Annotated in this window: 51 protein-coding genes (2 of these 51 running past the window's edge); 27 read left to right on the forward strand and 24 right to left on the reverse strand. The window is 53.2% G+C overall.

From position 1 onward, the window contains the following. From ACQ4M4_RS10155 to ACQ4M4_RS10180, 6 genes are all read right to left on the reverse strand, one after another. Positions 1-229, reverse strand: partial view of a sensor histidine kinase gene (locus tag ACQ4M4_RS10155; RefSeq protein ID WP_430684381.1) — the 5' end (the start) only. Its footprint begins 1100 nt before the window's first position; only the first 229 of its 1329 coding nucleotides appear in the window; its start codon is at positions 227-229; the stop codon falls past the left edge of the window. 709 nt (positions 230-938) lie between these two features. Next, complete coding sequence (locus ACQ4M4_RS10160; protein ID WP_430684382.1) at positions 939-1136, reverse strand: hypothetical protein; 198 nt, start codon at positions 1134-1136, stop codon at positions 939-941. A 476-nt stretch (positions 1137-1612) separates the two neighbouring features. Continuing rightward, positions 1613-2479, reverse strand: coding sequence for a GDSL-type esterase/lipase family protein (locus ACQ4M4_RS10165; protein ID WP_430684383.1), 867 nt, complete (start codon positions 2477-2479; stop codon positions 1613-1615). Between the two features lie 257 nt (positions 2480-2736). Beyond that, positions 2737-4314, reverse strand: a complete 1578-nt coding sequence (locus tag ACQ4M4_RS10170) for an ammonium transporter (RefSeq protein WP_430684384.1) — start codon at positions 4312-4314, stop codon at positions 2737-2739. Positions 4315-5036: 722 nt separating this feature from the next. Continuing rightward, a complete protein-coding gene (locus ACQ4M4_RS10175) occupies positions 5037-5897 on the reverse strand; it encodes a fructosamine kinase family protein (protein ID WP_430684385.1) in 861 nt (286 codons plus the stop codon). Between the two features lie 337 nt (positions 5898-6234). Then, complete coding sequence (locus ACQ4M4_RS10180; RefSeq protein ID WP_430684386.1) at positions 6235-7539, reverse strand: M16 family metallopeptidase; 1305 nt, start codon at positions 7537-7539, stop codon at positions 6235-6237. A gap of 273 nt (positions 7540-7812) precedes the next feature. Between ACQ4M4_RS10180 and crtD the strand changes: the two genes are divergently transcribed. Then, a complete protein-coding gene (gene crtD, locus ACQ4M4_RS10185; protein ID WP_430684387.1) occupies positions 7813-9327 on the forward strand; it encodes a C-3',4' desaturase CrtD in 1515 nt (504 codons plus the stop codon). Positions 9328-9664: 337 nt separating this feature from the next. Here the strand turns inward: crtD and ACQ4M4_RS10190 are convergent, their stop codons facing one another. The 4 genes from ACQ4M4_RS10190 to ACQ4M4_RS10205 all read right to left on the reverse strand — a co-directional run bounded on the left by ACQ4M4_RS10190 (position 9665) and on the right by ACQ4M4_RS10205 (position 13766). Continuing rightward, the gene (locus ACQ4M4_RS10190; RefSeq protein WP_430684388.1) at positions 9665-10225 is read right to left on the reverse strand and encodes a DUF4231 domain-containing protein; all 561 of its coding nucleotides are present in this window, start codon (positions 10223-10225) and stop codon (positions 9665-9667) included. 261 nt (positions 10226-10486) lie between these two features. After that, positions 10487-11260, reverse strand: a complete 774-nt coding sequence (locus tag ACQ4M4_RS10195; protein WP_430684389.1) for a hypothetical protein — start codon at positions 11258-11260, stop codon at positions 10487-10489. Next, positions 11245-12819, reverse strand: coding sequence for an NAD(P)H-hydrate dehydratase (locus ACQ4M4_RS10200; protein ID WP_430684390.1), 1575 nt, complete (start codon positions 12817-12819; stop codon positions 11245-11247). The genes ACQ4M4_RS10195 and ACQ4M4_RS10200 overlap by 16 nt, the downstream gene beginning before the upstream one ends. A 161-nt stretch (positions 12820-12980) precedes the next feature. Next, positions 12981-13766 (reverse strand): hypothetical protein, encoded by a 786-nt coding sequence (locus ACQ4M4_RS10205; protein ID WP_430684391.1) that lies wholly within the window; start codon positions 13764-13766, stop codon positions 12981-12983. A gap of 101 nt (positions 13767-13867) precedes the next feature. Here ACQ4M4_RS10205 and ACQ4M4_RS10210 point away from each other — a divergent pair, with 101 nt between their 5' ends. Continuing rightward, the gene (locus ACQ4M4_RS10210) at positions 13868-14056 is read left to right on the forward strand and encodes a hypothetical protein (protein ID WP_430684392.1); all 189 of its coding nucleotides are present in this window, start codon (positions 13868-13870) and stop codon (positions 14054-14056) included. A 141-nt stretch (positions 14057-14197) separates the two neighbouring features. Here the strand turns inward: ACQ4M4_RS10210 and xseB are convergent, their stop codons facing one another. Beyond that, positions 14198-14476 (reverse strand): exodeoxyribonuclease VII small subunit, encoded by a 279-nt coding sequence (gene xseB, locus ACQ4M4_RS10215; protein ID WP_430684393.1) that lies wholly within the window; start codon positions 14474-14476, stop codon positions 14198-14200. Then, entirely contained in the window at positions 14473-15738 is a 1266-nt protein-coding gene (gene xseA / locus ACQ4M4_RS10220; RefSeq protein ID WP_430684394.1) for an exodeoxyribonuclease VII large subunit, read from the reverse strand. The genes xseB and xseA overlap by 4 nt, the downstream gene beginning before the upstream one ends. Before the next feature lie 654 nt (positions 15739-16392). Here xseA and recA point away from each other — a divergent pair. The 6 genes from recA (at position 16393) to ispE (ending at position 23255) form a co-directional block, all read left to right on the forward strand. Continuing rightward, positions 16393-17472 (forward strand): recombinase RecA, encoded by a 1080-nt coding sequence (recA, locus tag ACQ4M4_RS10225; RefSeq protein WP_430684395.1) that lies wholly within the window; start codon positions 16393-16395, stop codon positions 17470-17472. Between the two features lie 81 nt (positions 17473-17553). Continuing rightward, on the forward strand, positions 17554-19353 hold the full coding sequence (locus tag ACQ4M4_RS10230; RefSeq protein WP_430684396.1) for an FAD-dependent oxidoreductase: 1800 nt from the start codon (positions 17554-17556) through the stop codon (positions 19351-19353). Positions 19354-19423: 70 nt separating this feature from the next. Beyond that, a complete protein-coding gene (locus ACQ4M4_RS10235; RefSeq protein WP_430684397.1) occupies positions 19424-19630 on the forward strand; it encodes a hypothetical protein in 207 nt (68 codons plus the stop codon). Between the two features lie 287 nt (positions 19631-19917). Continuing rightward, complete coding sequence (gene hetR, locus ACQ4M4_RS10240; protein WP_430684398.1) at positions 19918-20817, forward strand: heterocyst differentiation master regulator HetR; 900 nt, start codon at positions 19918-19920, stop codon at positions 20815-20817. Positions 20818-20933: 116 nt separating this feature from the next. Beyond that, positions 20934-22145 carry a hypothetical protein gene (locus tag ACQ4M4_RS10245; protein WP_430684399.1) on the forward strand — a complete coding sequence of 404 codons (1212 nt, stop codon included), beginning with the start codon at positions 20934-20936 and terminating at the stop codon, positions 22143-22145. Positions 22146-22307: 162 nt separating this feature from the next. Then, on the forward strand, positions 22308-23255 hold the full coding sequence (gene ispE, locus ACQ4M4_RS10250; protein ID WP_430684400.1) for a 4-(cytidine 5'-diphospho)-2-C-methyl-D-erythritol kinase: 948 nt from the start codon (positions 22308-22310) through the stop codon (positions 23253-23255). Positions 23256-23298: 43 nt separating this feature from the next. Here ispE and ACQ4M4_RS10255 read toward each other — a convergent pair whose 3' ends face one another. Further along, positions 23299-23802 carry a TM2 domain-containing protein gene (locus ACQ4M4_RS10255; RefSeq protein ID WP_430684401.1) on the reverse strand — a complete coding sequence of 168 codons (504 nt, stop codon included), beginning with the start codon at positions 23800-23802 and terminating at the stop codon, positions 23299-23301. A 300-nt stretch (positions 23803-24102) separates the two neighbouring features. Between ACQ4M4_RS10255 and ACQ4M4_RS10260 the strand changes: the two genes are divergently transcribed. Beyond that, positions 24103-24462 carry a DUF3082 domain-containing protein gene (locus tag ACQ4M4_RS10260; protein WP_430684402.1) on the forward strand — a complete coding sequence of 120 codons (360 nt, stop codon included), beginning with the start codon at positions 24103-24105 and terminating at the stop codon, positions 24460-24462. Here the strand turns inward: ACQ4M4_RS10260 and ACQ4M4_RS10265 are convergent. Further along, complete coding sequence (locus ACQ4M4_RS10265) at positions 24459-25859, reverse strand: sensor histidine kinase (RefSeq protein WP_430684403.1); 1401 nt, start codon at positions 25857-25859, stop codon at positions 24459-24461. The two genes, ACQ4M4_RS10260 and ACQ4M4_RS10265, sit on opposite strands and share 4 nt — an antisense overlap. Positions 25860-26480: 621 nt before the next feature. Here ACQ4M4_RS10265 and ACQ4M4_RS10270 point away from each other — a divergent pair. Beyond that, positions 26481-27995: a cryptochrome/photolyase family protein gene (locus tag ACQ4M4_RS10270; RefSeq protein WP_430684405.1), complete on the forward strand. Its 1515-nt coding sequence runs from the start codon at positions 26481-26483 to the stop codon at positions 27993-27995. A gap of 13 nt (positions 27996-28008) precedes the next feature. On the opposite strand, the gene ACQ4M4_RS10275 is transcribed toward ACQ4M4_RS10270, so the two are convergent. Beyond that, the gene (locus ACQ4M4_RS10275; RefSeq protein WP_430684406.1) at positions 28009-29343 is read right to left on the reverse strand and encodes a TrkH family potassium uptake protein; all 1335 of its coding nucleotides are present in this window, start codon (positions 29341-29343) and stop codon (positions 28009-28011) included. A 436-nt stretch (positions 29344-29779) separates the two neighbouring features. On the opposite strand from ACQ4M4_RS10275, the gene ACQ4M4_RS10280 reads away from it, so the two are divergent. From ACQ4M4_RS10280 to ACQ4M4_RS10290, 3 genes are all read left to right on the forward strand, one after another. Further along, on the forward strand, positions 29780-30628 hold the full coding sequence (locus ACQ4M4_RS10280; protein ID WP_430684407.1) for a methyltransferase domain-containing protein: 849 nt from the start codon (positions 29780-29782) through the stop codon (positions 30626-30628). A 145-nt stretch (positions 30629-30773) separates the two neighbouring features. Then, positions 30774-31754 carry a homogentisate phytyltransferase gene (locus ACQ4M4_RS10285; protein WP_430684408.1) on the forward strand — a complete coding sequence of 327 codons (981 nt, stop codon included), beginning with the start codon at positions 30774-30776 and terminating at the stop codon, positions 31752-31754. A gap of 97 nt (positions 31755-31851) precedes the next feature. After that, positions 31852-32967 (forward strand): NAD(P)/FAD-dependent oxidoreductase, encoded by a 1116-nt coding sequence (locus ACQ4M4_RS10290; protein WP_430684409.1) that lies wholly within the window; start codon positions 31852-31854, stop codon positions 32965-32967. A gap of 310 nt (positions 32968-33277) precedes the next feature. Here ACQ4M4_RS10290 and ACQ4M4_RS10295 read toward each other — a convergent pair whose 3' ends face one another. After that, positions 33278-33463, reverse strand: a complete 186-nt coding sequence (locus ACQ4M4_RS10295) for a hypothetical protein (protein ID WP_430684410.1) — start codon at positions 33461-33463, stop codon at positions 33278-33280. 89 nt (positions 33464-33552) lie between these two features. Then, on the reverse strand, positions 33553-34836 hold the full coding sequence (locus tag ACQ4M4_RS10300; RefSeq protein WP_430684411.1) for a CCA tRNA nucleotidyltransferase: 1284 nt from the start codon (positions 34834-34836) through the stop codon (positions 33553-33555). 443 nt (positions 34837-35279) lie between these two features. On the opposite strand from ACQ4M4_RS10300, the gene ACQ4M4_RS10305 reads away from it, so the two are divergent. Genes ACQ4M4_RS10305 through ACQ4M4_RS10315 form a run of 3 tightly spaced genes read left to right on the forward strand, consistent with a single transcriptional unit; the run spans position 35280 to position 39414 of the window. Beyond that, a complete protein-coding gene (locus tag ACQ4M4_RS10305; RefSeq protein ID WP_430684412.1) occupies positions 35280-35564 on the forward strand; it encodes a Ycf34 family protein in 285 nt (94 codons plus the stop codon). Positions 35565-35579: 15 nt separating this feature from the next. After that, the gene (locus tag ACQ4M4_RS10310; protein ID WP_430684413.1) at positions 35580-37538 is read left to right on the forward strand and encodes a protein kinase domain-containing protein; all 1959 of its coding nucleotides are present in this window, start codon (positions 35580-35582) and stop codon (positions 37536-37538) included. A gap of 16 nt (positions 37539-37554) precedes the next feature. Further along, on the forward strand, positions 37555-39414 hold the full coding sequence (locus ACQ4M4_RS10315; RefSeq protein WP_430684414.1) for a protein kinase domain-containing protein: 1860 nt from the start codon (positions 37555-37557) through the stop codon (positions 39412-39414). Between the two features lie 37 nt (positions 39415-39451). Here ACQ4M4_RS10315 and ACQ4M4_RS10320 read toward each other — a convergent pair whose 3' ends face one another. Continuing rightward, the gene (locus tag ACQ4M4_RS10320; protein WP_430684415.1) at positions 39452-40156 is read right to left on the reverse strand and encodes a bifunctional 4-hydroxy-2-oxoglutarate aldolase/2-dehydro-3-deoxy-phosphogluconate aldolase; all 705 of its coding nucleotides are present in this window, start codon (positions 40154-40156) and stop codon (positions 39452-39454) included. A 68-nt stretch (positions 40157-40224) separates the two neighbouring features. Between ACQ4M4_RS10320 and ACQ4M4_RS10325 the strand changes: the two genes are divergently transcribed. Then, positions 40225-40785: a TMEM165/GDT1 family protein gene (locus ACQ4M4_RS10325; protein ID WP_430684416.1), complete on the forward strand. Its 561-nt coding sequence runs from the start codon at positions 40225-40227 to the stop codon at positions 40783-40785. A 51-nt stretch (positions 40786-40836) separates the two neighbouring features. Further along, positions 40837-41151, forward strand: coding sequence for a TMEM165/GDT1 family protein (locus ACQ4M4_RS10330; protein ID WP_430684417.1), 315 nt, complete (start codon positions 40837-40839; stop codon positions 41149-41151). Between the two features lie 106 nt (positions 41152-41257). Here the strand turns inward: ACQ4M4_RS10330 and ACQ4M4_RS10335 are convergent, their stop codons facing one another. Then, positions 41258-41770: a hypothetical protein gene (locus tag ACQ4M4_RS10335; protein ID WP_430684418.1), complete on the reverse strand. Its 513-nt coding sequence runs from the start codon at positions 41768-41770 to the stop codon at positions 41258-41260. Positions 41771-42049: 279 nt separating this feature from the next. Here ACQ4M4_RS10335 and ACQ4M4_RS10340 point away from each other — a divergent pair, with 279 nt between their 5' ends. Beyond that, positions 42050-42328 (forward strand): hypothetical protein, encoded by a 279-nt coding sequence (locus ACQ4M4_RS10340; RefSeq protein WP_430684419.1) that lies wholly within the window; start codon positions 42050-42052, stop codon positions 42326-42328. A 70-nt stretch (positions 42329-42398) separates the two neighbouring features. Here the strand turns inward: ACQ4M4_RS10340 and ACQ4M4_RS10345 are convergent, their stop codons facing one another. Further along, positions 42399-43856, reverse strand: coding sequence for a PLP-dependent aminotransferase family protein (locus ACQ4M4_RS10345; protein ID WP_430684420.1), 1458 nt, complete (start codon positions 43854-43856; stop codon positions 42399-42401). A gap of 217 nt (positions 43857-44073) precedes the next feature. Between ACQ4M4_RS10345 and ACQ4M4_RS10350 the strand changes: the two genes are divergently transcribed. From ACQ4M4_RS10350 to ACQ4M4_RS10375, 6 genes are all read left to right on the forward strand, one after another. Then, on the forward strand, positions 44074-44346 hold the full coding sequence (locus tag ACQ4M4_RS10350; RefSeq protein ID WP_430684421.1) for a hypothetical protein: 273 nt from the start codon (positions 44074-44076) through the stop codon (positions 44344-44346). A 404-nt stretch (positions 44347-44750) separates the two neighbouring features. Next, positions 44751-45548, forward strand: coding sequence for a PhzF family phenazine biosynthesis protein (locus ACQ4M4_RS10355; RefSeq protein ID WP_430684422.1), 798 nt, complete (start codon positions 44751-44753; stop codon positions 45546-45548). Positions 45549-45781: 233 nt separating this feature from the next. Further along, on the forward strand, positions 45782-45970 hold the full coding sequence (locus ACQ4M4_RS10360; RefSeq protein ID WP_430684423.1) for a hypothetical protein: 189 nt from the start codon (positions 45782-45784) through the stop codon (positions 45968-45970). 177 nt (positions 45971-46147) lie between these two features. Continuing rightward, positions 46148-46582 carry an NUDIX hydrolase gene (locus tag ACQ4M4_RS10365; protein WP_430684424.1) on the forward strand — a complete coding sequence of 145 codons (435 nt, stop codon included), beginning with the start codon at positions 46148-46150 and terminating at the stop codon, positions 46580-46582. Between the two features lie 144 nt (positions 46583-46726). Then, positions 46727-47716: an ABC transporter ATP-binding protein gene (locus tag ACQ4M4_RS10370; RefSeq protein WP_430684425.1), complete on the forward strand. Its 990-nt coding sequence runs from the start codon at positions 46727-46729 to the stop codon at positions 47714-47716. A gap of 127 nt (positions 47717-47843) precedes the next feature. Then, entirely contained in the window at positions 47844-48644 is an 801-nt protein-coding gene (locus tag ACQ4M4_RS10375) for an ABC transporter permease (protein WP_430684426.1), read from the forward strand. 155 nt (positions 48645-48799) lie between these two features. Here the strand turns inward: ACQ4M4_RS10375 and ACQ4M4_RS10380 are convergent, their stop codons facing one another. Further along, positions 48800-49891 (reverse strand): DUF3616 domain-containing protein, encoded by a 1092-nt coding sequence (locus tag ACQ4M4_RS10380; RefSeq protein WP_430684427.1) that lies wholly within the window; start codon positions 49889-49891, stop codon positions 48800-48802. Between the two features lie 27 nt (positions 49892-49918). Between ACQ4M4_RS10380 and ACQ4M4_RS10385 the strand changes: the two genes are divergently transcribed. Both ACQ4M4_RS10385 and ACQ4M4_RS10390 read left to right on the forward strand, forming a co-directional pair. Continuing rightward, complete coding sequence (locus ACQ4M4_RS10385) at positions 49919-52141, forward strand: primary-amine oxidase (RefSeq protein WP_430684428.1); 2223 nt, start codon at positions 49919-49921, stop codon at positions 52139-52141. A 173-nt stretch (positions 52142-52314) separates the two neighbouring features. Then, positions 52315-54525, forward strand: coding sequence for an ATP-binding protein (locus ACQ4M4_RS10390; RefSeq protein WP_430684429.1), 2211 nt, complete (start codon positions 52315-52317; stop codon positions 54523-54525). 244 nt (positions 54526-54769) lie between these two features. Here ACQ4M4_RS10390 and lysS read toward each other — a convergent pair whose 3' ends face one another. The 3 genes from lysS to ACQ4M4_RS10405 all read right to left on the reverse strand — a co-directional run. Beyond that, the gene (gene lysS, locus ACQ4M4_RS10395; RefSeq protein WP_430684430.1) at positions 54770-56287 is read right to left on the reverse strand and encodes a lysine--tRNA ligase; all 1518 of its coding nucleotides are present in this window, start codon (positions 56285-56287) and stop codon (positions 54770-54772) included. A gap of 119 nt (positions 56288-56406) precedes the next feature. Beyond that, positions 56407-57231, reverse strand: coding sequence for an ABC transporter permease (locus tag ACQ4M4_RS10400; protein ID WP_430684431.1), 825 nt, complete (start codon positions 57229-57231; stop codon positions 56407-56409). Between the two features lie 118 nt (positions 57232-57349). Further along, positions 57350-57671, reverse strand: partial view of a hypothetical protein gene (locus ACQ4M4_RS10405; protein WP_430684432.1) — the 3' end only. Its footprint extends 356 nt past the window's final position; only the last 322 of its 678 coding nucleotides appear in the window; its start codon lies beyond the right edge, outside the window; the stop codon is at positions 57350-57352.

Here is a 57671-nt window from a genome sequence, read left to right on the forward strand (position 1 = left end):
GCCCACAAGCCACAATAAACGCTCCAAACAGCATGAATACGCCGTTAAACGGAACATCTTTACGACGGCGAATAAAGTACACCAACAGCACTGGAATGGAGAAATACGCCACGGCGATCGCACCATTTGACAAAACATGCAACCAAACTAACTGGGGTTTCCATAAATAGCAGTGGCCATGGGGAATATAGCCCTGAGCGCTAAACAGCGTCTTGAATGGTTCCATCATGCTGAAAGTTACCTCATGTTGAGCAAAACGTGGAGATTGGGTGAAAGGGCCCGTCGAACGATACGAAGCGAAACAGAGATCCATCCATACCGTCGTGTCTGTTCATCGCAATGATGCTGCGCTCGTCATATCCAAACGTGCTGCTGAGTCAGCGGTTGGAGCGGTGCCTCACCCAAGCGCCTTGTGCTCTGCCTTGTGCTCTCGCTGAGCGTATTGGTTTGAATGAATTTGTTTGAGTGAATTGGGTCTTTTGTAACCGTGGAAATCTCTGTCTGCTACAGAATGCCCAAAGGCTTGAATCCCCTAACTTTGCTTCGCGGTTTCCTAGCGATCGCCCTTGTAGTCCTTGCACCGTTCACCCCATATCAGGTCTAGAAAAGCCCTGAACCAAGCCTGGATTAACCCCAGAGAGACCTTCAATCGTTGTCGATAACCCACAATCTTTTGCATCAATTCGCTATTTGACATCTGAATGATTCTTGCAACATTGCAACAGGACAATTTAGATAAGTACCTGGACGCCATTAAAAAAACAGACCATAAAAAATAACCCCGCCTTTAGGGCAGGGTCGAGTTTCAATCGTTAAGATGAGGCGGCAATCGTTGAGTGCGATCGCCTCAAAGACATCAATCAAAGATATAGAGAAAATCAGGGGAAGTGCATGAGATAGCAATAGCAATTGCTGATACACCTCATCCCATGCGATCGCTATTGCCGGGCGGGTGCATTAACTGGCATCACAGTAATGGAATGGGCCGCTTCTCCACTTTGCCCGTTCCAATTCACTCCTACCACAGCATAGGTTTTAGCATTTGTATTTTGAAACGTATCTCCAACTGCTAAAAGCTTTTGCGATGTGAACGTACCCAAAAATCGTGAATGTGCATCCATGAGCAAATACTGCATAGAATCTCCGTACAACAACAATGCAACGTAACGCAAACCACAGCGCCCATGTCAACAAACAGGCCAACACAGGCTTTCAAGACAATGCTTGAAAGTCAGACTTCCTTGTTTACAACCAGTTGAGTCTTACTGATGCTCCTAACCCTGCATTTGGGGCATCAGCAATGTAAGGAAGAAATCCTGCTGTTATCTAATAAAGATGAGCAAAACCAACTGCCTACGATACAGGCTCTATGGACTGAAAAGGCGGCGTAAGAAATTTGCTGAACGAGATCAGCATCAAGAGTGAATCGATAACAGGTTGATGGAACGCCTCTGCCTTTACCTTACCCTACTTCTCTGATGTCTCTATCAAAAGCTAACAGGTTTGACTTACAGCTTGGGAAAACGTTAGCCCTGTTTATAAAACAGTGTGAGCAGCAATCTATCGTAATCTCACGCTCAGCGATCGCCCCAGTCATTGCTGACCGCTAAGCTTAACCTTTTGCTTCTAAGACTTGCTGAATATACATTTGTAAGCCACTTCGCCAGACTAGATAGCCCTGTGGATTTAGATGTAGACCATCGGTGCTTAAATCCACTCGTAGCCGATTGCGGTTATCTGCAAACAACGTATACAAGTTCATAAAATACACCCCCTCGCTAGCTGCCAACTCAGCAAGGCGCAAGTTCAAGTTTCGAATGCGATCATTGGGAATTTTCAATAGGCGATCGCGCCCCTCCCAGGTTGCGGCTTCGCTGGCATGAGGCAAAATCGACTGCACTACAATTTGAGTCTCGGGATGTGCTTGTTTCAGGTATTGAATAATCGCTGTGTAATTTTGCAAGATCACCTCATCGTCAACGCCGCGTAGCAAGTCATTGATGCCAATCATCAGCAAAATCGTTTGCGGATTGGTAGCATCTAGCAACGACAGGCGCCCCAGCACCCCCTCAGAGGTATCTCCCGAAATACCCTGATTGAGCCAGTACCGATTCGGCGGTAGCAAATCATTGGGAAACCACAGGCTAATCGAGTCTCCCAGCAAAATGGTGAGGTGGTCCGGTTGTTGGGTGGCCGCAACTTGCGCCTCTTGCGCCAATAGCTGTACCCACTGGTCATAGTTGAGCTGGTGCCGTTCGCCTAAAACAGGGCTAGGCCGAATGGCATGACTAAATGGCCGCACTACAGCTTGGGCATCGCTGGACTGATGAGACCCAAGGCTCATGAACCCAAATAACAGGGCAACTCCACCATTTAGCCCCAAGGCAATCAATGTCCAGGGTGAGGCATCCCATAGTCGATGAACATGGTGCTTCAGCGGATGCAATAGTTCCCTAATCCGAATGTGGCGATCGCCCATTGGCCTCAGCCCACCTAACGTCCAAAAACAAATTCCATGAATGTTTGAATCATAGCGATCCCGCCTCAAAATTGAGCATTTACCTCTAAAACCTTTGGATTCAATCTTTCCTGCATTTCTGTACTGACACCACCCCACCCTATAACTCGGTCAATGCGATCGCCCCACAATAAAGAAAGGCAAAAAGAAAGGCAAGAGGATATCCTCTTGCCTGCTGAATGCTGAAAAACAAACGCAAAATCTAGTGCAAATGTGAACTAGTTCGCAATGCCCGTAGAAGAGGAGACTGACACACCTGCAGGGGCACCAGTTGCATCCTTCACAAAGCCAGCATAAGCTTCCATGCCATGCTCACCAATATCAAGACCCATCAACTCTTCTTCGGGGCTGACACGAATACCCAACACGCTCTTGAGGATAATCCAGAAGATCGAGCTAAGAACAACAGTGATCAAGCCGACCAGCATGGTGCCTGCAAACTGAATCCATAGCTGACCAATACCACCACCGTAGAACAAGCCAGCAGCAGGGCCAGCGCCCTCACTGTACAGACCGCTGGAATGCTCAGGACCAACGGCAAACAAACCAACCGCCAGAGTACCCCACAAACCGTTGACCAAGTGAACGGAAGTTGCACCCACGGGGTCATCAATCTTGAGTTTGTCGAAGAAGCCCACAGCGAGCACCACCAGGATGCCACCAATGATACCGATGATGGCAGCACCACCTGCGGTTACCCAGGCGCAAGGCGCAGTTACCGCAACCAAGCCAGCCAGCACACCGTTGATGATCATGGACAGGTCAGGCTTGCCTAACAATACCCAAGCGGTAATGGTTGCAGCAACGCCACCGAATGCAGCCGCAATATTGGTGGTCAAGGCAATGTGAGCAATCCCCGAACCATCGCCAACACCCATGGTAGAACCGGGGTTAAAGCCAAACCAGCCCAACCACAGAATCAAACAACCCAACGTGGCGATCGCCATGTTGTGGCCGGGCAATGCATTGGGCGAACCATCTTCGTTGTACTTACCAATGCGAGGGCCAAGGAACGCAGCACCCATCAGAGCTGCCCAACCGCCGACAGCGTGCACAACCGTGGAACCCGCAAAGTCCCAGAAACCAGCGCCCGCCAAAAAGCCGCCGCCCCAAACCATATGACCCGTGATGGGGTAGGCAATACCCACCAACAGCAAGCTGAAGATGATGAAGTCGATAAACTTCACGCGCTCGGCCACTGCACCCGAAACGATCGTGGCAGCGGTTCCAGCGAACACAAGCTGGAAGAAGAACTTCGCAGCCAAGGGGACGCCAGCCCAGCTAATTGCGCTGTAAACGCCTTCGTAATCATCAATGGCGGGGCTGTTGTCTGGACCAGAGAGGAAGAAGAGACCGCTGGTACCAAAGAAGGGGTTGCCATCACCAAACATGAGACCCCAGCCAATAAACCAGTAGGCAATGGTTGCCAAAGCAAACACCACCAGGTTTTTAGCCAAAATGTTGACGGCGTTCTTTTGGCGGCAGAAGCCCGCTTCGAGCATGCCGAAACCAGCGTTCATAAAGAACACCAACGCGCCAGCCACCACCACCCACATGGTGTCAAGGCCGACTTGCAGGGTCGCTACAGCGTCTTCTACCGATGCATCTTGCGCAAATGAACTTGTGGCCGTGGCAACCAACAAAACCAAGGCGAACAAGGGAATGCAGGCTTGCCAAGCTGGAGAAAGAGACTTGATCGACTTGAGATTTGAAGATACCTCGCTCACAACGCTTGCAGCGCTACGCCAATCTGGCGATCGCCGCTTACTTCTTTTCCTCAGAACTAATCTAGACATTGGTTGACGTTCCTTGTTACACAAAAATAGCCCGCGACTTTTGCTTAAAAAGCCGCACATTCGCACTTAGAGAAGAACCTACAACAAGCAGCCACAGATAAATTTGGAAAAACCCTGCGATAAGTGCAGAATCCTAAATCCAATCAGCAGAGGAATTATAAATCGGCAAACCCAAATTGAATTACAAGAATTCAAAGGATTTGCGTAGTAAAAATTACCTGTAAGCTGGGATCGAATTATTACAGATTCCATCAAGGTACAGACTTGAAATCTGTATATTGGAACACAATTTTACATCTGCCACAGCAAAAAACGACCCTACAACCCTTTGAGAATCATAGGTTACAGGAATTTCACAATTCGTTTAGGAACTGCGATCGCATGGCTTCTTCTGAGGTTTGTGTAGAAATTGGGGTACTGGGGCAAGCAACAAAATACACAAGTCGCGATGATCTGTGAAAACATCCACCCCTCGCTATTTCTAACTGCTGAGTCAGGTTGAGAATGGAGGTTACCCGGTTGAAATGGGCACAAAGACGACGCGACCCCAAGGGAAATTTGTTCTGTTGCGATCGCAGATATTTTATTTAAGAAAAAATGAACGTGCAGGCGCAGCAATCAGCGCTCTTCGGTGGGTTGCGTGCTGCGCCCCCTCCAAAAAGCCGATAATTGCGGACGCGTTTTCCCCTAAAAAGGGGTGCTTTGGATTATCCGAGCCAACGTTATAGCAAGGTCGCAATCATTCGATTGGCCTGGGATGCATATCCGCCACCAAATAGGTTGAAGTGGTTGAGAATGTGGTACAGGTTGTAGAGGATCTTGCGCCGTTCGTAACCACCAGAGAGGGGATAGGCCATGTGATATGCCTGATAAAAATTATTGGGAAACCCCCCAAATAATTCCGTCATGGCGAGATCCACTTCGCGATCGCCAAAGTAGACTGCCGGATCCAAAATCACAGGCTCCTCAAGTTTGGTGACGGCGGCATTGCCCGACCACAAGTCTCCGTGCACCAGGGATGGCTCTGGGGTATGACCAGCCAGGATGGTGGGAATTGCATCAATCAGGCGATCGCCATCGGGAAATTGACCTCCATTGCGCCGAGCCAAATCGAGTTGGTAGCGTAGCCGATGTTCTGTAAAAAACTCCAGCCAGGTCGCGGTCCAGTGGTTGACTTGAGGCGTAGAACCAATGGTATTTGGCCGATCCCAGCCGAAGCCCTGAGCACTGCTGACCCGATGCATAGCTGCAAGGTTACGCCCCATCTCGTCCCACGAGCGGTGAGTGCCGTATCCCAAGTCGAGCCACTCTAGCACGACATAGGCTGTGTTTGCGGTGGTGCCCCAGCAGATTGGTTTTGGCACACGAATGGTCCGTGTGTCGGAAATTTGCCGTAGCCCCTGCGCCTCGGCCTCAAACATGGCCAAACAGCTAGCCTGATTGAGTTTTACGAAATAGGAAGCGTGATTATCGGAAACCGCATAGGCTTGGTTGATGCTGCCACCCCCAACGGGCCGCTGATGCTGAGCTGAAAACGGCTGACCGATTACCTGCTGGATATGATCTGCGATCGCATTCCACATGAGTTTGTTTGCACAACAAGCGAACGATTGCAACAGATAGCCCTGGCATGTGCCAGCCTACGCCAGCCATAGACAGAAACTATCTCGCCATCATCGTAGCGTGAAGGCAATCGGTTACTGCGTCTTCTATGGGCAAGGCACCCTATCCAGATAAGCAAATTTGAAATGACCGATTTGGAACGAACCCACGCTTCCAAGGTTTGCACAACCAGCAATCCCCAAACGAACGTTCGGTTCTGTTCGGGCTTTTGGGCGGATTTAGATCTGGTGTTCACGATTCAATCTCAGGGTAAAGCTGAGATGGGTTTCGCTATCAGACCCCAAGGGCGGTCGCAAACTACCCTGCCGGACGCATCACCACCGCTCCATAGGCACTAGGGTTGAGATAGCGCTGAGCAGCGGCACTGAGCTCATCGGCATCAAGCGATTGCAACATGGTGGGGTAAAGCAATGCTGGCTCGATATTACCCAATACGGCATGGTAGTAGCCATACAGCCCAGCACGATCGCCCGGAGACTCATTACCAAAAATGTAGCGATTGGTCACGATGGTGCGAATTCGCTGAATTTCGACCTCCGTTACAGGCTCAGTTTGTAATCGATGAATGTGTTGGGCGATCGCGGTCTCTACCTGCGCAATATTGTCTGCCGGTAACTGTGCCGAGATGTAGAACAAGCCCTGTCGTGTATAGGTCATATTGCTAACGCCAATACTCGATACCAGGTGCCGATCTTCGCGCAGATCACGCACCAACCGAGCAGTGCGGCCTTGCCCCAAAACAGCCGCCAACACATCCAGAGGATAGGTCTGCGAAAGTTCGGCCATGCCGGGGACACGCCACATCATGGTGAGGCGAGCCTGCTGCAAGCTATTGTCGATTAGCTCTTCTCGCACAATGGATGTGTAGGCACTCTCTAGTGGGTGACTAGTCGGATGAGCGGTGGAAACAGACCGCGAAGCAGAGCGTCGAGCCTCGGCCTCAGCAAAGCCGTTGACCAGGGTTTCAATGAGCTGCTCAACCGGAAGATTGCCAACAGCCACAGCAGTCATGGCCTGCGGCTGGTACCACTGGGCATGAAAATCACGCATTTGCTGCGCGGTTAGCTGCTCTACCACAGCCGCCGGACCAAGGACAGGTCGGCGGTAGGGCAGGTGATCGAACCCAACTTGCATGGCTCGATAAAACATGCGCCGCTGTGGGTTGTCGTTGGCGCGGCGAATTTCTTCTAAAATGACCGATCGCTCTCGCTCAAAGGCTTCATCGGGAATGGCCGCATTCAGCACCACCTCAATTTGGTGTGGGGCCAGCTCGGCAAAGTCTTTGGGGGCAGTGGTGATGTAGTACTGGGTGTAGTCTTGGCTAGTTGCGGCATTCGTGACCGCCCCTCGTTGCTCAATCAATCGCTCAAATTCACCACTTTGAAGACAGCCCGTGCCCTTAAAAATCATGTGCTCTAGGTAGTGAGCCATGCCGTTGATGGAATCGGTCTCGACGGATGACCCCATGCCTAGCCACAGGCTGAGGTGAATTGCATCAACCGGGATTTGTTCGGCAATGATGGTCAACCCGTTCGGCAAGCGATGAATCGTCGGCGAATTCAGGCGGTGGGGTGTTGCGGACAGGGCAAGGGTGGAGGTCATGAAGTCCGAATCGAGAAGTCTTAATCTATCTTAATCGGGCGCTTCCCCAATCGTCAGCAAAATCAGGATTTACAAGGCTGAGGCCTAGAGAACTGGGTTCATGCAAGTGGGCGATCGCATTCTTGAAAAAATTCTGCGTCCCAACGAATTCAATTGGTTGAACAGCTGTGTGGATATTCAGTTCATCCCAGATGGTTCCAAGCGAATGAATCAACTGACTGAGTTCACCCAACCCGTTATGATAAAAAATGTAAAGGAATGTAAAGGTGGGGTATGCCAAAAGGCGCGATCGCACAACCAAAGCAGCGGGTGGTGGTGGTAGGCGCAGGCATTGGTGGATTGACGGCGGCGGCTCTGTTGGCACGGCGTGGTTACTCCGTTGTACTCTGCGATCAGGCGTCGGTGCCCGGGGGTTGTGCCTCAACCTTTCGGCGGCGTGGCTTTACGTTTGATGTGGGTGCAACCCAAGTGGCCGGATTAGAGCCAGGTGGCATCCATCACCGCATTTTTAACCTGCTTGACATCGAGCCGCCCGAAGCCCGCTACTGCGACCCGGCGTGTGCAGTGTACCTGCCAGGAGAAGCAAGTCCCATTTCGGTATGGCGCGATCCCGACCAGTGGGCTGCCGAGCGCCAGCGCCAGTTTCCCAGCAGCGAGCCGTTCTGGCAGCTGATGGCTGATCTATTTCGCGCGAGCTGGGCATTTCAGCAGCGCGATCCGGTATTGCCGCCCCGTAGTTTGTGGGATGTGAGTCAGCTTGTGCAGGCGGTACGCCTAGGAACGCTAACGACGCTGCCTCATACGTTTTCTACCGTAGGGCAAGTGCTGCGCTGGTATGGCTTGGGGGGCGATCGCCGCCTTAAAACATTTCTTGATTTGCAGCTCAAGCTTTATTCCCAAGTGGATGCCGAGGAAACCGCCTTGCTCTACGCGGCAACGGCTTTGGCCATGTCTCAAGCCCCTCATGGGTTGTATCACCTAGAGGGCAGTATGCAGGTCTTGAGCGATCGCTTGGTGAAGTCAATGGAGCGCGATAGCGGCAGGCTGCTGCTGCGTCACACCGTTGAGCACATTCACACCAATGGCGATCGCGCTGTTGCGGTAACCATTCGCAACCAAAAAACAGGTCACGTGTGGCAAGAGCCTGCCGATCAAGTTGTGGCCAATGTGACTGCACAAAATTTGGTCCATCTACTGGGCGAGGCGGCTCCTCAAGGCTACCGCCGCCGGGTAGACAAGCTGCCGTCGGGGTCTGGGGCGTTTGTGGTGTATTTGGGCGTTCGGCAAGAGGCCATTCCCGCAGAGTGCCCGCCCCACTTGCAATTTCTCTACGATTACGATGGCCCTATTGGCGAAAATAATTCTTTGTTTGTGTCGGTGAGTCGTCCTGGCGATGGTCGCGCTCCCGAAGGGTACGCCACGATTGTTGCGTCTTCGTTCACGGATCCGGCGCCATGGTGGCAAACGACAGACTACGAAGCCACCAAGCAACACTACACCCAGGAGGCGATCGCTCGTCTGGGTCAGTATTTCCATCTCACGCCAGAGACGATTGTCGTAACCGAAGCCGCCACGCCTCGCACCTTTGCCCACTACACCGCGCGCGATCGGGGCATGGTTGGCGGCATTGGGCAGCGAGTATCGACCTTTGGCCCTTTTGGGTTTGCCAATCGCACTCCCATTCAGGGGTTATGGCTCGTTGGCGACTCAACGCATCCGGGTGAGGGCACAGCAGGCGTAAGCTATGCCGCGTGGACCGTGGTTCGGCAAATTGAGGCCAGTCGCTAATGCGAAGCCCAGTTGTCCAAAGTTCAATAACCTAACCTGAGTTTTGGATAAGCTGAAGCGCCCATTTTTGTGTGCGCGTTGCGCACGCAAAAATGGGCGCTTCTGAGGTTTGCGCGATGCGCAAGCCGCAGAAAAGCTCTTCACCGAAACTGACGTTAACGTTAGCCCAATCGTCTAAACTCAATTGCCTAAGCCCGAGCACGTGAATGGTTGTGCGGCTTGGCTACACAACCACTCACGCAAGCGCTTGATTAAATCATCTGTGCGATCGCCTCTTGTACAGATTTGGCACAGCACAGCCCATAAAGGGCCACGCGCTGGATGGAATGCTTATCCCTCAGGAAACTTTGTTGCCTTCTTGAGATTGCTCTTCTATCGTTTCTCGAGCAACCGTTGTGGCGTACACCTCAACATCGCGCTGAATAATGTCTTCAACCTGGCCCACAAAAAGACCAAACGCATCGCTATGAGCCTTGTAGGGGGTGTACACCCCTGTGAGCTGCGAGAACTGCCAGCCCTGGGTTTTGAGAGACTCTACGCTGCGCCGATAGTGCCGCCAACGCTCACCATAGTGAAAAAATTCTTCAATCGCCGATGTGGTGGCAACAATCGCCCCGAGGGTAATGGTGACGTAGCGCATCGTTTCTGATAGACGCCGCTGTTCTTCTGCAAAGTTGAAGCTAATGAGAATCGGAATAATGACGCCACCAATGATAGTTGTGAGACGCAGTAGATAGTAACGATCGCGAGCTTTTCCAGCTTTTCCCTCCATCCAAATCACCTGATCAAGCCAGCGGCCTCGTAGATACGAGCGTTGGTTTTCCTTCAGATCTAACTCATCAAATAGGTTATTAAAGTCCCGCTTTAATAAGTCGTGATAGCTATCTTTTTTAGGCATAGTGCATCCTGAATGAAATTGGCAGTCGAGGGGCAGCGCTCGTGTCCACACCAGCGGATAAAACCAACCCCCAGGGTTGGTTTTATCCAGGCGTTGGATCGGGCAACGGGGCCAAGACATTTCTGCGGCGATCGCAACGCTCAAACAGTACCCTGCTGACTTCCTACAAAAAATCGCATGAAATGCCAAAATCCTTCAACTGTTGAAAATTCTTTAGATCGCGGGAGGCCAAGTTACCAGGCGGCGATCGCCATCCATGGGTTACGTATCGCTGACAGCAGAGCCAAGATTGAGAGGCGTTGGGGTGGAGAGAATGGAGTGAATTAGCTCTGATAAATCTTTGGAGCAGTGCAAGTCAATCACCTGCATCAATCCCGAAGCCAGGATGTAATGAGCACGCTCGTCGGTGATGTTGCCCTGAATGGCTTTGGCGATCGCATCGGCGGTGCGCCCGCTGCCTGCGATCACCACCAATGGGCGGTGTTGATCCAAATTATTGGCAGCATCGCTCCAGGTGACCTCGCCACCATTGATCAACACGGTGACAGAAGGCTGATCTTGCGCGATCGCACTGGCAATTTGCGCAATCCAAAGCGACTCATCTCCCCATCGGCTGCCCGGCACCAGCATAAAGTGCGTGTGGTGGGGTTCTAAATAGGCAGCATCGCTGTGGGGAAGGGGTTGTTGTGGGAGCGCGACGGTTCCTGTGGCGGCAATCCCCACCAAAGGAAACGTGGCCTTGAGCTGAGTACGAGCACAGCCCATCATGCTCATCACGCCGCTGTCCGTGCCTCCATCGACCACCACCGCCTGCATGGCCTCGGCAAGCGGCGCTAGCACTTGCACAAAGAGGGACCGGACTCGCTGTTGATCATCCGGGCTGAGCTTGCCTGCCCCACCCACCAACACCAGCACGGGCCGAGCCTGCACCAACCGTAGCGCTTCTAGCGCAGCGGTAATATCGGCAATTTGGTTGAGGTAAGCGGCCGGAGCCGTGTGACCATTGGCAAATGTGATATTCAGGCTCGGTTCCATTGCAGTGCCGGAATGAGAGTATGAGCAAGCGTGGATGGATCAACGCCGAGTTCAGTGCGATCGCGGGCGGCAAGTTGGGCGGCATGGCTATGCCACCAAACGGCGGCGGCGGCCATTGTGGATACGCTGGCCTGATGCATCATGCCTTGAGCCAGCAGACCACCCATCAGCCCCGTCAGCACATCGCCACTGCCACCCCGAGCCAGAGCCGAGGTACTGTCTGGGTTCATCCAAACTTGCCCTTGGTCGTTGGCAATCAGGGTGCGAGCCCCTTTCAGTACAACAGTGCTTGCGCTATGCTGTGCCGCCAGTCGAACCAACTCTATTCGGTCCGGTTGGGCAAGATCCGGAAATAGCCGCCGAAATTCTCCTAAGTGGGGGGTTAGGACGGTGGGAGTAGAGCGCGATCGCAACGTGTGTACCCCCAAGGTTGCCAAGCAGTTCAGCCCATCAGCATCGAGCACCAGAGGTACTGAAGTCTCCAGCACTTGCTGCACAACGCTGCTGGCACGAGTTGTGAGGCCAGGGCCACAGGCGATCGCCTGAAATCGGCTCCAGTCCAGGTCATTTGGAAGGTGGGCGATCGCACCTTGGTCTTGCTCTTCGCAGCCAATCACGATTGCGCCAGGCAGTTGGCCCACCAGCCACAGCTTCAGCGAGTGAGGGACGGCTATCGTTAGCATGCCCACCCCGCTCGCTTGCGCTGCCAATGCCGACAACATCGCCGCTCCAGGATATTGCCCCGAGCCACAAACCAATAACACGTGGCCCTGCTTATATTTATGGGTCGTCAGGGATCGGGGCGGCAACAGCGTGGCCATCGCCTTGGATCGCGTCATGCGTTGGAGCCCAGGTTGGCCCAACACGGCCTCAATATCCGCCCAGGGAATATCAAACTCCAGCAGCTCAACATGGCCTAAATAGTCCAGCGCATCTTCTTGAAGGCACGCCCGCTTCCACAGACCCAGGCATAGGGTATGGGTGGCTCGAATGGCCGTACCCAATACTGCTCCCGAATCGGTATGCACGCCCGACGGCAGGTCAATACTAATGACCGGAATGCTCCATTGGTTGACCCGATCAACCAAAGCGGCAATCTCACCCGTCAGCGATCGCTCCAACCCAAAGCCAAATAATCCATCAATCAATACCGCACAGTCGGCCAGGGCAGTCACATCCGTTACCCTATCAATGCCCAGACTGGTGACATATTGGGCATGTTGCTGGGTCAGCTCCTTCACCCTGGAAAACGGCTGAAATACCTTGACCTTGTATCCTCGCAGGTGCAGCTCGCGTGCAACTACGAGGGCATCTCCACCGTTGTGCCCTGGGCCAGCCAGCACCCCGACTCGCCCACAGGACAGCGGATGCAGCTCGGCCACACGTTGGGCAATGCGTCCAGCCACCTTTTCCATCAGACCAGCCACGGGCATCCCCGCATCGAATATGCGAGCCTCAATCGCTGCCATTTGCTGCGCCGTAACTACCACATGATCAACAGCAGCAGGCCCAACAGTTTTGGAGTCGGGGGTTGTTGCAGGCAAATGAGATGGATGCACAGACGCTCTCTCCAACTTGGCTGAGCTTATCCAGCCATCATAATCGCGTCAGTTCTGAGTCGTGGTGAATTTTCAGGAAGAAATGCGATTGCCGGATTGACAATCTAAAACTTACGCCGTTGAACGCATTTTTCTGGCCCAGTAGCTCCGTTCGGATGGCTTTACCGGAAGGAATAAATTTGGGAGTTGAGGCCAAAATCCCGTAAGTAGCGATTCCAGCGCTCTGCGGCCTCCCGACCTGAAATGGGGCCGACTCGCACATGAGGCCCCAACGACGACTGCCGTTCTTGGGTTACCTGCATAGACGGGAACCCTTGCCCCAGACGAATTACCTGCGAGCTGACGCGATCGAGATCGGCCAGTGTGCTAGGAATCACCAATACATACGTGCCTACTCCTGGAGAACCGCCCGGTGGGTAGCCCCCCGGCGGATTGTAACCAGACGCATTATCCAGGGTGGTTTGGGCAACGCTCGAACGAATGCCCTGAGCGGCAAGACGCTGCACCTGCTGCTGCGCGATCGCCTCGGTGGCATAAATACCGGCCTGAATGACGGGGCGATTGTCGATAATGCGAACCTGGGCGGTGCGTTCAACCAACTGCACCTGATTCAGCAAGAGCGCACTGCTACCGTTCACCAGCACAACATACACGCGATCGCTGCGCTGCGCTTGCTGAGGATTCCCGTAAATTCCAGGATTAGCCGAGTTACCCGGTGGAAACGGCGGCGGCGGCAGCCCATCAATCACCTGCTGAGCCAGGAGTTGAGGACGCAGCGGCATGGCCTGAGCCGTCGGAGCATCCATTCCACCCAACAGCAGCAGGAACGTGAGGCTAAGCCCGCTGCGAAGGTAGGGCATGAATCGGGATATCCTGGCCACGCCAGGGAATAAAGATGGGCACTCTTGAGCCGGGAAGCCAAGGGTGCCGGGGCGTAAATCAGTCATGTTCCTTTGCTAAGTGAATGGGCAACACAGCGCACTGTGCCAAAAAGTATCGCAGCAGGCTAAAGACCCAGGTTTAAGCAGAATGCAACCACTGTTGGCGGATGGGCGGTCACGCTGGAGTCCAAACCTTGTGGCTATGGCAAAATCAGCGCGATGAATCGGCGCTGAGAGCCCCGAATTCCAACCGAACTGATGCCGACCCAATCAAGCCCACCCCAATCAATCGGTCGGATGATCCCGAGACGGTGGCCAATCGCGATCGCCAACAAGTGATAGCCTGGAATGCTTGAAAATCTAGCACGGCGATCGCAGATTGGAACTGATTTTTTTGCGAAGAAGTCAGTTGGGGCTGTGAAGAAGGCCCAACCAACGAGTCCATCCAGTCAACCCAAAGGGATCACACCGTTGGCAAACGGGCAAGTCAAACTCATTCAAGGCGCATCTGGCGAGTCTACCAACGTCTCGATCAGCAAATCCATCTGTCGTTGCTGCTGGGTCAGAAACGATTCACACTGCCGCAATTCCTCAACCGCCGCCGCAAACTGGTCAAAAATATCGGCAAGCTCCAGCTCGCCCGACTCAATTTGTTGAATGATGGCCTCGATACGGACTACCGAGGTTTCATAGTTCCATCCCTGGACAGCATCACGCGATTCATCGGCGGTGGTGCGGTGATCGGTGAATGAGGAGTTGGGAGTGAAGTTGTTCATAGGGAATCGTGGGTCATCTCAGCGGGACAAACTTCTGACGTTTCCAAGACATGAGCCTTGATTTGGCCTTCGGCTAACTGTACCCAAAGCACTTGGTCAGGCACAACCTCCGCCGCCGATCGCACAATGCTGCCCTGTTCTGCTCGCACTAGCGCATATCCTCGCTGCAGCACAGCTTTGGGGTCTAGGGTTTGCAGCGTTTGGCGAAGCAAGTGGCAGTGCTGGGTGGCTTGCTGCACTCGCTGGTTGGTACTGCGAATGAGCTGCTGACGCAACCAGGCGATCGCCTGCTGCCGTTGCTGAAGTTGTTGAACTAAATTGAGGCGATACAGCCTTTCCCGAAGGCGCTGGAGTCGCTCTTGAGTATGGCCAAGCTGGTACTCGGTTGCACGTTGCAGGGCTAGCACCCGTTCCACATGGTGATAGCAGAGATCAGCCAGTCGGGGCACCACCAATTCGGCAGCCGCCGTTGGGGTGTGGGCACACACATCAGCAGCCAGATCCGCTAAAGATTCGTCACGCTGGTGGCCAATGCCCGCCACAATGGGAATGGAGCAGAGGGCGATCGCCCGCACCACCCGCTCATCGTTAAAACAGGCCAAATCCTCGACCGCCCCACCGCCGCGCGACACAATCAGCACATCGGCTCGGCCATCTTGCTCAACTCGGGCGATCGCCTGCACAATCGACTCGGGCGCTTGTTCACCTTGCACCTGCGCTGGCGACAGCAACACCCGCAACCCCGGATAGCGATGGCGCAACGTTCGTTGGATATCGCCCCATGCCGCCGCTTGAGGCGAGGTCACCACGGCAATAGTTTGAGGATGACTGGGGAGCGATCGCTTGCGCTCTGGAGCAAACATCCCTTCCGCTTCTAGCCGCTGGCGCACCTGCCGCAGCCGCAATGCTCGCAGCCCCTCTCCCCCCGGCAGCACCTGCCACACCATCAACTGGTAGCTTCCCCGCTGGGGATACAGATTCAACCGGCCCAACACCACAATTTGCTCACCGGGTGCGGGCATGGCCACCACCCGATCTAAATGGCTATTCCAAATAATGCAGTGAATGGACGCATCCCCATTGGGATCTTGCAAGGTAAAAAACAGACCGCTGCGGTGATGGTTGGCACTGGACACCTCCCCCGTCACCCAAATTTGCTGCAGCTGAACATCTTGCTCAATCAACGCTTGGATGTAAGCCGTAAGCCCGCCAACAGACAGCACGCTGTCGGGCATTAGGGTATCAACGGAGGTAAATGTCATACATCTCAGAGGAGGAGCAGCATTAAGGGAAATTAAAACCCAAAGTTGTAGCAAGTGGTCAGGACTCAACCACAAATCTTAAATCTCATAGTACAATTGTATCTGACTCGAATTCAACACCATTTGGCTCATTTCGCTAACTACTTGACTTGCTACTTGAAATTTGTGAGTTGACGTGTTCCGTTTCCATCTTCTCTACTCCTCCCTATTTTGAAATTTCTCTCGCAAGCAACCGTGACCGACGATATGGCGCATCAACCGGGATGGGCCACTTTGGAATGGGCAACGTTTGGAATGCACCGCCCAGATGTTGATGCGCCGCTTGGAGTTCGTACTGCCGATAAGGTATCGAGCCGATGGGGTATCGCTCTGTTGAGCGAGGTGCACCAGCTTAACGAAATAATCCCTTGTGTTCCGCGTAGTTTCTTATAGAGTGATAGGAAGCACATGGCCAAGATTTGGGGGCGTTGTTGGGCGACTTGACGATTCTCACTGTTACGGATGAGCGATCATTGAATGGGGCGATCGCCCGATTGCTTCTCGTCTTTCTGGTTTTTACTTTTTATAGAGCTTAAATGACCATTTCGGTTTGATTCGAGCTGTTCCACTTTTCTCAAGCATTTACGCTGCTTGCTGGCAATTGTTGAGGCGCTAATGGCTAAAGCTACTGAAACTTCGGAAAAAGAAAAGGCGTTAAATCTGGTCATGGGCCAGATCGAGCGCAACTTTGGGAAAGGAACCATCATGCGGCTAGGAGATGCCGCACGCATGAAGGTGGAAACGGTCTCCACTGGCGCACTCACCCTGGACTTGGCGTTGGGTGGCGGCTTGCCCAAAGGTCGTGTAATTGAAATCTACGGCCCAGAAAGCTCAGGCAAAACGACGTTAGCGCTCCATGCCCTTGCCGAAGTGCAAAAGGCCGGTGGAATTGCTGCCTTTGTTGATGCAGAACACGCGCTCGACCCAGCCTATGCGGCTCGGTTGGGGGTAGATATTGAGAACCTGCTCGTTTCCCAGCCCGATACAGGTGAAGCCGCACTCGAAATTGTGGATCAATTAGTCCGCTCTACGGCGATCGATATTGTGGTGGTGGACTCGGTTGCGGCACTGGTGCCCCGCGCAGAAATTGAAGGCGAAATGGGCGATACCCACGTTGGTCTCCAGGCTCGACTGATGAGCCAAGCACTGCGAAAAATTACCGGAAATATTGGTAAAACGGGCTGTAGCGTCATCTTTCTCAACCAGCTGCGGCAAAAAATCGGCGTTACCTATGGCAACCCCGAAACGACAACGGGCGGCAACGCGCTGAAGTTTTATGCCTCGGTGCGCCTCGATATTCGCCGCATTCAAACCCTGAAAAAGGGCAACGAGGAATTTGGCATTCGGGCCAAGGTCAAAGTGGCCAAAAACAAGGTGGCTCCGCCCTTCCGCATTGCTGAGTTTGACGTCATTTTTGGGGAAGGGATTTCGACGCTGGGCTGCTTGATGGACTTGGCAGAAGAAACGGGTGTTGTGGTGCGCAAGGGCGCTTGGTACAGCTACAACGGCGAAAATATTAGCCAGGGTCGCGACAACGCCGTGAAGTACATGAAGGAGAATCCAGAATTCGCCACTGAGGTAGAGAAGAAGGTGCGCGAAAAGCTGGAGATGGGCGCAGTGGTATCGGCCACATCTGTGTCGCCGCTGAATATGGATGATGAGGATGAAGACGACGCTTACGAAGACGAGGAGTAGGCGATCGCGCTTTGGTGTGGGTGTAGCTGCTTCCATGGGTCATGCCAGAGCACCCTCACCCATGGCGACGACACAGATGTGATGGAACAACTGACAGCAGATGTATTAGTAGTCGGCAGCGGAGCCGGTGGCACTGCCGCGGCAATTCAGGCAGCACGGCGGGGCGTCACAACCATTCTGGTGAGCGAAGGCCCCTGGCTGGGGGGCATGCTCACGTCTGCGGGGGTGGTCGCGCCGGATGGCAACGAACTGCTGGCGTTTCAAACAGGAATGTGGGGCGAGTTTTTGCGGGCTTTGCGGCGGCAGCAACCGGATGGCCTGGATCATGCGTGGGTGAGCTTCTTTACCTATGAGCCCGCTGTAGGAGCCAGAATTTTTGCAGAGTGGGTGCGATCGCTCCCTTATTTGCGCTGGATCGCAGGCCAAGCGCCTCAGGCTGTGCAGCAAACGGGCGATCGCATCACAGGTGTTGCATTCGAGTCCTACGAGATTCAAGCCAAAATTACGCTGGATGCCACAGAACTGGGTGATCTGCTGGCGCTAGCCCAGGTTCCCTATCGTTGGGGATGGGAATGGCAAAGCGAGCATGGAGAACCCAGTGCCCCGACTGCCGCCAATGCCATGACACAGCAGTATCCTGTGCAGTCGCCCACATGGGTTGTGATGATGCAGGACTATGGAGCAGGCGATCGCGCTCCCACCATTCCTCCCTCGCCACTGGAAGTCGCCAATCCAGACTATGCCAATTGCTTCAACGGAGCCTGGAACGGCTACGGACTAGAGCATTTCTTGAACTACGGACGCTTGCCGGGCGATCGCTTCATGATCAACTGGCCTACCTGTGGAAATGACTACGGCGAGCGCTTGGAGCGGTTGGTGCAATCGGCGGCGGCGCGGCGCGAGTTTATGCAAGAGGCCCTATGGCACTCTCAGGCATTTGCCCGATGGATTCAAACCCAGGGCAACCCACGGTATGGGCTGGCGTCCACCATGTTCCCAGTTCAGGAGGGGCAGTTGGGCGGCGGTGCCTTTGCCCTGCATCCCTATTTTCGAGAAAGTCGGCGGGGTGTTGGGCTGGCAACCATCACCGAACAGGATATTTTGCCCCAGCCTGACCTGTTAGCCGCAGCGCTCCCCATCAATCCAGAAGGGGAGGTGGAGGCGATCGCCATTGGCAACTATCCCAACGACCATCACTACCCTGGCTTTGACATGACGCTGGCTCCCAAGTCTATGCAATGGGGCGGACGCTGGACAGGCACGGCCTTTACCATTCCGTATCGAGCGTTGATTCCAGCCACGGTGGATGGGCTGCTGTTTTGTGAAAAAAATATTTCGGTATCGCATATGGCCAACGGGGCTACTCGGCTGCAGCCTGTGGTGCTGAGCATTGGGCAAGCAGCGGGAATGGCAGCAGCACTATGCGTTGAGCATCAGCTCCAACCGAGAGAACTTCCGGTGCGATCGCTCCAGCAGGCCCTTCTCACAGAGCCAACCGCGCCTGCGGCCATGGTTCCGCTCTATCGGCTGTCACCGCAGCACGATGAGTGGCGAACTTGGCAACATCACTATCTCACTCATCCTGAGTACTACGCTAAAACCTGCGATCGCTCGTTTCCCCAGTCACCGTTAAGTTCGGCCTCGAACGTATCGGGAGCTTCGACCCAGTACGAAGGATGGGTCGAATGCTCCACCCCCAACACCTACACCCTTACCCTAGAGCAACCGACAGAATGGGCTGGGCGATCGCTACAACTTGTCACCCTCTGCGGCGACACATTTCGAACCTTGCAGAATCTTAAATCACCGAGTCGGGTTCAAGTCTTGGGTCGTGTCAACTTTTCTGGAAATTGGCTTCTGGCTGACGTGGTAACAATCTAACCGCAACTTTCCTGATGGATGTTTAGGGATTGCGTAACTAGGAGTAGAACCATTCACACGGAAGCTTTCCATGCTGACCTCCATCCTAAGCATTTCTGCGTTTGCACTTCTTCCGCTGATTGTTGCTGTTCCAGCATGGTCTAGCACTGTCAGTTCTCGTTCTGTCACCAGCCATACTACCTACTCCAGCGAGTTTCAGCAATCGACCCACACCCAACCAGAAAGTATTCTATTTCATCGGGGCAGCGGCCGCTGCTCGGTCGTGAGCTGCCGCTAATCTGATTGCATGGATGGGTCTATCACACCCATCCATTCGTCAGTGGTGGAATCTAGGGCTAGAGTTGAGTGAGCCATCCTTCACTCGGAAGCGCTCACCACCTTGGCAAGATCTTAAGTTGAATCAGCGATCTTTTTGAGACTTTTGGCGGAAAAATATTCGCAAATGGTCAGAATGTTCTAATCTAGGGGTATTTTCTGATTAATGCCATAGTTTTGGTGTATTTTAAATCCCTTGAACCCTAGACCTTATTATTTTTGTAAGTTGCGACTGCGCCCGTTTCTAGCATGACTAACGATCTCGATCTGATCAAACGCCTGAGTCCTAGTGCTATGGATCAGATCCTGCTGTACTTAGCATTTAGCGCCATGAGGACTAGTGGGCATCGGCACGGAGCATTTTTGGATGCTGCTGCCACTGCCGCCAAATGCGCTATTTATATGACGTATTTAGAGCAGGATCAGAACCTGCGCATGACCGGGCACTTGCATCACATCGAGCCAAAGCGGGTCAAAGTGATTGTTGAAGAAGTGCGTCAAGCGCTCACCGAAGGCAAAATTCTTAAAATGCTGGGGTCTCAGGAGCCTCGGTATTTGATTCAGTTTCCCTATGTGTGGCTGGAGCAGTTTCCATGGATTCCGGGTCGTTCCCGCATTTCGGGAACGGGGTTGACCATGGAAGAAAAGCGCCATCTTGAGGAAAAGTTGCCGCCCAATGTGCCGGATGCGCAGCTGATTACCTCCTTCCAGCTCATGGACATTATTGAGTTTCTGCATGTGCGATCGCAGGAAGATTTACCCGAAGATCGCCGTTTGCCGATGAGCGAAGCTTTGGCAGAGCACATTAAGCGACGTCTGCTCTATTCCAAAACGATTTTGCGCATTGATTCGCCCTGGGGAATGCCATTCTATGCATTAACGCGGGCATCCTATGCGCCTGTTGACGAAGAAGAGCGCACTTACATCATGGTGGAAGATACGGCGCGCTACTTCCGGCTTATGCAGGGCTGGGCCAACAGAGAAGACCATGCCGTGCGGGTATTGGAAGAACTAGATATTCCTGCCGATCGCTTAGATCAAGCCTTAGAAGAATTAGATGAAGTGATTCGAGCCTGGGCAGACCGCTATCATAAAGATGGGGGGGAACCCTTTGTGGTTCAAATGGCGTTTGGTCCCCGCGAAGACTAGGCGGTTGCCGTTCTCCCAAGTGATGTTTTGCGCGATGGCAGAGTTGGCCTGAATGGTGAGGCGTTGGCCTCTCGTTTTGGCTGCTGTGTTTCCTTTGCCGCTCCAGCCACACCTTCATGCGATTTCATTCCTTGTTTTCTCAATCGGCAGGGTCATCTGTGCGGATGGCGATCGCCACGATCGCTCCAGTTGTGCTGACATCGGCTTGTGCGATCGCCGTGTCTCAGCCGTCTGACGATGCTCTAGATGCGGGTACCCAACTCGCCATGGCAGCCAATCATGTCGTACCAACCGATACGGCAACGTTTTTGCCGGAGTATCCCTCGTTCAACAGCCAACCGCTGGATCATCAGGTGCGCCTCTACACAAACTATTTGTGGGAGCATGGGCGACCCGATGTGTTGATTATTGGCAGCTCGCGATCGCTCCAGGGGGTTGACCCCCACGCGCTGCAACAGGCCTTAGTTGCTCAGGGGTACCCAGCCCTGCGAATTTACAACTTTAGTGTCAATGGGGCTACAGCTCAGGTAATTGATGTATTGATGCGTCAGGTGTTGCATCCAAGCCAACTGCCGCGCTTCATTATTTGGGCCGATGGTTCGCGAGCGTTTAACAGTGCCCGAACAGACCTAACCTACAGCCGCATTGCTAGCTCCGAGGGTCTGCGCCGGGTGATGGCAGGCGATCGCCCCGTGGTCAACCGTCCAGTTCCTCCTCCGGTTCCGCTTTCAAGTTCGACTGAGCAAGCCCAATCGTGCGAAGATTTGCAAGCGTGGTTGCCCTTTTTACAGCGCGACGGATTTTGCCCACCCGAAGCTGTTGCGGCTCCAGCCCCAACGTCTCAGCCCACTCAGTTGGCCTATCGACCCTTTAGCACCAATCTCGACAACAAAGGGTTTCAGGTTGTGCCGCAGGAGTATAATCCCGCCACCTACTACCAGCAGTATCCGCGTGTATCGGGACGCTTTGACGATAACTATTTGGCATTTCGTTTGAGTGGAGTGCAAGAATCTGCCACCCGCGCCTTTGCCAACTACGCACGCGGCTACCAAATTCCTCTGGTATTTGTCAGCCTGCCGCTGAACCGCGATTATTTAGACAGCTATCGCCTCGTACGCGAGCGTCAGTTTCAAGCCCACATGAGCCGTTTGGCGACGTTATATAATTTTCGGTTTGTGGACTTGAGCCAACAGTGGAGCGCTCAGCACAATTATTTTGCCGATCCTAGCCATCTCAACCGCAATGGAGCACGGGCGGTGGCAGAATACTTGGCAACGCGGACGGATTTCCCCTGGCGGCAGTTGGCGCAGCGTTATCGCAACCCATAGTCAGCGACTAGGTTTAGCGAAGTCGTTGGGTGAAGCGGCTTTTTTTGACGGGGTGATGGCATGGGCGATCGCCAAAGCGTCTATGCTATTCAAGGCTGGATGATTCATCGCGTTTTATCATCGCGGTTCATATCGGATAAGCACTCAATAGCACGAATGGTTATGCGTACGTATTCTTTGCTGGCTCCCGCAAAAATTAATCTGTACCTGGAAATTTTGGGCGATCGCCCCGATGGGTTCCACGAAATGGCAATGGTGATGCAGAGTGTGGGTTTGGCCGACCGAGTGCAGGTACGAGCCAACGGCACCGATCGGTTTCAAGTGGCCTGCAACCATCCCGATGTACCAATCGATGCTAGCAATTTGGCCTATCGTGCGGCGACGCTGCTGGCCCAAGAGTGCCCCGAAGCCTTTGCCCGGTTTGGAGGCGTCGATATCACCATCGACAAGCACATTCCCGTAGGAGCAGGGCTGGCAGGTGGTTCGGTGAATGCGGCAGCGGTACTGGTGGGCCTGGATCTGATGTGGAATTTGGGGCTGACCCAGTCCGAGCTTCAGGAATTGGGCGCACGGCTAGGGTCAGATATTCCCTTCTGCATTTCGGGCGGAACGGCGATCGCCACCGGACGGGGCGAACAGTTGGCTCCGCTACCTCGCATTGAGCATTTGCATGTGCTGTTGGCCAAATACCGCAGCCTTTCGGTATCCACCGCGTGGGCTTACACCACCTACCGCAAACAGTTTGGAGAAGGCTACATTCGAGAGCGCGATCGCCTCGATCAGCGTCGGCAAGCCGTCCACTCTGGGCCAATGGTATCTGCCATAGCTCAGCACAATCACCAAAAAATTGCCGCCCTGTTGCACAACGACCTGGAAAAAATTGTGTTGCCGCACCAGCCCAAAGTTGCCGAGCTGAAAGCAGCCCTGCTCGCCATGGAACCGCTCGGCGTCATGATGTCGGGCTCTGGCCCTACCGTATTTGCGTTGGCAGAAACCGCCGAGCAAGCCCAAACCCTCCAGCAACGGCTCCGTCGTCAGTTTCCCGACCCCGACTTGGAACTATGGGTAACTGAGTGCATGAGCCATGGGGTACAGGTCATGGCGCAATAACGGGTCTCAACAGCAGGTCTCAATGGCTGGGATCACTCAGCGGTTATTGTAGTTCGTAAAAACGGTAGATCACAACTCCCGTACGGTGGTCGTTGTCGATACCGACGTACCCCAGCCGCAGCATTTCCTTGAGCAACGACTCCACTCGCGCAAAGGTGAGTTGGGTTTCCATCACGGCCTCTGTTACCGTAATGCGTCCATTGTGAGCCTTGGCAGCAGTGAGCAATTTCAGCATGGCCATTTGGTCATCATCCACAACGGCAGACGGCACCTCAATGGTTGCATGGGCTGGGTTGAGCGAGCCATGGCGCTTGGCGTAGTGCTCGTTGGCCATCCGAGACACGAAAAACAGATCGATGAATTGCCCAATGCCAAACAACCCGCCCGTACAGAGCCACAACAAGCCTGTCAAAATTTTGCCGTTGTAGAGACGATGCAACCCGCCGATGCCAGCTATCCCCAACAGCAACAAAATGTAGGACAACACGACACGATCGCGACTAGATGAAAGTTCGGCAGGCTGAGGCTTGTTTAGCTCTGCATGCATGGGGATACTCCTGGCCACTACACAGCTCTTCTTTCATGCTGTCAATTGTAGCGAAGTCGCGTCGGGTAGAGATTTCCGTACTCAGGGCGATCGCCTATCTCGCTTAAGGATGCTCTCGGCTTTGGGATGAACTAGTCGGCTGTGATTGACAATTCTTATTGGTGAGCGGCCCGAACCGGAAGAAAGTCTTTTAGGATGGAAGAGATTTGGCGGACTCAGTTGCCCTGGCAATGACCCAAGCTTCTGTCACCTCGGCCCTGCAATTCTGCCTCACGTTGTAGCCTGAATGCTTGTTTGATTATGGTGAATCCAAATTCCGCTCAAGAATCTAATGTGCAAACTTCACCCACTACAACATCGGGCGAGGTTCCCCCAACTCCGCTGCGATGCCTAACGGGTGCGGCCATTTCAGCCCCCATTACCGCTGCTGCCTATTTTTTAACGACATCCATTCATCAAACCTTCGCGGCTAAACCTCTCGTGTCGGATAATATGCTGGCGCTGCGGCTATCAGCTTTGGTGCGCACTTTGGTCTTAGGGGTGAGCACGTTAGCCACCATTACCTTTGCGATCGCCACCTTGGGGTTGATTGGTCTTGCAATTCAGCTCATGGTGCAATCAGGGCGTAACTCATCAACTCCAACGCCACCCGAAAGTTAGGCAACCGCTGAGCCATTGCGATAGGGCAACCGCACCTCAAATGTCGTGCCCACACCCACTTCCGAGTGCAGGCGAATTTGGCCACCATGCCCTTCCGTCACAATTTGTTGACAGATCGCCAACCCCAAGCCCGTCCCAACGCCCAACGGTTTGGTGGTAAAAAAGGTTTCAAAAACGTTGGCCTGATGTTCGGGGGCAATTCCTGAACCATTGTCTGAGATTTGGATCACCAGATACGATTCATCTACGCCGTTGTCCTGATCTTGTACCCAGTCAGTTGCAATGTGCAATTCGGGTTGCCAGCGATCGGCATAGGGAGGCACTGAAGCAGCAGATGCGTGAGAAGCATGCAAGACGAGTGAGTTGGCGATCGCTTGCTCTGTTTTCTCATTTAAGGCATCAATCGCATTGCTCACCAGGTTCATAAATACTTGGCTAAGTTGGCCAAAGTGGCCAGCAATCAGCGGTAGTTCTCCGTAATGTTTGTGAACCTTGATTTGGTGCTTCAGCCGATTATTGAGAATGAGCAATACATTATCCAAGCATTGATGCAAGTCGATGGGTTTGCGATCGCGCTCATCCATGCGCGAAAAGTTTTTTAGGCTTTCAACAATGGAGCGTAGCCGCTCAGAACCGACCTTCATACTGCCAATAAGCTGCGGCAAATCTCGGTTAATAAACTCTAGCCCTAGCTCTTCTTTCAGCTGTTCAATCGCAGGCGATGCATTGCCGAATTCCGCTTCATAAGCGGCCAAAATCTGAAAGAGATCTTGAACATAATTGGAAAGGTAGTTTATATTTCCCCAAATAAAATTGACCGGGTTCAGAATTTCATGGGCCACTCCAGCCACCATTCGCCCCAAGCTGGCCATTTTTTCCGACTGCAGAATTTGATCTTGCTTTTTTTCGTCGAGTAATTGCCGCGTGAGTTCTTGGATTTTGGATTGGGCAATTAGCAGTTGATAAACATCTAAAAGCTGATAATTTCCTGCATCAACACACACCACAATCGGCTCATAAATCAACTCGGGCGATCGCGCCAAAGCGTGCTGTATCGCATCGCAAATTAACGTTTCTCCTGACAAAACAAGCAGGGGATCTGAAATGAATTCATACAGAAAATTGATGCCTCGATTTGCAAAGAGGGCAATCCCATAGGGACGACTCAGTTGCTCTAAGAAGCGCTGACGAGCCACCATGCCAACAAAGCGATCGCCATCCATCAAAATCACACCAGGCAAGTGCGCATCAGACTCAAAAATGCGATTCACCTCCTGCCCATGACACGTGAGTTGAACTGTGCGATCGTAAAGCATCAAATCCGTTAAGCAGGACTCGATCGTTAAATCATGAAGCATGGGATGGAGACGATGCGGAGAAGTAGGTGTTGCAATCATTCCGATTAGCTCAAAAGCGAATGTTCAGTCACAAAATGGCTATGCTTTCGTTTCACTTTACGGCTCGGTAGGCGAATTGCTAAACGCAATTCATAGACGCACCAACATGGTTGAATGTTTCATCTGCCAAATTCTATAGCCCTTAAGTTGAGCCTAAATTCAGCGAATAGGCAGATGGTAGTTACTTAAAAATCGACTTTAATGGTTATCGTAAATTCTAAATGCAAATGGTAACCCCCAGGTTAAGCCTGATGAGTGTTTAGCAAAAACCGCTAGAACTGGTTTAACAATTTGCAAATGCTAATCATTCGCTGTCATTCTTTAACCTTACAGTCTAGCGATGATAGAAACGGCGACTTTTTGGGGAAATTTTCGCATAATTTTGACAATACCTACCTCGAATAAATCACTATTTATGTAAATTTCATGTCCTGATTGACAGGTGGTTTAACGGTTGCCAAAAAGACGAATTAAATTGTTCGATTAGCACAGCGGATGATTTAAATATCAGTTAATTTCTTCTTAAAGAATGATTTGAGAAATTCGTTTAGTTGCTTCAAGTTTATCGTTCGAGATAGAACGCGTGAATCAGCCCAGATTACACAAGGAACATGATTGTTTATGACTATTGGTGTTTGGATATTGGGCGATCAGTTGTGGAGTGAGCAGGCGGCCTTGCAACGGCGCGCGATCGCCAAGTCCAATACCCCTGTCATTTTGATTGAGTCGCGCCAGTGGGTACAAGTGCGGTCCTACCATCGGCAAAAGTTGGTGCTCGTGTGGTCAGCCATGCGCCACTTTGCCGAAGAGTTGAGGACCGATGGCTGGTCGGTTACCTACAACATTGCCGAAGAGTTTGAAACACCCCTCAACGCATGGATTCAGGCAGAGGGCATTACCGAACTGTTCGTGATGCAGCCTAACGATCGCCCGTTTGTGGCCTTGTTGCGATCGCTAGAATTACCCTGCCAGCTCACCCTCGTCCCCAACAATCGGTTTTTGTGGACAGCCGATGAGTTTGGGCAATGGGCCAAAGGCCGCAAAAATTTGTTGATGGAGTACTTCTATCGCGAGGGACGGCAGCGCTTTCAGGTGTTGATGGAGGGCAAGCAGCCCATCGCTGGACGGTGGAACTTTGACAAAGAGAACCGCAAACCACCTAAAGGCAAGCTCGACACCCCCGAGCCGCTGTGGTTCGAGCCAGATGCCATCACGCAAGAGGTTATGGCGTGGGTTCAGCAGGGCAACTTTACCAGCTACGGAGCGCTGGAGCCCTTTCGTTGGGGAGTGACGCGATCGCACGCCCTGCAAGTGCTCGATACCTTCATTCAAACTCGGCTACCCACCTTTGGCCCTTATCAAGATGCCATGGTGACCCACGAAGACACCATGTGGCATGCCTTGCTGTCTCCCTATCTCAACCTTGGCTTGTTGCAACCCATGGAGGTAATTGCCGCCGCAGAGCAAGCCTATTACGACCACAACCTAAGCCTGAACAGTATTGAAGGCTTTATTCGGCAAGTGTTGGGATGGCGCGAGTTTATGCATGGTCTATACCACCATGTCGATGAGGACTATCCCCAGCGCAACTTTTTTGACCACCAGCAGCCGTTGCCCGACTTCTTTTGGGATGCGAAACAGGCAGATATGAACTGTTTGCGTCAGGTGCTCACCCAGGTGGAACACATGGCCTATGCCCACCACATTCAGCGGCTCATGATTTTGGCCAACTTTTCTCTCATTGCCGGGTTGAATCCGCAGGAGGTAGAAAACTGGTTTCACGCCGCTTTTATCGATGCCTATGATTGGGTGATGCAAACCAATGTGATTGGGATGGGCCTGTTTGCCGATGGCGGCATTTTGGCATCGAAACCCTATGCCGCCTCAGCCAACTATGTGAATCGTATGAGCGACTACTGCAAAAGCTGCCGCTACAAGCCCACTCAGCGTACAGGCGAGGCAGCCTGTCCGTTTAACTTCTTTTATTGGGATTTTCTCGATCGCCATCGCTCCGTGTTGGAACAGCAAGGGCGCACCAGCTTTATCCTCAAAAACCTCGACAAAATGCCGCCTGAAGAACTAGCCGAAATTCGCCAACGAGCCGCAGACTGGCACAACCAGCGATCGCCTCGTTAGCCCACCTTTCGGGTTAGCCCACCAGCAGGTTCTCCTCGGGATAGCGAATCGACGTGCGGTTAGGATCGCCCAAAATAGCCGACATCAGCAACAGCACACCAACCCGACCAATGTACATGGTGGCAATCAGCACGAGTTTGGCAAAGATAGATACCTTGGCGGTAATGCCTGTAGATAGCCCAACCGTGGCAAATGCCGACATCGCCTCAAACAGAATTTGAATGAAATCGACCTCTGGGTCAGTAATGGAAATGAGCATCGTTGCGATGAGAACAGTCGTAACCGAGCCAAACACCACACCCACTGCTTTGAGAATCAGCGAGGTTGGAATTTCGCGGCGATAGCACAGCACTTCTTCTTTCCCTTGAAGAACCGCTTTGGTGGTGCTGTAAAGCACTCGCACGGTTGTGGTTTTGAGGCCTCCCCCGGTACTGCCAGGGCTGGCCCCAATAAACATGAGAGCAATGGTTAAAAACAGGCCAGCAGTGGTCATTTGGCCATAATCCACCGAGTTAAATCCGGCAGTGCGAGGCACTACAGACAGGAACCAAGCCAACTGTAGCTTGTCGCCAAAGCTAAACAGGCCCAGAGTGTTGGGGTTGCGAAACTCCACCAACAAAAAAGCGATTAGGCCAAATACCAACAAAAAAGCAGTGGTGCTCACCACAATTTTGAAATTGAGTGGAAACACGATGCAGGCGGTGCTGCCTGTAAAGCGATCGCGCAACCACATATACACTTCCATAATCACCTGGTAGCCAATGCCACCAATGATCACTAGCGCTGGAATTACTAGATTCATTGGAATCGACGTGGCATAGCTCGTTAGGCTGTCGGCATACAGAGCAAAGCCCGCGTTATTAAATGCGCTAATGCTGTGAAACAAGCCATACCATATCGCCCCTGCGAAGCCTACGTTTGGGGCAAACACAGGCATCAGCAAAAATGCACCCGTTAGCTCAAAAATGAGCGTCATGGCGATGATGGACTGTACCAGCGTCACTACCCCCGACATCCCCTGAGTATCGAGCGACTGTTGCAGCGCAATTTTGTCGCGTAGCCCAAACTTACGTCCCAGCAGCACCAGCAAAAAGGTGGTGGCGGTCATATAGCCCAAGCCACCCACCTGAATCAGCAGCAAAATAATGATTTGGCCCAAAAACGAAAAATAGGTGCCTGTATCAACCACCACAAGCCCGGTCACACACACAGCAGAGGTAGAGGTAAACAACGCAGTGACAAAACCACCCCAACTACCATCGGCATGAGTAAACGGCAGCATGAGCAAGATGGTGCCAATGGAGATCAATGCCAAAAAACCAAGACAAATCGTTCGCGAAACAGTCATGGGATACCAACAAAAATCATGATGAACACAACTGCTAACCCTGCCGATTGGATGCAAGTGCGTTTGGGCGTTTAGCCGTCCACGTGCGAGCGTAGCTTGGCTAGGTTACCCACTGCAACGGCGTGTTGGACAGTTTCACGGCATGGTGCGATTCGGTGAGGCTGCGATCGCATCGAAGCATCAGTGTTTTGCAAGGGTGCCGTCGCCACAAGCACACACAATCTAAGTCTTCAAATCTGGCTCTTCTTACTCTACTCATGACTCGCCTCACAAACGCAGCCCAGAAAAAATTGACTGCAGGCGATCGCCCATCACCCAAAATCCACCTCCCAAACAGCTAATTTTTCTCGCAGCAGGCTTTTCTCACTTAACAAAACCTGACATACTCTCAGTCAATGCCTCTGAATATGACCCATCTAAGAAATAAGCCCACGTGATGACCTTATCGCTCCAAGAAAGGATTCGGCAGTTTTATGATCAGTCCTCCAATCTGTGGGAACAGGTGTGGGGAGAGCACATGCACCACGGCTACTACGGTGCCGACGGAACCCAAACCAAAGACCGACGCCAAGCCCAAATTGATCTGATCGAGGAACTCATCCGCTGGGCTGGGGTGCAATCTGCAAGCCAAATTGTGGACGTAGGGTGCGGCATTGGCGGGAGTTCAGTCTATTTGGCTGAAAAATTTGGGGCCCGTGCGACGGGCATTACCCTCAGCCCTGTGCAAGCTGCTCGCGCTAAGGAACGGGCAGCCACCGCCAAGGTCAATGCCGAATTTCTCGTTGCAGACGCTCTCCAGATGCCCTTTCCGGACAACACCTTTGACTTGGTGTGGTCGCTCGAGAGTGGAGAGCACATGCCCGATAAAACTCAGTTTTTGCGCGAGTGCTATCGCGTACTGAAGCCGGGTGGAACCTTCATTCTGGCGACTTGGTGCCACCGCTCAACAACCCCCAACACACCCCTTACCCCCGACGAGCACCAGCTTCTCAACAAGATTTACCAAGTCTATTGCCTGCCGGGAGTCATTTCGCTACCAGAGTACGAGCAGATTGCCATGTCTCTGTCGTTTCAAACGATTCGCACAGCGGATTGGTCTGCTGCGGTTGCCCCTTTTTGGGATGTGGTCATTGGCTCGGCGCTCACGCCTCAAGCGGTGGTTGGGTTACTGCGAGCAGGCTGGACAACCATTCAGGCGGCGCTATCGCTGGGGTTGATGCAGCGGGGATATCGATCGGGGTTGATTCGGTTTGGTTTGCTCTGCGCAACCAAACAGGAGAGTTAAGGTGGGTAAGGCGATCGCATTCTGCCATGCTGACTTTTGCGAAGTTGCCCCTTTACCGCACTACTGACGCCCAATCGACATCGTTTCAGCAATAATTCAGTACCGTTTCTTCTATGCGCCCTTCTTCGACAAACTCATGAGCCGAATGTCTTCAGCCTCTTCCACGAATCCTGCCGATGTGCCGTCGACTTCGTCTCGGTTCTTGGGTCGATTTTGGAAGCAGTTCCCCTGGCTTTACTCGTTTTGGAAGTTCTCGCGGCCCCACACAATTATTGGCACCAGCTTGAGCGTGTTTGGGCTGTTTTGTGTGGCGTGGGCATTTGAGCGAGGTCCCTCGCTGCCGCCGCTGTGGTTGACCATTCCGGCGCTCGTGACGTGTTTGTGCGGCAATGTGTACATTGTGGGCTTGAATCAGCTGGAAGATGTAGAAATCGATGTGATCAACAAACCCCATTTGCCGATCGCCGCTGGGGAATATACTCGCCAACAGGCCGCCAATATTGTTGGAATCGCTGGGCTGCTGGCCTTGGTGCTGTCGCTGTTGCAGGGTGTGTATTTAGTAGGCACCGTGTGGCTGAGTTTGTTTATTGGTACGGCTTATTCGCTTCCTCCAATGCGGCTTAAGCGGTTTCCGTTTTATGCGTCGCTGTGCATTTTTGGGGTGCGGGGCGTCATTGTGAATGTGGGGCTGTTTTTGCACTTTCGGGCGATGCTAGGAGGCGATGGGCCAATTCCTCCAGAAATTTGGGTGCTGACGCTGTTTGTGTTGGCGTTCACTTTTGCGATCGCCATCTTCAAAGATATTCCTGACGTAGAAGGCGATCGCCGCTACAACATCAGCACCTTGAGCATTCGCCTGGGACAACAAACGGTATTCAACCTGGCAGTGGGGGTGCTGACGCTGTGCTACATCGGCATGATTGCTGCGGCCTTTTGGCTGGCCAAGCTCAATCAATCGGTGTTGCTGCTATCGCATACGCTGGCGCTAGTCGTGCTGTATAGCCAGAGCTTGCGCATTAATCCGCGCCATCCACGGAGCATGCCGCGCTTTTATCAATTCATTTGGAAGCTCTTTTTTCTGGAATACATCATTTTTCCGCTGGCATGCTTGTGGCCCTACATGTGACCCAACCAATAGATGACGCGGTAGGCGCGGTAGCCAACTTTGACCAACCCGCCAGAACCCAATTTGCCGACGTGAACCCAGCTGGATAGATGTGCCCATGACTGCTGCAATCGATGTTGCTGAGCCTGCAAAGACCACGGTGGACGTGGCAATTGTTGGGGCAGGGATGGCAGGGTTGCACTGTGCTCAACAGTTGCAGCAAGCAGGCTATCGCGTTGTCATAGTAGAAAAGTCGCGTGGTTTGGGGGGGCGTGTTGCAACCCGGCGGCTAGCTGGCACCTGGGCCGACCACGGACTGCGCTGCTTAGAAGAGCAAGGACCCCACACCCAATCGCTGATTCAGTTGGGCTGCGATCGCGCTCTGCTTCATCCCTGGTCGCACCCGGTGTATCAGGCTGATTCCGCTGGGTTATTGCCTGGGGTAGTCGCCCCTCGCTATGTGGCGACCCATGGGATAACCGCGATCGCCAAGGCTAAGGCTGAAGGTTTAGACATTCGGCGAGGTCAGCGCGTGTTTCAGCTAGCGGCAACCGACGAAGCAACCTGGAAGCTTACACTAGAGCCCATCGCCTCAGAGCCTCTACAAGCCCTCCAGGCCAAAGCCTTAGTGATGACGGCTCCTGCGCCCCAAACAGCGGAACTGCTCGCGCCGCTTGTAGATGCAGGGCTCAGTCGGGACTGGGTGAGCCAGGTACAATCCATTGAGTACGACCCCTGTATTACAGCGATCGCGGCTTATACCAATACAGAATTGGCGCAGGCGCAAGCTTTGCCTTGGGGCGGGGTCCAGTTTGCGCTGCCCCACGCCCTAGCGTGGATAGGGCTAGACAATCGTAAACAGACCGTGGCCCAAATTCCGGTAGCAGTGGTGCAAAGCTCCGCCCAATTTGCGGAGCAATGGTTTGATGAACCCGATCTACCGACCGTAGGGCGTTCTTTACTCACACTCGCAGCCGACAATCTATCGCAGGTTTGGTTACAAAACCCAGCAGAGCTTCAGGTTCATCGCTGGCGCTATGCATTTGTGCGATCGCCCCTCCGCCAAACGTGCCTTAGCACCACAGTCCCGCTGCCGCTGGTCTGCGGTGGCGACTGGTGTGGCGGAACAAACCTGGAAGCGGCTTTGCGCTCAGGCTTGGCAGCCGCAAATGAAGTGAACCGACTTTTGGGCGATCGCCCCATGCCATCGCCTTCTACCCTCACCGAAGCGTAACGCGCCAGTCGCAAACTCCCACAGGACTGAAGCACTTCATCCGAACAACGGAGGGTTGAATGATTGTTAGCGCCCAAAAAATCATTCAACTGCGTCAGTTCTGCCCCATTTGGCTAACCTCAGAAAAGCCCATTTTTGCGGGCACGACGCGCACGCAAAAATGGGCTTTCCACCTTATTCAAAACTCAGGTTAGCTAGCGTCATTTTTTTGGAACTTGATACAAAAGTTTGTGCATGAAAACCAAGTTCTCATGCACAAACTTTTGCAAAGTCTCGCGATCGCACTGAAGATACAGCTAACGACCAACCGTTAGTCTGCTGCACCTTCAGATGTGCTGGACTGATCCTGCTCTTGATCCTCGTCTTGAGGGCCACCGCTACCAGGACGACCTCTACGGAAGTTGTTGCGACCCGAGCCGCTCCGCTTACGGAATTTCCGAGCATATTCCAAGTTGCGCAGTGCTTTTTCTTTTTTGGGATTGCGGCGTTTAGCCATTCTTGACCTCGTTGATAGTGGTATTCTGCAAAAAATTACTCGCAAAACTAACATCTTACCATTAGAGCGAGCCTTCAAACTGTGCGACGTTAAGACGATGTCGCCCAATTGCCCAGATGGTGCTGCTGCCTTGCAAACTCCAATGCCTCTTGTGCATTGGTCACAATTCCTTCAGCCTGGGCAAGCTGAATCGCCTCCAGCAGTTTTCCAATGTGGGGGCTGGGGGGCAATTGCAGTGCCGTCATCAGATCGCGTCCCGTAATGGGAGCCTGGGGGTGGGCAATGGGATCGTTGGGGGTCAGAAAGTGGTGAATGAGCACAGCGATCGCCTCTAGGGGAATGCCATGGGCCACCGCCAACAGCACCACCGCCGGAAACGTTGGCCCCACCTGTTGAAAGAACAGGTACTGATCCTTGGCCAATGCAGGCACTTGGGTTGCCAAATCGATGAGATCGGGCAGATGCCGAATGGCCGTCAGCACCGATTGAATTTCGGCACGGCTGTACTTCAGATGGCGCAGCTCTTGCTCAGCCAGGGGCACCTCAACCGTGGTTAAGGTTGCAAGCTTGGCAACCCGCACCCAACTGCGCCCCGCACCCGACACCTTGTGCTGGTCGCGCAGCCAACCCATCAGCTCGTTGCCAAACTGGGGCCACCGCTCGGCCAGGGCGATCGCACCATGGTCGATTGCGGCAAGTTGCTGCAACCGACTGGCCGTTACATGGGGCAGCCAGCTCTCCAAAAGGCCGTCTTCCCAAGCCAGGGCCAAAAATGGCGTACCGCTAGCCGTGCTCAGCAAATAGTTAATTTCCGCCTGCACCCGCTCAGAGGCAATCAGCCGCAGCGAATCTGCCAGGTTTTGAATGGTAAACCGGGTTTCGGGCTCTAGAGTAAAGCTGAGCTGTGCCGCCTGCCGATAGGCCCGCAGCAGCCGCAGCGGATCCTCCTTGAGGTTTTCGGGCGCAATCATACGGATTTGGCGACGTTGCAGATCGGCATAGCCCTGCAACGGATCGATAATGGCATCTGTCACAGGGTTGTAGGCGATCGCATTCACCGTAAAGTCGCGCCGCAGCAAGTCGGCCTCCAGGGTATCGCCCACCTGTTGGGCAAAATCCACCGTCGCCGCGCGAAATACCACCCGCGCAATCTGCCGTTCTTCATCCAGCAGCACAAAACCCGCACGAAAATGGGTGGCGATCGCCCGTGCCGTTTCCACCGCACCCTGCGGCATCACAAAATCGAGATCGAGATAGTCAGCCTGTCGGCCTAGCAGCGCATCGCGCACATTGCCCCCTACCAAGTAGGACGCAGGCGGCAGCCACTCCAAACCAAAAGGCCAGGTTTGGGGCGACAGAACAGAGCATTGCACCAGAGAATCGTTCAGTTGAATCAAGCTTTCGTTGGATGGGAATAACAATAATTTGGAAGTCGCCCTGCAACCAATTGCGGCGACTGAGAAACCGGGAAATGAGCCTTGGTCAATTTATCGCGAGAGGGGGTAGCCAGGGAAGCGATCGCGACGATGCACGAAGCGGGGTTGATTTCGGCGACATTTGGAGCGGAGGACAACCAGCCAAACATCGAGTTGCCATCGTCTTGACTGAAGCAAAGAACCCAAAAGCAAAGGAAAGAAATGAAGTCTTCCCCTTTCACTATCCCTCACATTGATGCCAGCACACATCATGCTGCGGGTGCCATTTCATTTTGCAACATTCCCCCCAGGGCCAACCCTGTTTTTCAGGAACATGAGTTAGAGTAGCAAAAAAGGTTTACAGAAGTGTGCCACGGCACAAAGTTCGCGAGGGTCTTGCGATGTGTATTTGCGTCAACTGCGCCTACGTCGATCGCTGCACTACCTACCACGAAGTAGAGCGGCTGCATCAGCAAGCGCATTTAACCGATCGCCCCAATTTTGAAGCCGTAAACCCCAGCATTAACTACAATTTAAAATTGCCCGAAGTGGTGGTAACCGACGATGGGCAGATCACCCAGCAGGGCGACTTTAGCGAAGAGTATGACGTGGTGGGTTGTGATAGCTTTACCGCTGATATGGGCAGATGGTCGCGGCTGCGGCCCGGTGAGCTGGTGCCAACCTGATCGTTCTAATCCTGCATGAGTCATTGCTTCAATCCAACGTGCCCACAACCTGTTAATGAGCCTACGGCGCAGTTTTGCCAAAGTTGCGGATCGTCTCTGGTGTTGGGCGATCGCTATCGGGCATTGCAGGTATTGGGACAGGGGGGCTTTGGCAAAACATTTTTGGCTGTCGATATCACGCAGAATCCACCGCAAACCTGCGTCATCAAGCAATTTTTGCCAGTGCAGCAGGGCGAATCCGTTCGGCGCAAAGCCTCGGAGCTATTTCGGCAAGAAGCCGAGCAGTTGAAAGAGCTGGGAAGTCATCCGCAAATTCCCACCCTCTATGCCTATCTGGAAGTCGAAGACTTTCAGTACTTGGTGCAGGAATTCGTCCGGGGGCAAACGCTAGAGCAAGAACTGAAACAGGAAGGGCCATTTAGCGAAATCAAAATTTTGCGTTTGCTGAATGACCTGCTGCCCATCTTGCAGCTATTGCACGACCATCAAATTATTCACCGCGACATTAAACCCACCAACCTCATTCGCCCCAATTTGGAAGATCCCACCGCGCCCGATGTGGTTTTGGTGGACTTTGGCGCATCCAAGTATGCCACCCGCGAGGCCATGGCCCGCACGGGTACGCTCATCGGTAGTGCAGGCTATGCCGCACCCGAACAGGTGATGGGTCGAGCTGAGTTTGCCAGCGATCTCTACAGCATGGGGGTAACCTGCATTCACCTGATGACGGGGCTGCATCCCTTTGACCTGTACTCACCTGCCGATGATGCCTGGAACTGGGAGCAGTATTTGCCTCAGCCCGTGGATGCTCGACTGGTGCAAGTGTTGAACAAGCTGCTGAAACGAGCCACCAATCAGCGGTTTCGCTCGGCGGCGGCAGTGTTGAAGGCGTTGAATGCGCGCGATCGCCCGGTGGTGCGGCTTTCTTCGCGCTCAACAGAGTCCATGCCCTCGGTGGGGTCAGAGCTGGCGCTGATGCAGCGAGAAGCCGTTGCGCTCAACCCCGATCCTAGCCAAGCATCATCCGTAACCCCGGCTGGAGAGTGGACGTGTTACCGCACACTCACAGGCCATGAAGGCCCCATTACGGCGGTGGCGGTCAGCCCCGATGGGTTGCTCATTGCCACGGGCAGTACCGATCGCTCGGTTAAACTGTGGCATTTGGAAACAGGTCATTTGCTGCACACTTTTACGGGAAAATCGCTGTTGTCGCCGACGGGACATAGCGATCGCATTAGTGCGGTGGCCTTTAGTCCTGATGGTCGTACACTCATCAGCGGCAGCGACGATTGCCGGGTGATCTGGTGGGATATTGAAACGCGGCGGCGCATCTTTAGCCGCATGGGTCATGAATGGGTGATTTCGGCGCTTGCCACGAGCCAAAATGGGCAACTGCTGGCTAGTGGCGGCGGCGATGGGTTGGTAAACCTGTGGGATTTGGAAAGCGGCGAACCCATCGCCCGGTTGCACAAACATCGCGATCGCATCACCAGTATTTTGCTCAGCCCCGATGGGCAAACCCTAATCAGCAGCAGCTACGACTGCACCATTCGCCTGTGGGATCTGAAGAGCGATCGCCTGATTAGCACGCTGCGAGGCCATAGCGATCGCATCTCTAGCTTGGCGGTATCGCCCAACTGGCTAACGCTGGTGAGTGCTGGGTGCGATCGCACGCTGCGATTTTGGGACTTGAGCCAGGGCAAACAGGCCCAGTCCATTCTGGCTCATCGAGATGCCATCACGTGCCTAACACTAGCACCCCAGGGCCACGTACTGGCCAGCGGCAGCGAAGACAACCGCATCAAGCTATGGAACCTGCGGCAGGATGAAACTGGCAGCACCATCTTTACCGGAGAAAAGCCCAAATCCCTGGCCTATGGTTGGTCGGTGAGTGCGATCGCCTTTGGGCCAGATGGCCGCACCCTGGTGAGCGGTAGCGCCGACGAAACCGTGCGGATTTGGATTCAGGTGTAGGGAGCAGGAGCATTTCATGAGCTATTGCCTCAACCCAGCCTGCCCCAAACCCGCCAACCCGCCTAACACCAACTTTTGTCAAACCTGCGGCACCCGCCTACGACTGGGCGATCGCTACATGGCCTACCAGCCCCTGGGCGAAGGCAACTCCAGCCGCACCTTTGTGGGGGTTGATACCCAAAAACTGATCGATCCCCGCTGCATCATCAAACGCTATAGCGCCGGTGGAGATGAGGCCAAACTACGCCACGACATTGCCCGATTAGCCGAACTGGGCGACCATCCCCAACTGCCTGATGTACTGGCCTATTTTGAGCGACCCTCGCCGCCATCAGCCAATCCGCTCACGGCGGCACCCGCCACCCAACAGTTTTTGGTACAGGCATTTGTTGAGGGGCAAAGCTTGGCACAGCAGCTTCAAACGGCAGGCACATTCGATGAATTCCAAATTCGAGCGGTGTTGCGCTCGGTGCTGCCGGTGCTGCAATACCTACACGAACACGGCGTCATTCATCGAGATGTGAAGCCCGCCAACCTGATTCGCCCGAATGCGAACAGCGACCTGCTCATGCTGGTGGACTTTGGAGCCGTCAAGTTTTCTACCCAATCGTCTCTGGCACGAACCGGAACCCTGATGGGCAGTGCCGAGTATGCCGCGCCAGAGCAGCTTATGGGCAAGGCCACCTTTGCTAGCGACCTGTACGGCCTGGGCACCTCGTGCCTGCAACTCATCACGGGTCTGTCGCCCTTCAACCTGTTGGATAGCGCCAATGGGCTATGGCACTGGCGCAGTGTGGCGGTAGGCATTAGCAACGATCTGGGCCATCTGCTCGATCGCTTGGTGGCCCTGAATTTGAGCGATCGCTACCAAACCGCAGCCGATGTACTGCGCGATTTGGGCGGTTCTCCAACTCAAGTTCGCCTTGCGGCCAGTTGGCAAAAGCCTGTGTGGTCTACGGTTTCGGCTCATTCTCAATTACCGCCCTGGCAATGCACAACCACCGTTGAAATCGGGGCAAATTTGACGACGATCGCGCTTCTGCCTCAGTCATCCCTTGTCGCCATTGCGAGCGATCGCACTCTACATCTGTGGGATCTGGAGCGAGGAGAGCCCCGATGGAAATTTGAGGGACATTTGCACACGGTCACCAGCCTAGCCGTCACGCCCGATGGTTCCATGCTGATAAGCGGCAGTCTTGATCGCACCTTGCGCCTGTGGGATGTAAAAACAGGCCAAGTGAAGCACACCTTCGAAGGCCATACCGATGGGGTTACTGCCATTGCGCTCGATCCTGGGCGATCGCACCTGGTGAGCGCCAGCCGCGACAAAACCCTGCGCCTGTGGGATTTGGAATCTGGCGCACTGCTGCACACCTGGATCGGCCATACCCAAGCCATTGAAGCGATCGCCCTGCATGCCGAGCAGCAAACCCTGCTAAGCGGGGACGCCGCCGGAACCCTCAAGCTGTGGCACACCGAAACCCGCGAACTGTTGCGCACTCTGCCCAATCACGCTGCTCGCATCAGTGCCGTTGCGATTACCGCTGATGGTCAAACCACCATCAGCGGCAGTTGGGATGTGACGGTGCAGCTGCGTCAACTCCACACCGGGGCCCTGCAACACACCCTCACCGGGCAAACCCTGCCCGTGAGTGCGATCGCCCTCAGTTCCCAGCGCCCTCTGCTTGCGGTTGCCAGCCACGACCGCACCCTCACCCTTTGGAACATCCCCACCGGGAAAACCGTTAGCGCCCTTCCTGCGCAACAGGAAGTAGTTATGGCGATCGCCTTCACTCCCGACAACACCCTCATCACCGCCACTCGCACCGGACTCATCCAACAATGGCAAACGGCTGAAGAGAGGTCATCCAACTGAATTCAGCTAGTTCGTTCTAAACAGTGAACAACACCGCTCAACTGTGGGGTGCCAATGCATAGGGCCGCACCGACTCCATTAGCCATGCGGCTTGCGCCGTAATTTGCGCCCAATCCTGTAGAGCGATCGCCCGTGAAGGAAACAACTGCCCCGCCAGCCCCACGGCCACAGCACCCGCCGCCAAAAACTCGCTGGCGTTTTCTAACGTCACCCCTCCCGTAGGAATCAACGGAATTCCTTCCAGCGGTGTTTTGATGCATTTGAGATAGTTCACCCCACCCACCGTTTGAATGGGAAACACCTTCACACAGGCAGCCCCCGCTTGCCATGCCGTCACAATCTCGGTTGGGGTGAGGGCACCCGCCACCATGGGCACTCCCGCCGCCACCGCCACCCGAATTAATTCAGGATTGGTGTGCGGCGTAAACAAAAACTTGGCTCCGGCGGCGATCGCCCGTTCTACATCTGCTGCTGTTAGCAACGTTCCCGCCCCAATCGTGCAATGGGGCAACCGCTGCCGCAGTTGGTTAATTAGCCATTCGGGGCGATCGCTATTCCACGTCACTTCTAAAAGCTGCATGCCACCCGCCGCCACGGCTGCCGCCATGCCCAACCCCTGGCTCGCTTCTCCCGCCCGAATCACCGCGATCGCCCGATGTTGCTGCAACTGCGCCAGCCAACCCGCCTGACCCCGCACCGACGACCCAGACGGGTGAGTAGATAGATGCAAAGATTGATGCATGAATCTGTTTGCCTTTCTTAACCAACTTGGAGATAATGAAAAGAAAATGAAATGACGCGAGATTGCCAGTGAATCTTAGCCCTAATACCTCTGCCTCATCCACCGTTGAATCTGCGACCGCGTTGGAACGTGAAGCGCTTGAGCTTGAAACAGCATTTCATATGGATAGCTCTGGTATCGAGGGCAGTTCATCCCAAGTTGATGCCCATTCTACGTTGCCAACGCAGCGCCCAACGGGTTCGCTTGTAGACTCGCCAGTTGTAGACTCATCAGCTGTAACAGTGGTGGCGATCGCTCCACAAGCCGATGCCTCTCACATGGCCCATCATCATGCAGAGCTAACCTGGCAAGCCGAGCTGAAGATTTTTCTCTCCACCTTTGCCACCATCTTTTTGGCCGAAGTCGGCGACAAAACCCAAATGACCGTCCTGCTGATGAGTGCCGAATCCAAATCACCCTGGACGGTGTTTGTCGGGGCGGGTGCGGCTCTCATTGCGACCAGCTTGTGCGGTGTGTTGTTGGGGCGTTGGTTGGCTCAGCGCATTCCTCCTCAAACCCTAGATCGCGCTGCTGGCGTGTTGCTGCTGGGCATTTCGGCGCTATTGCTGCTTGATGTTCTAGGCCACTAGTTCTAGGCCACTAATGGCTTTAGCCACTCAAGACTTCACAAGGATATATCGATGAACTTACAACTGCTTGGCTTGGCCTTTGTCACCGTTTTTATCTCCGAGCTTGGAGATAAAAGCCAGCTCGCCGCGATCGCGCTGGGCGGTAGCAGCAAATCGGTACGAGCCGTGTTTTTGGGAACTTCGGCAGCGCTGGTTGTGGCAAGTTTTTTTGGCGTGTGGCTGGGCGAAGGTGTGGGCCACTTGTTTCCGGCACATTGGGTCAAGCTGGCAGCAGCAGTGGGGTTTGCCATTATGGGAGTGCGCCTGCTGCTGCTACGTGAAGCGGATAACGCTGAAACTGAAGAGGCTCTGGATGAACGAGCTTGATAGGCAAAGAGCCGTTTAGCCAATTATCAAAACTGTTATAGAGCCAGCGATCGCACCAGAATTACGCACAATTGCCGAATTCCAATCTTTAACACTTGGCAAGTAGCTAAGAGTTGGCAGGCTTGGTTACCTGACGATACAAAAACTGGAGTAGCCAAGCCCCCAAAGCAAGTTTGAGAACCTCTAGCCCAAAGTAGCCACCATGCATCCAGTTCATGGTGCTGGGAACCGTGGCATGGGGAGCAAATAGATCAAGCTGTATGCCTAGCGCACTCATTTCGGGAGCGAGCGCATAGGTCAACACCATGGGAATGGACATCAGCAGCACTGCCACCGCCACCATGACCCAGCGCTCCTCTGGCGACCACATCCGGGTTGCCAACAGAAGAATGCCCGTTAGCGCGATCGCCCCACACAATAACTCCACTCGGTTAAAGATCCAAAACAACGAGTAGCCTGTAGCGGCAAAGCCCGCATCGGTCAACATGCCCGTGGCATAAAGTCCCGGCATCATCAAGCAATCCATAAACAAACTCGCGCTTAGCCAAAATGCCAGCGTCGCCATAATGACGGTTTGCCAACGGCGGGGATTGAACTCTGCAACTTTAATTGCATCCATAGTTAAATTGCGCTTAAATCGCGTGAATTCCTTACTTTCAGCTTACTGAATCTCCTATGCCGAAAGTATGAATTATCGTATCAAACAAACAGAACTGCGATCGCTCAATCCCTTACCCAGCAATACCTTGAACCACTCCTAAGACAAATTGTTTCAAAATCATACTAATTGTGTACAACAAACGGCGGATGGATTTCCGCTAAGTGGCCAACGCCCAATTTCTAACAGTTACCTAGTCTAGAAAGAGCTACAGCAAACTAAACAGAAGATATCGCCGTTATGCATGAGCCTTGCTTTCGAGAATTTTACCGAGGCTGGATGATTGAAATTGAGCTGGAGGCGGATGCATATCGTGGGGTTGGTTATTCCCCAGCGCGGCTATGTCTAAGTACCGAACGGCTCTATACCAACGAGCTGCTGGCCATTAGTACCCTCAAAGGCTTGATTGACCGCCATATTGCCTGTCGCCAGGTTTCTCTGCTGCTGCGCGATCTGTACGAATCGGAGAAGATCGCGTTTGATGAGTGGCGATCGCTCACCCACTCTCTCGCGTCTTAGTTTTGGTGGGCTAGCCTTGCTAGATACCATACCCACTGCCCCACCCACTGCTAGGCCGAACGTTCGCCTTCTACTGCGCCTCATCAAGATAGCGGCGAATCAAGCCACCCAGCACAGAGATGCCCCGCTCAATTTTGTCGGGATCTTGTGAAAAATTGATACGCAATGCCGGATAGCCCTGCTGATTGGGAAAAAAGCCAGAGCCAGGGGTAATCATCACCTGTTGCTGAGCCGCTTCGTGACAGAGCTGCTGCATCGGCACCGACTCAGGCAGCGTCACCCACAAAAAGGTGCCTCCCGTCGGCACGGTCCACTTCGCTTCTGGAGGAAAGTATCGTTCTAAAGCAGCCAGCATGGTGTTTCGGCCCTGAAGGTTGCACATGCGCAGCGAGGTCAGGTGTCGGCGGTAGTGCCCCGAGGCCAAAAATTCACTCACAATCGTTTGGGATGCGGTAGACGCACACAAATCCATCAGCAGCTTGGACTCTAGCAGCGGTTGATATGCATCACCTGTGGCCACTAGGTATCCCACCCGTAGCCCAGGCATCAGCGTTTTTGAAAAGGTGCCCGCATAGATAACTAACGATTGATCATCCAGCGCTTTGATGGGAGGTGGCACAGCCTCGAAGCTCAACCCTTCATAGGCGTTGTCTTCCAAAATGGGGCACTGGTATTGGGCGGCGATCGCCAGCATTTCCTGCCGATGAGCCATAGAAGTCGTGATGCCCGTAGGGTTGTGTAGGGTGCTCATGGTGTAAATCAGCACAGGACGATGGCTATGCAAATATTGCGCCAGAAGCGATAGGTTCATGCCCTCCTTGGTCATAGGAATGCCAATGATTCGAGCGCCCAACTGTTGCAAAATGGCCAACGCACCATAGTAGGTTGGGCTTTCCACAATCACCCAATCTCCTGGCTGAATGTAGTGCCGCATGGTTAGGGCAATGCCCTGCATCGAGCCATTGGTAACGATTAGATTTTCGGGAGAAATTTCTAGCCCCTGCTGAATCATCAGTTGGGCAATTTGTTTTCGCAGGGTGAGCTGCCCCTGCGGCAAATCGTAGAAATAGAGCGTGTTGCTGCTTTGCTTGAGGGCACGACGAGCAATGCGCTGAGCATTTTCCATCCCCACAGGATGGGTAAACCCTGAGTTAAACATCACCATATCGCTGGTTTCTGGGGTGCGAATGGCAGTCATGTAAAAGTCAAAATAGGAAATTTCGCCCGAGTTGGGAATGATGACATCCTGGGTTGGAGCAAACGTACTTTCGGGATGAGCCGTTTCCACTCGCGGCTGGCACACAAAGTAGCCTGCTCCAGCGCGGGCATAAATTAACCCCTCGGCCTCTAGCACGCCATAGGCTTCAATCACCGTTAGCTTGTTGACCTGAGCATTTTCGGCTAGGGTGCGAATCGAGGGCAACCGATCGCCCGGTTGTAGCGCACCCGATTCAATCAATCGCCGAATACGCGAGCGAATTTGTTGGTAGACGGGTTGGGGCGATCGCCGGTCGAGAGGAATTTTCACAGCTCAAACACCCAAAAAATTGCGACAGACTTTCATGATGATGCCAATATACGCAATGCGCTGCGGTTTGGGCTGGTACAATTTCCTGTTTTTTGGGTAGACCAGTTGCAAAAATATGAAACCGTACTAGTTGAAGTTGGCAAATGTGTACCTTATCAACTGAATTTGTGATGAGCGATAGTGAGCCTGTGCTACTCACGAACCTCACTTCACTGCTATGAAAGCCAACCTACAATTTCAACGCTCTTCTTCATTTTCCGATCGGCGTGAACTACTCAAATTGCGCACCCCAGCCCCTAAGAAATGGCAACAGTATCTTGATCGTGCGATTTGTTTTTTGAGCGGCAATCGCGAGCCTGTGATTCGACGAACATACGCAAAAACGGGCGAAATGCTGTGGATTGTTACAGACCCCGCAAGTTCCCAAAGCCAAACATTTTGCTCTGAAACAGAGGTGCGTGTGTGGCTAGAACAGCGGTATCGCGCGTGATGCTGGCATGGGAATGCACTCTGAGCAATTAGGTAGACGAGTGGCGCGATCGCTCTAGCCCACCCAAGGCAGCACCATCTCAGACCGTGCATTCCCAAAAATTGCTAACCACTGACAAAAAACGGTGCTTCCTAACACCTGTTAGAGGCCAACGTTATTGGATATTTATTGCATGCTTATTGTTCAACAGGATTCCTATGCAGTAGATTTTGTGAAATTTTTATTCGCCCATCATGGCTATTTTTTCTAGAAAAATTCACTCGATTGAATCATCCAATCGGGTGAAGAAATATTTGAAATGAATCCGTTTTGAAACACCATTTTTGTTAAAATTTCTTTCGATTGATCATCGGCAAACTCAACCATAACAATCGCACGTTCTCAACAAGGTTAGGTGTAGGTACATGGGACTCAAGATTGTTCAAGTGGATGCATTTACAAGCCAACCGTTCGCGGGAAATCCAGCAGCCGTTTGCGTCTTGCCAGAACCCAAGGGCGATCGCTGGATGCAGCAAGTGGCTCAAGAAATGAACCTATCGGAAACCGCATTTTTGCTAAAGCAGGGAGATGGGTTTACGCTGCGATGGTTTACGCCTATGGTCGAGGTCGCTTTGTGTGGTCATGCAACCCTGGCAAGTGCCCACACCCTCTGGAGCGAGGGACACTTAGCTCCAGAGCAAGAGGCCCGTTTTCACACCCGTAGTGGCCTGCTTACGGCTCGGCGCGATGCCGACTGGATTGAACTCAACTTTCCGGCCACTCCATGCGAACCCACGCAGGCTCCCACCCCATTATTGGAATCGCTGGGCATCGCGACGGCCAAGTTTGTTGGCAAAAACAAGTTTGATTACCTTATTGAGGTGGAGTCTGAGGCGGTGGTTCGTCAGCTCCAGCCGGATTTTACCCGCTTGAGAACTTTGCCAGTGCGTGGGGTGATTGTCACCAGTCGCGCTGATGCTGACTCGGAGTTCGACTTTATTTCACGATTTTTTGCACCGGGTTCTGGAATTAATGAAGATCCGGTGACAGGTTCGGCCCACTGCACGTTGGCCCCATATTGGCGCGATCGCCTCAATCAATCCACCTTTTTGGCCTACCAAGCCTCGGCGCGGGGTGGGGTGTTGAAGATAGGTATAGAGGGCGATCGCGTGTTGCTGCGTGGTCAAGCCGTCACGGTTATGCGGGCTGACCTGTTGGCCTAATCCAGCAAAACTCAAATTCTCGTTCGGACTTACGCGCTTCATGCGAAAAATCAGTTAACTGCGTAAGTCCTGCCTTGTATGGGAAAAGGCTCCAGCTTTGGATCAACCAAGTATGAGACCTACTCATGGTCATGATGCAAGCTGGTTTTTGTATCACAAGTTACGAATCGTTAGGATAAGAGTGTTACAACAGACGACACGCATTGATTCATCTGAATCTAAGGAGCGACACCATGAAACGCAATCAAACATCTACATCTTCACAATGGAAGGCCGCTCGCCTCATTGGCTTGAGCAACAGCCTGGAAGGAGCATTTGGCGTGGGTGTCAACACAGATCATGAAAACCAGGACGAGTGGACGACTGAATCGCTGGTGCGCATGAGTCAGGCTAAGGGTCGCGCTTATTTTCCTGGCCTGTAGGGGTTTTGCTCGAGCGGCCTGCCATTGAGTAAATTGGCGGCGGTTTGGTTACAGTTTGAATCTCTTTGAAGCTTTTTGTTTCTATCGCTACGCACTATGGCTGCGTAGCGATTTTTTGGATCAAAATCTAAAAGCGATGCTTTCACGTCAACCATTCAACCCAAGTGATCTTCAGTGATGAGTTCGGCAGACACCCCCTCCATTCGAGTTTTGGCTTTGGGATTCGTCATTCATGGCGATCGCACCCTTGTAGCCGAAGTGCAAGACATTGTGAAAAATGAGCGCTGCTATCGATCGCTAGGAGGCGGTGTGGAATTTGGTGAAACCAGCTTGGAGGCACTCCATCGCGAGTTCGCAGAAGAAATTCGCGCAGAGCTGACGGATGTTCACTACCTCGGCTGTGTCGAAAACCTGTTTCACTACAATGGCAAGCCCTACCACGAGGTCATTCAGGTCTATCGATGTTGCCTTGCAGATCCAACCCTGTACGAGCTGCCGCTCATTGCCGGGGTCGATAGTACCGGGCCATTTGTCGCCCATTGGATTGAGTGCGATCGCTTTCGTACTCAAGAGTTGCGCCTAGTTCCCGAAGCATGTTTACAGTGGCTATAGCGCTTTATCCAAGCTTTATCCAAGTTAGACCAGTCATCGCGCCGCTCATTTGCAGACCAGGCACCCGGCCAAAAACCACCCATCGGAGTTAGTAAACCCGTTTATAGAACCGCTAAGCTGAACAAAGCTACTTTGGTCTCTGCAATGTCGCCCATCATTACCGTCGATCGCCTCGGCAAAATTTACCCAGTTGCAGTAAAAGAGCCAGGGTTAAAAGGTACCCTAAGCCATTTCTTTCATCGCCAATATCGCAACATTGTGGCGGTACAAGATGTGTCATTCACTATTGAACCGGGTGAGATTGTGGGCTTTTTAGGCCCCAACGGTGCAGGCAAAACGACAACGCTCAAAATGCTAACGGGCCTCATTCATCCGTCTAGCGGGCAGGTGCGTGTTGCTGGGCAAATACCATTTCAGCGCAAAGAGGCATTTCTGCGCACCATTACCTTAGTCATGGGCCAAAAACAGCAGCTCATTTGGGATTTGCCAACGCTCGATTCACTCCGCATTAATGCAGCGGTGTATGGTATTCCCGATCGCGAGTTTCGGCAACGGGTAGGAGAACTAGCGGATATGCTGTCGCTTCAAGAGCAGTTAACTCAGCCGGTGCGCAAACTGTCGTTGGGCCAGCGAATGAAAGCAGAATTATTGGCGGCGCTGCTGCATCGTCCCAATGTGCTGTTTTTGGACGAACCAACCTTGGGATTGGATGTGAATGCTCAAACCAACGTGCGCGACTTTTTGCGCGACTACAACCAAAAATATGGGGCTACGGTGCTGCTCACCAGTCACTACATGGCCGATATCACCGCATTGTGTAAGCGAGTGTTGATGATTCACCAGGGTCGATTAATCTACGATGGTGGGCTAGATCAGTTACTGGAAACCTTTTCGCCCTGTCGGGAAATTACGGTCGAATTGGCGCAAGAGCGTTCTGTACAGGCCCTAACCTCGTTTGGGCAGGTGCAATCGGTCGAGGGTCGTGTGGCCCACTTTATCGTGCCGCAGGAAAAGCTGACTCACACCATTTCGCGACTGTTGGCAGAACTGGATGTGGTGGATTTAACCGTGACCGACCCGCCGATTGAGGATGTGATTGGTCAAGTGTTTGCGTCGGGCGCAGTCGCAACATAATGGGTTGGCAATAGGGTGGCGATACGTTGTGCAAGATGACGTGGCGATCGCTCCTCTTAATTCCACGAATCATCCTTCAGCAAATTGCCCAAATTGAAACTTGCATTCCACAACGCTTCTAACTGCCATGCAAAATTCCATTCGTTCTTTTTGGCGCAAAGCTAGCACCCTGCTCACGGTGTACTACGCCTACATGGTGGAGTATCGGGCTGAGTTGCTGCTGTGGGTGCTGTCGGGAACATTGCCTTTGATTTTGATGGGAGTGTGGGTTGAGGCCTCTCGCCAAACGGATTTGGGGTTGTCATCTCTGGAGTTTGTTCGCTACTTTTTGGCCGTGTTTTTGGTGCGGCAGTTCAGTGTGGTGTGGGTAATTTGGGAGTTTGAACGAGAAATTGTCGAAGGTCGCTTATCATTTCGATTGCTGCAACCGCTGGATCCAGGCTGGCATCATTTCACGTCGCATTTGGCAGAACGATTTGCTCGCTTGCCATTCGCATTAGTGTTAGTGGCTTTGTTCTTTTTGCTCTATCCACAAGCGTTTTGGATACCAAGTGCTGGTTCGTTTGCCGTGTTTCTTTTAGCGGTATTTCTGGCGTTTGTGCTGCGGTTCGTCATGCAGTACACGTTTGCGATGCTCGCCTTTTGGATGGAGCGTGCAAACGCAATTGAGCAGTTTTGGTTTTTGTTTTATCTATTTTTATCGGGAATGATTGCGCCGCTGGAGATGTTTCCTCCGACGCTGCGTGCCATTGTGGAGTGGACTCCGTTTCCCTATATGATCCATTTTCCGGCGAGTTTGCTGTTGGATACGCCTGTAAATTTGGTGCAGGGTTTTGGCGTGACTCTCGTGTGGATTGGTCTATTTTTTGGGCTAAACCGTTGGCTGTGGCGCAAGGGACTGCGGCGCTATTCGGGAATGGGTGCTTAGGAGCGGATTTGTCGATTCATAGCGGCGATCGCCCACAACTCATCGCTCAAGCCCAATCGCTCACGGCTAATCGATCAAGATCGATCGCTTGCTGCCGTAACATTCAAATGAGGAGCACTCGTGAATTCGCCGTGTTCAGGAATACAGCGATAACCCTACAGCCGAAACACGTCGAGCAAGAGCGATCGCTGATTGGGAACGCGATTGGGAGCAGGATCATCATGGGCAATTAGCAACCCTTCAAAACCCAAATAGGGAAACAGCGTCATGCCTTCGGCTTTATCGCAGCGAGGATTGTAGGGCAGGTCGATAATGGCCGTTAGCTCTTTGTCTTCCTGGCTGATCAGGGTATCGCTGGGTTGATCTTGCACATCGCGCAGACGAAACACACGAGTTGCGCCGATTAAATCCATGGTGGCCCCTGCCAAAATCAGCAAGTCATCTCCATGCATACACAGGTCTCGAACGCCCAATCCGTCCAAATCAACAAACAGTTTTCTGTAGGGTTTGCCTGTGTCTTTAAATGTTTTGAGTTTTATCTCTCCCGACTTGCCATTGTGAATGCACAGCTCCAAAATGATGGCCCAACCGCGCAACACTGGCCCCCGCAACCCCAGGAAGAGGCGATCGCCCTGCACGGCTAATCCTTCTACATCAAACCCATTCTCCTTACTGGGCAAATCATTGGCCACAAAGGTTCCCAGGTGTTCATCTTCAGCCAACGCCTCAGTCAACACATTGCTGCCATCATCCGAAAAGGGCAGCCAGCCCGCCGACAGCGTTTTGTTTGAGTGATCGGGGTTCGGCGCGGTCATGTGTAGCTCGCCATCCACCAAGGGAATACGGGCCACAGTGTAGCGATTTGGCTCCGTTTTAATTTGCTTCAACCGTTTCAAGTCTTTTTCTGGCTTTTTGCCTTTGGGCTTTTTGCGCTTGGTACTATGCGATCCGGTCAGCCACAAGTAGCCGTCACGGTACTCCATCCCTTCGATATCAATCTCTTGATCCTCCACGGGCAAGGGCAAAAAATTGTGCAAGTTGCAGGAGTGATGTTTGCCAAAGGTGTAGGGAGCGATCGCCTGCAACCGTTCCACAGAGGCGAGTTCATCGGACCCTAACCACAGACTTCCATCAGGGGCGATCGCCACACCCGAAATATTGCCCTTCAGGTCCAAATCTGGATCATCAAATTGCACCAACACGCGACCCAGCAAAAATGCGTCGGCTCCCATTGCGTCGGTTCCCATGATTCCTCCTTGCCATCGTGCGCTTGTGTGAATGCAATCGCCCACGGGCTTTCACCTTCTCCCTACCCTAACGAATTCAACGTCCGCTTCTCTCCCTCCATTCGAGGGATTTTGGTCGAGCCTGGAGAAATTTCTAAGCGATCGCATCCTGGCAAACGCCCACCCCAAAACCCAAAATCCAAAACCCAAAAGCCCAAACCATCCTCCGCCAAACCTTACGACTTGTTGTTCATCACACCCCCATTCCCCAATAAATCGTTTAGCGTAGTCAATTGTGTTACTCCGCTAGCGCTGGGCACATCCCAGCCAATACCTTGTATGACAACGACTCACGATTTTGTGCCATCCTCCACTCACTCGGGGCTGCATCCCCTAGAGCCGCTGACCGCCGCCGAAATTGAACGCGCTGTGGCGATCGCCCGTCAGGAAAAAGGGCTAGGCGCCAGCGTCCGGTTCCCCTGCGTGACCCTGCACGAACCGCCCAAGGCCGCGGTATTGCGGTACCAACCCGGCGACCCTATCGAGCGCGAGGCATTTTTGGTGCTGCTAGACAACGCCACAAACCAGACCTATGAGGCGATTGTCTCCCTCACCCAAGACAAAATCACTGCTTGGACACACCTTCCCGGCATTCAGCCCAACATTATGGCCGATGAGCTGTCCGAAGCCGAAGAAGCCGTCAAGCGCCACCCCGACTTTCTCGCCGCATTGGAGAAGCGCGGCATCACCGACCTGGATCTGGTGGTCGTCGATCCGTGGGCACCGGGCAACTTTGGCTTCGAGGATGAAGTGGGCATTCGCCTCTCTCGCGCCATCTGCTACTTACGCGACAACCCCAACGGCAACTTCTACTCCCGCCCGATTGATGGCCTCATTCCCGTCATCAACCTCAACACTATGGAGGTCATCCGCATCGAAGATATGGGCATCGTGCCCGTACCGCCCGACCCCGGCGAGTACGAAGCGCAATTCTTCCCCAACATGCGCACCGACATCAAGCCCTTGCACATCACCCAGCCTGATGGCCCCAGCTTCACCGTCGATGGCCATCACGTTCGCTGGCAAAAGTGGGATCTCCGCATTGGCTTCAATCCCCGCGAGGGTCTTGTTCTATATCAAGTCGGCTACGAAGACCAGGGCCGACTGCGCCCTATTCTCTACCGCGCCTCCATGGCCGAAATGGTGGTGCCCTATGGCGATCCCCGCATCCAGCACTACCGCAAAAATGCGTTTGATATTGGTGAACACGGCATTGGTATGTTGGCCAACTCACTGAAACTGGGCTGCGACTGCCTCGGCGAAATTTTTTACTTTGATGGAGTCCTCACCGACAGTCGAGGCAACGTTTCCATTACTGAAAATGCCGTATGTATGCACGAAGAAGACTACGGCATTTTGTGGAAACACACCGACTGGCGGCGGGATAGTGTGGATGTGAGGCGATCGCGCCGTCTGGTCATCTCCTTCATTGCCACGGTGGATAACTACGAATACGGCTTCTTTTGGTACTTCTATCAAGACGGCACCATTCAATACGAAGTCAAACTCACCGGCATTTTGCTGTGTGGTGCCATGGCAGACCAGCCCAAGTTTGGTGTCGAAGTTGCCCCCGACCTCAATGCCATCAACCACCAGCACATCTTCTGCATGCGGTTGGACTTTGATGTGGATGGCGGCAACAACACCGTCTGCGAAGTCCACACCGAAGCCGAACCCATCGGCCCGGATAACCCCATGATGAACGGCTTCTACGCCGTGAGCACCCCGCTAACAACGGAGCAAGAAGCCCAGCAAATCATCGATCCGCTCTCGGGTCGCTACTGGAAAGTGATCAACCCCAGCATGAAAAATCGCCTCGGCCAACCCGTCGGCTTCAAAATTATTCCCGGCGAAAACATCCTGCCCTTTGCCCACCCCAATGCACCCATTCTCAAACGAGCCGGATTCATGAACAAGCACCTGTGGGTTACGCCCTATTCCGATGAGGAGCGCTACCCCGCTGGCAAATACCCCAACCAGCACCCCGGCGGCGAAGGCTTGCCTCAGTGGACTCAGGCCAACCGGGCGATCGACGATACGGATGTGGTCGTTTGGTACGTGTTTGGCCACCACCACATTCCCCGTCCCGAAGATTGGCCCATCATGCCAACGGCCTATTCTGGATTCATGCTCAAGCCGCTGGGCTTCTTTGATGCCAATCCTGCCCTGGATGTGCCGCCGAGCCAGCCGAAGCATGACAAGTGCCATTAAGGGCGTGGGGCACGACCAGTCTCATCGTGCCCTTACTCAACCAGGAATACTGGGCTTACGGGCGCTGCAAACGCAACAATTACAAAATTTTTGTAGGCCCGTACAGCCGAATTCTGCTCTCCTCCATGGGAGTTCTTGGGAATTCTAGTGACAAGCCTATATTTTCGGTTTGTATGGCAAGCTCTGGTGTTGGTTCTTCTCGAAAAGTTCCGCTACGTTTGGTTTTAATTGTTCCATTCGTGCTGGAAATCATTGCAGCCGTTGGTCTTACGGGATGGTTTTCGCTCCGAAACGGACAAAAAGCAGTGAACGAACTCGCCACGCAACTTCAAAGTGAAGTTTCAACCCGCATTCATCAACACCTGGATAGCTATCTCGCCATTCCAAAGCAGATCAATCAAACCAATACAGAAGCCATTCGGTTGGGGTTGCTGGATATCACCAATCCCACACAATTGGGTCGTACATTCTGGCAGCAAATTCAAACCTTTGAGTCAATTAGCTACATTTCCTTTGGGTCAGAGCAGAACGGGGGGTTTGTTGATGCCGGACGCCAGAGTGATGGAACCTTTGTCATTGAAGTGACAGAAAATTTTGTTGCAGGAGACTTTCTCATATACGCAACAGATGACCAGGCGAACCGCACAGAGCTGTTGAGCCGTAGCCCCGATTACGATCCAAGACTGCGCCCCTGGTATACCGATGCCATTGGCAAGAGCACGACCACCTGGAGCGAACCGTACTCCATGTTTCCGGATTTGATATTGGCCATAACGGCAATCACACCCATTTATCGGGGCGATCGCCAGCTGCAAGGCGTTTTAGCCACAGATGTCACCCTCGCAGGAATTAATGAATTCTTGCAAACGTTACAGATTGGCCAATCTGGGCAAGCCTTCATTGTTGAACGCTCTGGCCTGTTGATTGGCACATCCACCGACCAACTGCCTTTTGTGCAAGCGAAGCAGGGCCAGGAGCCAGAACGCCTCAGTGCCGCCGATATCAACGTTCCCCTAATCCAAACCACCACCCAGGAGCTGATCAAACGGTTTGGCGGGTTCCAGCAGATTCAGCAAAACCAGAATTTGACCCTGAACTTTGAAGGAACTCGGCAATTTGTTCAGGTGGTACCCTTTCGGGATGAGATGGGGCTGGACTGGCTCATTGTTGTCGCTGTACCCGAGTCGGACTTCATGGCCCAAATTAGTACCAACACCCGAAACACCATCCTGCTATGTTTGGCAGCTGCGATTCTTGCAATTTGGCTAGGCATTTTGACCTCACGCTGGATTGCCTATCCTCTGACTCGCCTCACCGAAGCCTCGCGAGCCTTTACCAACGGAGAGCTGGATCACAGCCTGGAGAATAGCCAAATTCGTGAATTCAGCATCCTGGCCGAATCTTTTGACGCCATGAGACGGCAGCTCCAGCAGTCGTTTGCCGCATTGGCCAACACCAACGCCCAGCTAGAAGAACGCGTTGAAGAGCGAACCAACGAACTGACGCAAACGCTGATCAACCTTCAGCGCACTCAGGCCCAGCTGATTCAAACCGAAAAAATGTCGAGTTTGGGGCAAATGGTCGCTGGAGTCGCCCACGAAATCAACAACCCGATCAGTTTCATTCACGACAATCTTGGCCACGCGGCTGACTATTCACAGCAACTCTTGGCGCTGGTGGAGCTATACCAACAGCAGTACCCACTGGCGACTCCCACCATTCAAGCCGCCATCGAAACCATCGACTTCCCATTTGTCAAGCATGATCTTCCCAGGTTGCTCAGTTCCATGAGTACCGGAACCGAACGGATTTCCGAAATTATTAAATCGCTGCGCAATTTTGCTCGGCTCGATGAGGCTGCATTTAAGGACGCTGATTTGCATGAGGGCATTAATAGCACGCTCATGATTCTGCAAAAACGGTTTAAGCGCATGCCCGCCTATGCCGATATTCAACTGAAGAAAGACTACGGGGAACTGCCGCTGATTGAATGTTATCCAGGTCAGCTGAATCAGGTGTTTATGAATTTGCTGACGAATGCGCTGGATGCGGTGGATGAACGAGATGCAATGCGATCGCCCGATGCGATACAAGCTGAGCCCGGTTACGTGTGGATCAGCACAGAGGCTGATCCCGATGGGTGGGTCATGATTCGGGTGCAAGACAACGGTGCAGGGATGAGCGAAAAAACGCGATCGCGCTTATTTGATCCCTTCTTCACCACCAAGGCCATTGGCAAAGGAACAGGCTTAGGTCTGGCGATCGCCTATCAAATTGTTGTGGATCGGCACGGTGGCCACATTGAGTGCCAGTCAACCCAGGGCAAGGGCACCGAATTTATCGTCAAAATTCCGGTACGGCAAACTTTTGCAACCAATGCTTAGTGGGCATTTGGCGATTTATCACAACCTAACTACGCCCCGGAAGCAGCCTCATGAGGCTTCCGCATAAATCGTGGCGAGGTTCAGCCTCGCCACGATTTATGTTTCAAAACGTGAGCTATGAACAAGCTGAAGTGTCCATTCTTGCGTGCGTGTTGCGCGACAAAAATGGGCTTTTCTGAGGTTTTCAAACAGCCATTCGTGCAGGAGGTCTATTTTGAGAGCTATCCTTTGGCTCAAAGCGCTCTTACTCTTCGCCTTCGCTCTCTTTTTCGGGTTTGAGAAGTGGAAAGGCGATGACATCGCGGATGCTAGCCGAATCAGTGAGCAGCATCACCAAGCGATCGATGCCAATCCCCAAGCCAACCGTGGGTGGCAAACCATACTCCAGCGCCAGCACAAAATCTTCGTCCACATTATGAGCTTCCAGATCGCCTGCGGCCTTGCGAGCTGCCTGTGCCTCAAACCGTTGCCGCTGGTCGATGGGATCGGTTAACTCCGAGAAGCCGTTGGCCGTTTCCCGACCCACCATAAATAGCTCAAACCGCTCCACTAATCCCGGCTTGCTGCGATGGGGTTTGGCCAGAGGCGAAATTTCCACCGGATAGTCGGTAATAAAGGTTGGCTGAATCAGGTTGGGTTCCACCGTCTGCTCAAAGGCTTCGTTCAGCACGCGGCCAATGGAATCACACTTGTCCAGGTTGTAGATTCCCGCTGTCTTCGCTGCCGCCTTTGCCTCCTCCAGCGTAGAGAATTGAGCAAAATCAATACCTGTGCTGTCCTTCACAGCGTCATGCATCGTGACGCGACGCCAGGGCGGAGTCAAATCCACATCCTGACCTTGGTAGGTTAGCTTCAGCGATCCCACAACCTCTTGCGCCACATGCACAATGAGCGTTTCCGTGAGCTCCATCATGTCGTGGTAGTCGCCGTAGGCCTGGTAAACCTCAATGGAGGTGAACTCAGGGTTGTGCCGAGTGGAAATGCCCTCATTACGGAAAATGCGCCCAATCTCAAACACGCGCTCAAAGCCGCCTACCACCAACCGCTTCAGGTGCAGTTCCGTGGCAATCCGCAGAAACAGATCCATTTCCAGCGTATTGTGATAAGTCACAAAGGGGCGCGCATCGGCTCCCCCCGCCTCACTCTGCAACACAGGCGTTTCAATTTCCAAAAAGCCGCGATCGCTCAAAAAACGACGAATTCCTGTCGTAATTAACGCTCGCTTGCGGAACGTATCCCGCACCTCCGGATTCACGATCAGGTCAACGTACCGTTGGCGATAGCGCTTTTCTACATCTGTGAGACCGTGCCACTTATCGGGCAACGGTTGCAGCGACTTTGTCAAAATGCCGTACTGACTCACCTTAACCGAGAGTTCGCCCTTCTCTGTTCGCTTGAGAATGCCGCGCACCCCCAAAATATCGCCCGCATCTGTCAGCGACTTGAGGTGCTCAAAAGCATCGGCATCCACCTCGGCCATGCCATCCTGAATCGTTTTCTTATCCAAATACAGCTGAATCGTGCCCGTTTCATCTTGCAAGGTAAAGAAGGCAAGCTTGCCAAACACCCGCCGATTCATAACGCGTCCAGCGATCGCCACCTCATCTTCGGCCTCGGCCCCATTCTCCAGATCGGCGTATTTCTCCTGCAACTCCGCCGCATGGTGCGTCACATCCCACCGATACGCATAGGGATTAAAGCCCAGCTCTCGCAGCGTTTGGGCTTTTTCAAGACGAGTTGAACGCAGATCGTCAGAAGACATAAAACCTAAAACACTAAATAAAAGAAAACAACAAACCAGCTAAACCCAAACCCCGACTAGAACCGGGCAACCTCCACCCGACTCCCTTCCCGAAACCCCTAGCCCCTAACTCCTAATCCCTAGTCCTTCTGGTGAGAAAACTGATACGCTCCCACCGCTGAAAGGGCGATCGCAATTAGCAGCAGCACCGGAATACTGTACCAGGGAAAGCGCGTCAATGGTTCATAAACGGCCGCTCGTAATCCCGTGCTGGTGTAGGTCAACGGCAACAAGTACACAACCCCCTTTAAGACCAGCGGCAACGTTTGCGGATCAAAGAAGGTGGCCCCCAAAAAGGACATCGGCACAATCAAAAAGTTGTTGAGCAGCCCCACCCCTTCTAGGGACTTAACATTGAGCCCCACAATCACACCCAGGCCAGCAAACACAGCGCAATTGAGCACCAACACCAGCAAAAACAATGGGCTAATGAAATTCCAGTTGCGGGTAAACAGGAGGGCGATCGCAATCACCGAGGCCGATGTCATCAGTCCACGCACCACACCCGCCAGCATCTTGCCCAAAAACAGCGCCAGGGGATGCACTGGCAGCAGCAACACCTCCTCAAAGGTTTTGCTATACAACCGTTCACCACAAATCGAGAACGTCGTACCGCCAAAGCTAATCGTCATGGACGACAGCGCCACCATTCCCGGCAAAATGAACTGAAGGTAGTTCTCGCCCGAAGGAGGCGTCATCGCGCTATCCAACGCACTTCCTAGCCCCAGCCCAAACGCCAGAATGTAAATGAGTGGCGATACCAAACCCGACGCAATCACCTGAGGCGCACGCACCCGCAAGTCAAGCCAGTCACCCCAAAACACCGTCAAGCTGTCGGTAAAAATATTGCGCACCAAAGATTTGCGCGGCACAGAGCCAGAGGAAACAGAAGGTTGAAAAGCCACAGGAACAACAATATAGGAATCACTTCCTACAATTTTGACATTTCTTTACGCAGAAACCTGTGGTTTGCTCCAAGTTCAGTAGGCTGGCCCTCAAGTCGCAACCTGGGCCAGTACTTATTTAATTCCTGGAGGCAACCGTAATCCGCCAGTCATTTCCGCTTTTTTGAACGTGAAGTTCGGGCATGGACTGAAGCACCCCGACCAATTTCAGCCCAGGACATACATTTTGGAGCACCGCTCGAATTGGCTGACCATACAGCGCACCAAACGTTTGGCTTAACGCTGCAATGGTGACAAATTCTCGATTCGCGGTGAGATGTGTGGCGATCGCCACCAAGGCTTGCTGCAGATCCGTAGCAGACGCGATCGCAGAAGGTCCGCCATACGTTTGGGTAGGCTGGGGCACGGTTTTGAACACTGGCCTGGATCGAAAGGGTTGG

This window comes from Leptolyngbya sp. AN02str, assembly GCF_050565595.1.
Taxonomy (GTDB): Bacteria; Cyanobacteriota; Cyanobacteriia; order Elainellales; family Elainellaceae; genus Kaiparowitsia.

Excerpts from the sequence above, each read along its gene's own strand:
- ACQ4M4_RS10160 (WP_430684382.1), bottom strand. The coding sequence starts at position 1,136 with ATGCAGTATTTGCTCATGGATGCACATTCACGATTTTTGGGTACGTTC.
- ACQ4M4_RS10165 (WP_430684383.1), bottom strand. The coding sequence starts at position 2,479 with ATGGGCGATCGCCACATTCGGATTAGGGAACTATTGCATCCGCTGAAG.
- ACQ4M4_RS10170 (WP_430684384.1), bottom strand. The coding sequence starts at position 4,314 with ATGTCTAGATTAGTTCTGAGGAAAAGAAGTAAGCGGCGATCGCCAGAT.
- ACQ4M4_RS10175 (WP_430684385.1), bottom strand. The coding sequence starts at position 5,897 with ATGTGGAATGCGATCGCAGATCATATCCAGCAGGTAATCGGTCAGCCG.
- ACQ4M4_RS10180 (WP_430684386.1), bottom strand. The coding sequence starts at position 7,539 with ATGACCTCCACCCTTGCCCTGTCCGCAACACCCCACCGCCTGAATTCG.
- crtD (WP_430684387.1), top strand. The coding sequence starts at position 7,813 with ATGCCAAAAGGCGCGATCGCACAACCAAAGCAGCGGGTGGTGGTGGTA.
- ACQ4M4_RS10190 (WP_430684388.1), bottom strand. The coding sequence starts at position 10,225 with ATGCCTAAAAAAGATAGCTATCACGACTTATTAAAGCGGGACTTTAAT.
- ACQ4M4_RS10195 (WP_430684389.1), bottom strand. The coding sequence starts at position 11,260 with ATGGAACCGAGCCTGAATATCACATTTGCCAATGGTCACACGGCTCCG.
- ACQ4M4_RS10205 (WP_430684391.1), bottom strand. The coding sequence starts at position 13,766 with ATGACTGATTTACGCCCCGGCACCCTTGGCTTCCCGGCTCAAGAGTGC.
- ACQ4M4_RS10210 (WP_430684392.1), top strand. The coding sequence starts at position 13,868 with ATGGGCGGTCACGCTGGAGTCCAAACCTTGTGGCTATGGCAAAATCAG.
- xseB (WP_430684393.1), bottom strand. The coding sequence starts at position 14,476 with ATGAACAACTTCACTCCCAACTCCTCATTCACCGATCACCGCACCACC.
- xseA (WP_430684394.1), bottom strand. The coding sequence starts at position 15,738 with ATGACATTTACCTCCGTTGATACCCTAATGCCCGACAGCGTGCTGTCT.
- recA (WP_430684395.1), top strand. The coding sequence starts at position 16,393 with ATGGCTAAAGCTACTGAAACTTCGGAAAAAGAAAAGGCGTTAAATCTG.
- ACQ4M4_RS10230 (WP_430684396.1), top strand. The coding sequence starts at position 17,554 with ATGGAACAACTGACAGCAGATGTATTAGTAGTCGGCAGCGGAGCCGGT.
- ACQ4M4_RS10235 (WP_430684397.1), top strand. The coding sequence starts at position 19,424 with ATGCTGACCTCCATCCTAAGCATTTCTGCGTTTGCACTTCTTCCGCTG.
- hetR (WP_430684398.1), top strand. The coding sequence starts at position 19,918 with ATGACTAACGATCTCGATCTGATCAAACGCCTGAGTCCTAGTGCTATG.
- ACQ4M4_RS10245 (WP_430684399.1), top strand. The coding sequence starts at position 20,934 with ATGCGATTTCATTCCTTGTTTTCTCAATCGGCAGGGTCATCTGTGCGG.
- ispE (WP_430684400.1), top strand. The coding sequence starts at position 22,308 with ATGCGTACGTATTCTTTGCTGGCTCCCGCAAAAATTAATCTGTACCTG.
- ACQ4M4_RS10255 (WP_430684401.1), bottom strand. The coding sequence starts at position 23,802 with ATGCATGCAGAGCTAAACAAGCCTCAGCCTGCCGAACTTTCATCTAGT.
- ACQ4M4_RS10260 (WP_430684402.1), top strand. The coding sequence starts at position 24,103 with ATGGTGAATCCAAATTCCGCTCAAGAATCTAATGTGCAAACTTCACCC.
- ACQ4M4_RS10265 (WP_430684403.1), bottom strand. The coding sequence starts at position 25,859 with ATGATTGCAACACCTACTTCTCCGCATCGTCTCCATCCCATGCTTCAT.
- ACQ4M4_RS10270 (WP_430684405.1), top strand. The coding sequence starts at position 26,481 with ATGACTATTGGTGTTTGGATATTGGGCGATCAGTTGTGGAGTGAGCAG.
- ACQ4M4_RS10275 (WP_430684406.1), bottom strand. The coding sequence starts at position 29,343 with ATGACTGTTTCGCGAACGATTTGTCTTGGTTTTTTGGCATTGATCTCC.
- ACQ4M4_RS10280 (WP_430684407.1), top strand. The coding sequence starts at position 29,780 with ATGACCTTATCGCTCCAAGAAAGGATTCGGCAGTTTTATGATCAGTCC.
- ACQ4M4_RS10285 (WP_430684408.1), top strand. The coding sequence starts at position 30,774 with ATGTCTTCAGCCTCTTCCACGAATCCTGCCGATGTGCCGTCGACTTCG.
- ACQ4M4_RS10290 (WP_430684409.1), top strand. The coding sequence starts at position 31,852 with ATGACTGCTGCAATCGATGTTGCTGAGCCTGCAAAGACCACGGTGGAC.
- ACQ4M4_RS10295 (WP_430684410.1), bottom strand. The coding sequence starts at position 33,463 with ATGGCTAAACGCCGCAATCCCAAAAAAGAAAAAGCACTGCGCAACTTG.
- ACQ4M4_RS10305 (WP_430684412.1), top strand. The coding sequence starts at position 35,280 with ATGTGTATTTGCGTCAACTGCGCCTACGTCGATCGCTGCACTACCTAC.
- ACQ4M4_RS10310 (WP_430684413.1), top strand. The coding sequence starts at position 35,580 with ATGAGTCATTGCTTCAATCCAACGTGCCCACAACCTGTTAATGAGCCT.
- ACQ4M4_RS10315 (WP_430684414.1), top strand. The coding sequence starts at position 37,555 with ATGAGCTATTGCCTCAACCCAGCCTGCCCCAAACCCGCCAACCCGCCT.
- ACQ4M4_RS10320 (WP_430684415.1), bottom strand. The coding sequence starts at position 40,156 with ATGCATCAATCTTTGCATCTATCTACTCACCCGTCTGGGTCGTCGGTG.
- ACQ4M4_RS10330 (WP_430684417.1), top strand. The coding sequence starts at position 40,837 with ATGAACTTACAACTGCTTGGCTTGGCCTTTGTCACCGTTTTTATCTCC.
- ACQ4M4_RS10335 (WP_430684418.1), bottom strand. The coding sequence starts at position 41,770 with ATGGATGCAATTAAAGTTGCAGAGTTCAATCCCCGCCGTTGGCAAACC.
- ACQ4M4_RS10340 (WP_430684419.1), top strand. The coding sequence starts at position 42,050 with ATGCATGAGCCTTGCTTTCGAGAATTTTACCGAGGCTGGATGATTGAA.
- ACQ4M4_RS10350 (WP_430684421.1), top strand. The coding sequence starts at position 44,074 with ATGAAAGCCAACCTACAATTTCAACGCTCTTCTTCATTTTCCGATCGG.
- ACQ4M4_RS10355 (WP_430684422.1), top strand. The coding sequence starts at position 44,751 with ATGGGACTCAAGATTGTTCAAGTGGATGCATTTACAAGCCAACCGTTC.
- ACQ4M4_RS10360 (WP_430684423.1), top strand. The coding sequence starts at position 45,782 with ATGAAACGCAATCAAACATCTACATCTTCACAATGGAAGGCCGCTCGC.
- ACQ4M4_RS10365 (WP_430684424.1), top strand. The coding sequence starts at position 46,148 with ATGAGTTCGGCAGACACCCCCTCCATTCGAGTTTTGGCTTTGGGATTC.
- ACQ4M4_RS10370 (WP_430684425.1), top strand. The coding sequence starts at position 46,727 with ATGTCGCCCATCATTACCGTCGATCGCCTCGGCAAAATTTACCCAGTT.
- ACQ4M4_RS10375 (WP_430684426.1), top strand. The coding sequence starts at position 47,844 with ATGCAAAATTCCATTCGTTCTTTTTGGCGCAAAGCTAGCACCCTGCTC.
- ACQ4M4_RS10380 (WP_430684427.1), bottom strand. The coding sequence starts at position 49,891 with ATGGGAACCGACGCAATGGGAGCCGACGCATTTTTGCTGGGTCGCGTG.
- ACQ4M4_RS10390 (WP_430684429.1), top strand. The coding sequence starts at position 52,315 with ATGGCAAGCTCTGGTGTTGGTTCTTCTCGAAAAGTTCCGCTACGTTTG.
- lysS (WP_430684430.1), bottom strand. The coding sequence starts at position 56,287 with ATGTCTTCTGACGATCTGCGTTCAACTCGTCTTGAAAAAGCCCAAACG.